Below are 57671 nucleotides of genomic sequence, written 5' to 3'. Positions count from 1 at the left end.
GGAAGCCGTTTCGCCGCGCGCCAGGATGGCCTGCGCATCCGCCGGCTTCAGCGGCCGCGTCGCGACGATAAAGCTGTTGGCACTGAGCACGGTCTGTGCCAGCCCCGGCCACAGCGCACCGGTGTAGCCGTTGGTGGCGATGACCACGTGCTGGGCACGGACCCGCGCGCCGGTGCCGGTGGATGCGACCCATGCCGTGCCCTGCCGCTCCAGGGCGGTGACGGCCGTGTTGCCGTGCACGGCGGCGCCCGCCCGCTGTGCGGCGTGCACCAGGCCGCGCGCATAGGCCAGCGGCTGGATGGCGCCCGCCCGGCCGTCCAGCCAGCCGCCGGCGAACGCCTCGGTGCCCACGCGGCGCGCCACCGCGGCCCGGTCCAGCAGCTCGACCCGCACCCCGCGCCGCGCCCACTGGTGCGCCCGCGCATGCATGGCCGGCACCGCCTTGTCCGAATACGACAGCTGTAGCCAGCCCGCGCGCACCGGCTGGCAGTCGATGCCGTGCCGGCCGATCAGGTCAAACACCAGATCGGCCGAGCGCGACACCGCATCGATCAGTGGCTCGGCGCGCGCGGCGCCCAGCATGCGCATCAGTTCGTCCGGGTCGTGCTTGAGCGTCGGGTTGACCTGCCCGCCGTTGCGCCCGGAGGCGCCCCAGCCTGGGTCGTTGGCTTCCAGCACCGTCACGCCCGTGCCGCGTTCGGCCAGGTGTAGCGCGGTCGATAGCCCCGTGTAGCCGCCGCCGATGACCAGCACATCGGTGGCGATCGATTCCCGCAGGGCCGGCGTGGGCGGCGCGGCCGGCGCCGTCGCGGCCCACAGCGAGGGCGGCAGCGGCTCGCCGTCGGGCACGATGTCGGGCGACGGCATGGTCATAGCGCCAGGTCTCCCGTGGCCGGCTCGGCCGGCTTGTGCAGCACGCGGCGCAGGAAGTCCTGCGTGCGCGGCTGGCGCGGCGCGCCCAGCACCTGCGCGGCCGGCCCTTCCTCGACGATGGTGCCGCTGTGCAGGAAGCACACCCGGTCGGCCACCTCGCGCGCGAAGCCCATCTCGTGCGTGACGACGATCATCGTCATGCCCTCGCGGGCCAGCGCGCGCATCACCTCCAGTACGTCGCCGACGAGCTCCGGGTCCAGCGCCGAGGTGGGCTCGTCGAACAGCATCGCCTCGGGCTCCATCGCCAGCGCGCGGGCGATCGCCACGCGCTGCTGCTGGCCGCCGGAGAGCTGGGCCGGGTAGGCCTGCGCCTTGGCGGCCAGGCCTACTTTCTCCAGCAGCGCCATGGCCTTGGCGCGCGCTGCATCGGGCCGTTCGCCCTTCACGTAGACCGGGCCTTCCATCACGTTCTCCAGCACGCTGCGGTGCGGGAACAGGTTGAAGCGCTGGAACACCATGCCCATGCGGCTGCGCAGCGTGTGGATGGCCTTGCCGTCGCGGTCCACGCGCTCGCCGAAGGCGCGGATCTCGCCGCCGTCGTACGACTCCAGCCCGTTGATGCAGCGCAGGACGGTCGACTTGCCCGAGCCCGACGGGCCGATCAGGCACACCACCTCGCCCTTGTCCACGTGCAGGCTCACGCCGCGCAGCACGTGGTGCTCGCCAAAGTGCTTCTGCAGCTCGTGGATCTCGATCATCGCTGGCCCCTTCCCGCGCCCATGCGGCGCTCCAGCCGGCGCAGGCCGAACACCAGCGGCAGGCTCATCAGCAGGTACAGCAGCGCCACCAGCGTATAGACCGTCATGTTCTGGAACGTCGACGACGCGATCAGCTGCCCCGCGCGCGTCATCTCCGCCACCGTGATGGTGGACACCAGCGACGAATCCTTGAGCATCATCACCAGCGTATTGCCGTACGGCGGCAGCGCGATGCGGAAGGCCTGCGGCAGGATCACGCGCCGCATGATCAGCGCCCCGCGCATGCCCATCGCCTGCGCCGCCTCGCGCTGGCCCGGGTCCACCGCCTCGATGCCCGCGCGGAAGTTCTCGGCCTGGTAGGCGGAGTACGCAATGCCCAGCCCGATCACGCCCGCCTGGAACGCGGTGAGCTGGATGCCGATGTCCGGCAGCACGAAGTAGATGTAGAACAGCTGCACGATGATCGGCAGCCCGCGGATGATGTTGACGATGGTCGCCCCGGCCGCCGACACGGCCTTGATGGGCGAGAGCCGCATCAGCGCCAGCGCCAGCCCGATCACGCTGGACAGCAGGAACGACAGCACGGTCACCTCGACCGTGACCACCGCCCCCTGCAGCAGGATCGGCAGGAACTCCCGCGCGTGCTCAAGAAATGCCGCTGCACTCATGGCTGCTCACCGCTCCGAGATCAGATGCCCCACTTCTGCACGATGGCCGCCAGCGTGCCGTCGGCCTTGATCTTGGCGATGGCCTTGTTGATGCGGCCGAGCAGTTCGGCGTCGCCCTTGCGCACCACCAGGCACACATCGCCCACGTTCACCGGCTTGTAGCTCGAGACCAGCTTCACGCCCTGGAAGGTGTTCTGGCGGATCTGGTACGCGAGGATCGGCTGGTCGCCCAGGCCCGCCTTGATGCGGCCCAGCGCCAGGTCGCGCGTCATGTCGGCCACCGAGTCGTAGCTGCGCACTTCCTTGAAGATGCCCTTCTTGTTGAGCATGTCGAGGAACACCGTGCCCACCTGCGCGCCCACCACCTCGCCCTTCAGGTCATCGAGCGAGGCGTAGGTCTTGGCGTCGTCGGCCTTGACCAGCAGGCCCTCGCCGTACGAGTACACGGGGTCGGAGAAATCCACCACCTGCGCGCGCGCCGGCGTCTTGAGCATGGCCGCCGAGATGATGTCGATCTTGCTCGACGTCAGCGACGGGATCAGCGCCGCGAACACCGTCTGCTGCACGTTCACGCTGAAGCCGCCCGCCTTGCCCACGGCGGTGACGGTATCGACCATCATCCCCTGGATGGAATTGCTCTTCACGTCCAGGAAGGTGAACGGCACGCCGGTAGCCGTCGCGCCCACGTTGTAGGTGGGGGCACCGCCGCCTTGCGCCCACGCGAGCGAGGCGGAGCCGAGCATGCACAGAACCAGTGCGGCACGGCGCGAAAACGAGACGAAAGACATGAGACACCTCCTGGCAATCGGAAAAGTCGCACCCCGAACGGGACGACGCGGGGACGGGTTCGCGTTCATGCAATGGGCATGCCAATAATCGATCGTATTGGATCGACATATAATCATGGAAAACCACTAATCGACGCATATGAATCGATATGCGATTCTACACGGGTCGATGTTCCGCGGATAAGCCAAGCCGGCGCCACTTCCATGATCCAACCCGACGACGCTCCCAACCTGCTGTTCAACCAGTCGCTGGAGAAAGGGCTGGCCGTGCTGGGCGCCTTCAACGCGCAGCGCCGCACCATGACGATCGCCGAGGTGGCCGCCGTCGCCGGCATCAACAAGAGTTCGGCCCAGCGCATGGTCTATACGCTGGAGCACCTCGGCTACCTGCGCAAGCATCCCAAGACCCGCCGCTATCAGCTGACGCCCGCGGCCATGAAGATCGGCTTCAACTACCTGGCCGCCGACACCCTCATCGACGTGGCCAACCCCTTCCTGGCCGAACTGACCAAGGTGACCACCGAGACCTCCTGTCTCACCGAGCCCGACCAGCGCGAGATGGTCTACGTCGCCCGCTTCGTGAGCGCGCAGTTCGTGCCGGTGCACATGCCGATCGGCAGCCGTATCCCCATGTATTGCACCGCATCGGGCCGCGCCTACCTGTCCGCCCTGCCCGAGCCCGAGGCGCGCGCCATCGTGGAGACGTCCGAGCGCGTCGCCCACACCATGCACACCCGCACCGAAGTCGCCGACATCCTCGCCACGCTGCGCGAGGCGCGCCAGCGCGGCTACGCCATCAATCGCGAAGAGCTGTTCCTCGGCGACATGACCGTCGCCGCGCCCATCGTCGGCGGCAACGGCCGGCCGCTGGGCGCCATCCACCTGGTGGCTCCGACGGGCCGGTGGACGGCGGAAGACATGGAAGCCAAGCTGGGGCCGCCGCTGCTGCAGTGCGCACGGGCGATCAGCACATCGGTGCGGGCACTGGGGTAGCCGGCGCGCGAGGCGCGTCGCCGGCGGGGGCCAAGCCGTATCAACCGCCCTTGCCCTTGAGTCGGGGCCGGACCAACGGCGATCCCCCATCGTCGGGCGTGGCCGCCCGACGGTTTTCCGGAAGCGAGCCGGCTGGCCGGCTCTTCTTGTTGCCTGCGGCGCGGACTACCGCGCCAGCTTGAACACCGCGACGGCCTGCACGAGCTGCTGCGCCTGGCCTTGCAGGCTGCTCGCGGCCGCCGCGCTTTGCTCGACCAGCGCGGCGTTCTGCTGCGTGGCCTCGTCCATCTGGCTGACGGCCTGGCCGACCTGCGAGACGCCGGAGCTCTGCTCCGCGCTGGCCGAGCTGATCTCGGCGACGATGTTGGACACGCGCTGGATCGCGCCCACGATCTGTTCCATCGTCGCGCCGGCCCGGTCGACCAGCGTGGTGCCCTGTTCAACCTGCTCGACGCTGCTCGTGATCAACGCCTTGATTTCCTTGGCGGCCGCGGCACTGCGCTGCGCCAGGCTGCGCACCTCGGCGGCGACCACCGCGAACCCGCGGCCCTGCTCGCCCGCGCGTGCGGCCTCCACCGCGGCGTTCAGCGCAAGAATGTTGGTCTGGAACGCAATGCCGTCGATGACGCCGATGATGTCGGCGATCTTCTTGGAGCCATCGTTGATCCCCTTCATCATGCCGACCACCTGGCTGACCACCTCGCCACCCTCGGCGGCAACGCTGGAGGCCCCCGACGCGAGCTGATTGGCCTGGCGCGCGTTCTCGGCATTGTTGCCCACGGTCGAGCCCAGCTCATCCATCGTCGCCGACGTCTCCTGCAGCGCGCTGGCCTGCTGCTCGGTGCGATGGCTCAGGTCCTGATTGCCCTGCGCGATCTGGGCGCTGGCCGTGGCCACGCTTTCGGCGTTGTTGCGCACGGTGGCCACGATGCCGGACAGCGACGCCTGCATCTCCTTGAGCTTGGCCAGCAGGCTCGTCCTATCGTCTGCGTCGACGGCAATCACGCGGGAAAGGTCGCCCTGCGCCATGGCGCTGACCGCCTGGGCCGCCACCGACGGCTCGCCGCCGAGCTGGCGCAGCAGGTCGCGCAGCATCAGCAGCCCGAGACCCAGCGAGCCGAGCGCGATCAGCGCCGCCGCCGTGATCGAGACCACGCGGGCCAATGCTGCCGCCGCTTCCTGGGCCTGGACCTTGTTCTTGGCGATCCGGTCCTGCGCGCTCTTGAGCTCGGCCAGCGTGCCGAACGTCTTGTCGGCGTTGTCCTTGACCTCGTTCTTGTTGATCTCGCCGCCGCGCTTGATATCACCCGCCTCGACCGCCTCGACCTGGTGCTCCATGCCCTTGCGCATGCGGCCATAGGCCTCGCCCAGGGTCTTGATCGATGCCGCCATGCTCGGGTCGGCCGATGCGTCCAACTCCACCAGCAGTTGGTCGACCTTGTTGAAACGCTCCGTGTTCTGGGCCTTCCAGCCCGAGATGGAAGCCGGATCGCCGATGGCGATCATCCGCAGGATGTTGATATCCACGCGGGTGAGCAGCCCGTCGATCTGGCCGATGATCGACGCGGCACGGTAGTCCTTGTCGTACAGGCTCCGGATGTCCGCCGTTGCGGCGGCCTGGCGCCCGAGCAGGAAGACGGTCAGGCACACGAAGGCAATGATGATCGAGGCGACCAGGGTGGCAAGCTTTCTCTTGACGGTCCAGTTGCGCAAGGGCAATTCTCCAATCGATGGCTTGCACCGGCAAACCTCGAGAAGCGGCTCGGGCGTGCGGGCGCGTGGTGTGAAGGGCAAGGCTCTTCTGAGGGGTAACGGCTTGGGGGCCCCTTTCTTGAGTGACGCGCTAAGGAAGGAACTTGCGGCCGATCAGCTCGATCCGGAGTTCGGATCGCCGCGGTACAAGCGACGCGCGTGCGGAGATTTGGACGCTATTCTCCGCAAAATACGCGGTGATTACATTGCCGGTGCGGAGAATCGCCCGCATAATCTCCGCATGAAACGCGGAGATTGGCTCTACATCTGGCAGGCGCCCGAGTGGCCCGCCCTGCACTACGACCTCGCAGCGCTGGCAGGCCCGCTGACGGAGGTCGCGCGCGCGCAAGGCTTCCTGCTGGGCCGCCTGGCTGACGTCGGCATGGACATGCGCGACCAGGCCAGCCTTGCTGCCCTCACCAACGACGTCCTCAAGACCAGCGAGATCGAAGGCGAACGGCTCGATGCCGAGTCGGTGCGTTCGTCCATCGCCCGTCATCTGGGGGTCGATATCGGCGCATTGGCCCCCGTGGACCGGCACGTGGAAGGCGTGGTCGAGATGGTGTTGGATGCCACGCTTCACTGCGATGCGCCGGTCACGGTCGAACGCCTGTTCGGCTGGCACGCCGCGCTCTTCCCCATCGGCTACAGCGGCTTGTCCCGCTTGCGCGTGGGAGCCTGGCGCGATGATGCCAAGGGCGCGATGCAGGTGATTTCCGGCCCGATGCACCGGCCGCGCGTCCATGTCGAAGCGCCGCCCGCGGACCGGCTGGACGCGGAGGTGGCCCGCTTGATCGACTGGGTCAACGCGCAGACCTCGGACCCGCCCCTCCTCAAGGCCGGTCTGGCGCATCTGTGGTTCGTCACGCTGCATCCCTTCGACGACGGCAACGGCCGCATCGCGCGCGCCCTCGGCGATCTGCTGCTGGCACGGGCGGATGGCAGCCCGCAGCGGTTCTACAGCCTGTCCGCGCAGATCCAGCGCGAGCGGAAGGACTATTACGACATCCTCGAACGGACCCAGAAAGGCACGCTCGACGTGACCGGCTGGCTGGCGTGGTTTCTCGGCGCGCTCCATCGGGCCGTCGGAAGCGCCCAGCATACGCTCGACGCCGTCCTCGCCAAGACGCGCTTCTGGCAACGCTGGGCCACTACGCCGATGAACGCCCGGCAGGTCAAGCTGCTCAACCGCCTGCTCGACGGATTCGAGGGCAAGCTCACCAGCAGCAAATGGGCCGCGATGGCCAAGTGTTCAGCGGATACGGCGCTGCGGGATATCAACGAACTGCTTGCGCTGGGCGTGCTGCGCAAGTCCGATGCGGGCGGGCGCAGCACGTCCTACGAACTGACGGGCTGATCGAAGCACAGCCAGCGTGAACACTCAATCCAGAATGAACGCCCGCGCCGCTGCCTCATCGCCCAGACTCGGCTCACCCATCAGATCCCGCACCGCGTCTTCAATCATCAGCGACATCGTGTTGAGCGCGAGGTCGTTGTCCTCCGTGCCGAACGGCTCCTCGATCTGCGCGGCGATGGCCTCGTGCGCCATGAAGGCATAGGCTACGAACACCGAGAAGACGGGCGTGAAGTTGCCGATGCTCTCCACCAGCCCGAACGGCAGCGCCGCGCAGAAGAAGTAGACGGTGCGGTGGATCATCACCGAGTACGCGAACGGCAGCGGCGTCGACACGATACGCTCGCAGCCGCCGATCACATTCGACAGCGAGCCCAGGTTGCGATCGAACGCGAGCACGGCCCACGCATCGAGCGAGCCTTCGCGCGCGCGTCGCTGCACCCACTCGCCCAGCCACAGCATGAGGGCCGCGGGCCGATAGCGCGACGCCATCACCCGCTCAAACAGCGGCGCCGGCAGCCGGGCCGAGAGATCGTCGCGCGGATCGGTCCGGCGCAACTGATGGCGCAGCGCATGCGGCAAGGCACCGAGCACCTGCACGAACTCGCGCACATCCGCCGCCGCCAGCGTCTCGCGCGGCAGCGTCAGCGCCTGGCGCATCATCGAGCGCGCATCGTTGAGCAACTGGCCCCAGAGCTTGCGCGCCTCCCAGTAGCGGTCGTAGCTCGCGTTATTGCGGAACCCCAGGAACACCGCCAGCGCGATGCCGATGAGCGAGAACGGCGTCGTGCTCAGGTTGACCGTGATGGGCAGCCAATGCACATGCACGGCCATCGCCATCAGCGAGATGCAGAAGATCAGGAACAGGCGCGGCAACAACTGCGGGAGCACCGAGCCCCGCCACGCGAGCAGCATGCGGAACCAGTGCAGGTGCGGGCGGACGACCATGGCGTGAGGGAGGGGGCCGGAGGTCGGGCCATTATGGCAGAGGGGGCGGCGGGCCCAGCCGCGCGGCCTGCCCGGGCGGCACTACTGCGCGGCGGACTTCGCCCGCTGGCCCTGAACGAAGCGCAGCTCGTTCTGCGCCCGCGTGTCGTTGGCATCGAGTTCCAGGCATTTGCGATACAGCGCCTCGGCCTCGTCCAGCTGGTTCAGCTCGACATGGACATAGGCCTGCCCGCGCCACGCCCGCGCAAGCTCGGTGTTCTTCCGCTCCGGCGGCGAGAACTCGCGCGCCTGCGCTTCGGCGGCCCGGAAGGTCTGCATCGCCATCGGCCAATCCTTCTCGCGCTGATAGATGCCGCCGAGTTCCGTGAGGAACTGCGCATTGTGCGGCGACAGCGCCATCGCCCGCTGCAGCGCGGCCTTGGCCTCGTCCAGGCGGCGCATCTCCACCAGGACGTAGCCCTTCAGGTAGTACGCATAGGCCCAGTTGCCCGACACCACTTTCGCGGCGATCTTGGCATTGGCCGCCTCCAGCGTGTAGAGCAGCGCTTCCGGGCGGGAGCGCGCGCTGTACATCCTGGCCTTCTCGTCGTGATAGGCGTCCTCATAGATGGCGGCGGCCTTGTCGAAATCGTCGGCGGCTTCGGCTTGCCGGCCCGACCTGGCCAGCTGGATCCCCTCCTTCAGCAACCGGTCTACGTTGGCTTCGCGTTCGGAAGGTTGGCCTGTCGCCTGTGCCCAGCAGGACAGCGAGGCGGCCAGCAGCGCCACGGCAAGAAGTTTTCGGAGGATCTGCATGTCTTGTCTGGTTTCGTATCTGAACTGCAATTGCCGAATCGGCTGGTTAGCGCCATCGCACGTCATTCGGGCGGCAAGGCCCGATGGCCGGGAGGTGACACACGTCGTCACCCGTCACGGCTGGGCGCCTGTGATGTCGATCGCCCACAGGCCGTGGCCGGCAAAGGCGCGGGCTGCGGTTTAGCCGCGGCCTTGCCCTGCGCATTTCGGAACCCGCCCCCGGGTTGCGATTGCGGCGTCCCCATGGGGCATCGCCGCTTCTATTTGTTTATCAGCGAATCGTAAGAGTAAAGCGGCAGCGTTGGATACCCCTCGACCCCACTTTTTGGATGCGTCGATGCCTGGCAAAGGCACCGGCGTCTTTCAAAACGGCTTCTGCGTTGCCATCGGATAAGCACACGAGAAATCCGCGATTCATGCGCGGCGAGTGCCGGGATATGCTCGGCGTGACCCGCACCGGCCGCCCTGCCTCAGTACGCCGAGTCGTGCGATGCTCCGCTTGAGCTCACCGTTGCACACACCAACACCAGCCCGAGACCCGCCCATGACACAGCCCACCCCCGCCTAGACGACGCTTCGGCAGCTGTCGCCCAAGGAGCTGGCGAAGGCCGGGGTACGGCAGGAGACGATTCGGCTCTCGGTGGGGATCGAGCATATCGATGATCTCGTTGCCGATCTGGATCAGGCGCTGGCGCAAGCCTGAAGGCGGCACGGCCGAGTCTCCATGCGCTCATGCTAAGCGGGTTTTATACCTGGCGTTATCCAGTTTTAATAACTCCGGGTTGATCCGGTCTCCCGCACTGCCGCATTTGTGCCTATGCTGCGATCAGCACGCAGAAAAACGCGGCATAGCGGACCAGCTGATCACAGGGGGATCACCGCCATGGCAAAGCGACACGACGACAACGTCCTGCAAGGCCTGTTCGAACTCGCACGTGTGCTGCACTGGTGGCTGGGGCCCGCATTGGCCGTCATTGCCTACGGCGCCCTCCATCACTACGCCAGCATTCCCGCGCCCACCCAGGCCATTCCCGGCCAGCTGGGCCAACTCGGCGACATGGCCGTCGGTGAACTGTTCAAGACCCTGGCCACGGTCGGCCAATACCTCGTGCCGCTCGCCTTGCTCGTCGGTACAGCCGCCGCCTACTTCGCCGAGCGCAAGCGCGAGCAAGTGGCGCACCGCATGGCCCAGAGCAAACACGCCGCCGTCCTGCGCCAGATGTCCTGGCGCGAGTTCGAAGGGCTGATCGGTCAGGCCTTCCGCGTGCACGGCTACACCGTGACCGAAACCCCCGAAGGCGGCGCGGATGGCGGCATCGACCTGCAACTGCGCAAAGGCCGCGATCTCTTTCTCGTGCAGTGCAAGCAGTGGCAGGCGTACAAGGTGTCCGTCGACGCGGTGCGCGAACTCCACGGCGCGATGTCCGCCCAGGGCGCGGCCGGCGGTTTCGTGGTGACCTCCGGCGTGTTCACCGCAGACGCCAGGGCCTTTGCCAAAGGCAAGCACATCGCCCTCGTCGACGGCGCCACGCTGACCACGCTGATCAAGCAGGCCCAAGCGGCAGCGCTCGCCAGGAAGACCATGCCCGGCCCCGGCGTGCGACGGAGTTCGTCCACCGAACGCCCCCACTGCCCCCGCTGCGGCAACGTCATGGTGCGCCGGACGGCCAAGCAAGGTGCCAAGATGGGTAGTCACTTCTGGGGGTGTGTTACGTATCCGGAGTGTCGGGGTACGCGGGGGCTTTGACGCGCAAAGGCCGGCTTGCTGCGCGCCACTTGTCGGCATCCCCGCTTGCTCTGGGGATGCCTCCCTCCGTTGCGGTTGGCCTTCGCCCTACCGCGCTATCGATCGACAGCGGTCAGCACTTCCCACGTCTGCGGATTGATGTCGCAGCCCTCCAGCGTCATCAACACGAACGCCCCGATGGCATCGACAAAGCCCGCCAGAAACTCAGGCGGCTGTGATGCGGTTGCAAAGACCATCTCCCAGCGCAATGACTCCGGCTGGTATTGCTGATGGGTGTGCAGGTCGGATTGCGCGCGGCGCAGGAAGTCGCGTGCGGTGAGTGCGCCGGTCAGGTAGATGTGGCGCTTGGAGGTCATTGGGGGCCTCCGGTGCGGTGGGGAGTGCGGGGGTGCGGTAGGAATGGGTATGACGCGGGGCGATGCGCGCACTGCTTGCTGGAGGTCACCGGTTCATTACACATCACCTCGTGGCGCCGGCCAATTTTGAAAAATGGGTTTCCACAAAAATATTAGGTTGGTTAGCGTAAAGACGAAATGATTGCGCTATTTGAGAATGAGATCAGCATGTTTGTGTGACAAATTGATTCATTTTCGCTTTGGTCTTCACGTTTTCGTGGGCGGTGACCGCGCCAAAGAATGATGGGGATAGGATAAAAATGGCGAATATTTGTTAAAACATTGGCTTCGCTTATTTCGCCAAAATTTCTAGCAGAAGTCGATCAACAATTGAGCGAACTTTTATGAAAACAGGTTCCGTAAGCAGTGGCTATACCGGTTATGCGTATAGCAGTGATGAAGAGACGTCATCGTATAATGCCGAAAGTTTTCAGTCTTCCAGCCCAGGGCGACGGGCATCCGAATGGTTGTCGCAACTTTCCTTGTCTCCCCCTCGGGCGCACAATCTGCCACCGCGTATTAGTGCCCCGAAGTCACCTGAATGGGGTGAATCTTCATCGCGTCTGACATTCTCCGCGAGTACCAGGCACTCCAGTGTTGGCGGGCGGGGTGAACCCAAAAAAACAGGTCGCAACGCGGACATGAAACGGAGCGACGACGCGAATAAGGGCGCCGAACATTTGTACGCTAAATATAAGGGCGCCCCCTTGCCGGAAGAAACCGTGGAGGGCCTGACGGAGGGCTATTTGGCTCGCGATGGAAGCCCTACTACGGGGCGGATGACGATCGATGCCTATAATGGCATGGCCGAAGACGGGCATAAACCGTTCAAAGACAAGACGCCTCGCATGAGCTGGAGGTAAGCGAAGCGGTTTTTAGTACTACAGCCGTAGATCATGATGGTGGTGCGCATCCACACGCACGGTAGTGGCACTGCTGGGCGCGCCATTGGTGAGCCCGCCGCCATCTGGACCATGCCGGCACCGCTCGATCGACTGTTTTGCCCGCCAAGCGAGCCGGCACCGCAGGCGCTGGATCTCTTGCGGGCTCAATGCGATCAAGCCTGCCGGTGTTTTTTTGCCCTGCCCATAGCACCACCAGGGCTGCATGTGACACCAATGCCAGCGTGATGTGACGGTGCCAGCCTTGCCGGCACCTGACCTCGTACTGGTCCCGGCCGCAATCGCCTTTGGCCGCCTCGAAGCCGGTCTCGATCTTCCAGCACTGGCCGTGTCGCCCGGCGACGCGGGACATGCGCCACGTAAGAGGCAGCCTCGAGTTGCCTGCCGGGAAGAGTGCCTCGAGATAAGACCGTCGACGCAACGCCTCGTCTGAATGCGCCTTGGGAAAGCAAGTCAGGTCTGGCGGCGCGTTCCTTATCAGTGGAATAGTGTCGATGTAAGGCTGCGCTGGATCAAGGACCAGTTCGGCAGGTGCAATTCGCTCCCTTCGTCTCCGAATTGCGCAAGCGATTCGATGACCTGCTGGTCAACCCCAAGCGAGTTCGCACTGGATTTTCACTCCAGCAATGGGCATCACTTGTCGATCAGGATCAGTTCACGCGCTGGTATTACCCGGCCGGCGTGACCGTTTGGCAGACTGGAGAAACCTTCCGGGTCATCACCTTCATCCAGCTGAACGATGTGCGCCCAGAGAAACGCGAGGCTCTTGTCGCGGTTGCTGAAGTGTTGCGAAAGGCGAGTGGCGTGAAAATTCCGATGAAAGACGAGCAATCGTTCGTGATATTGCGCCGCCGCAAGGACCTCACCAAAGATCGCGCGCTTGAGGAACTCGTTTCTCAGATGTAGGTCCACAAATTAGCTGATTGGCCCATCCATACAAATCAAAGGCTTGCGCAATTTTTTTGTGACCGGGATTCCAAGAAATTTCCGAAAAGATGGAAATTTCCTATCGACGTCACACAATAGATGACATGGCGCCTTTGATAGGCCCTAAGTCTTCATCGACTGACTTCCGGATGTGGGTGTTTGCATGGGCAGCAAGTCTTCTACGCTTGCTTAATAGCGCTCCGGCGGGCAGCGGCATACTCACCCTGACGTCTGGAGTGAGTCATGAGACCTGCCCGTTTGTGCGCCGCGTGCGGCTGCCTCTTCCTCGCACGCCCTCAAGTGCCGAAGCAACGATATTGCTCGGCCTCCTCGTGCCAGCGGGAGCGCCGACGGCGATGGCAGAAGCAGCATCTCCGGACGGACACCGACTACCGGGACAACCAGGCGCGAGCTCGAGCCAGGTGGATACAACGTCACCGTGGCTATTGGCGCAGCTATCGCGAAACCCATCCGGCCTATGCGGCGCGCAATCGGGTTCTGCAACGGGCAAGGAACGATCGGCGACGAGCGATTGCAAAGATGTACGCGTCAGCTCCGAAAACGCCTCTGCCTTCAGGCACTTATATGCTCCAGCGTGCGGCCGAAGATGGGATTGCAAAGATGGACGTCTGGAGGGTGCAGATCGTAACGCTGCCGCCGCCTCGCGCACCATCAAGAGCTGATTGCAAAGAGATGATGTGAGGCAGGGTCTGCGGCCACCTGCTAACGTGATCTTGTGCGCAGCCCCGGGGAGCAAACCATGCTCCCGACGCGGAAGAGCGGCGCCACTCGTTAGCCGGTGCACCGCCATGGCAATCGATCAGTTCATCAGCGCCACGCCGATCGCGCCTTCCGCGCTTCGGGCTGCTGAATACGTGCGCATGTCGACCGAGCACCAGCAGTACTCGACCCAGAACCAATGCGACAAGATCCGCGAGTACGCCTCTTCACGAGGTATTGAGGTTGTTCGCACCTATGCCGATGAAGGCAAAAGCGGCCTGCGGATCGACGGACGGGAGGCGCTGCAAAGCCTCATCCGCGATGTCACAACTGGTCGCCCGGACTTCCAGGCGATCCTCGTCTATGACGTCAGCCGTTGGGGACGCTTCCAGGACGCAGACGAGAGCGCGTACTACGAGTACATCTGCCGGCGCGCGGGTATCCAGGTCATCTATTGCGCGGAACAGTTCGATAACGATGGCTCTCCTGTCTCGACGATCGTCAAAGGCGTCAAGCGCGCCATGGCGGGCGAATACAGCCGCGAACTCTCTGCAAAGGTGTTTGCTGGACAGTGCCGCCTGATCGAACTGGGCTTCCGACAAGGTGGTCCCGCCGGCTTTGGTCTGCGCCGTTTGCTGGTCGATGAGCACGGTCTGATGAAGGCAGAACTCTGCCGCGGTCAACGCAAGAGTCTGCAGACCGATCGCGTCGTCCTGGTGCCGGGTCCTGAGAGCGAGGTGCGCATTGTCAATCTGGTCTACAACTGGTTCATCGATGAGTCCATGAACGAGTTCGACATCGCCGCGCGACTGAACACCATGCACGTGCGTACGGACTTGGACCGCGACTGGACTCGCGCAACCGTTAGGGAGGTGCTCACCAACGAAAAATACATCGGCAACAACATCTACAACCGCGTGTCATACAAGCTGAAGCGTGCCCGCGTCGTAAACGCTCCTGACATGTGGATCCGCAAGGACGGCGCCTTTGAGCCAATCGTGGCGCCGGACGTGTTCTACACCGCCCAGGGCATCATGCGGGCCCGCGCCAGGCGGTACAGCAGCGAGGAACTGATTGAGCGACTGCGCAATCTTTATCGGAACCGCGGCTTCCTGTCCGGCCTCATCATCGACGAGACGGAGGGCATGCCATCTTCCGCAGCCTATGTGTATCGCTTCGGGAGCCTGATACGAGCCTACCAAGCGGTGGGCTTTACGCCTGATCGCGACTATCGGTATTTGGAGATCAACCGCTTCCTGCGGCAACTGCATCCAAAGATCGTCACTCAGACAGAGCAAGCCATTGCCGATCTAGGTGGCATGGTCCTCCGAGACCCTGCGACCGACATCCTGGACGTCAACCGGGAGTTCACTGTATCGATCGTTCTATCGCGCTGCCAGCCGAGAACGAATGGCGGCTATCACTGGAAGGTGCGGTTCGACACGAGCCTCCTGCCGGACGTCACCGTGGCGATTCGTCTGGACAAGGCAAATGAAGCGCCATTGGACTACTACCTGTTGCCACGCCTCGACTTCGCTCGCCCCGGCATCCGACTAGCCGAGCGCAACGCCATTGAGTACGAAAGCTATCGCTTCGACACGCTGGACTATCTGTATCGCATGGCCGAACGCGCGAAACTGAGAAGAGCAGCATGAACACGCAACCGCAACCTGGCGAGATCAGGATGATTCCGATCGATCGTATCGACGTGATCAATCCACGCGAACGGAACAGCAAGGTCTTTGACGAGATCGTTGGGAACATCAAAGCCATTGGTCTCAAGAAGCCCATCACCGTCACGCCGAGGGCTGCTGCAGATGGCAGCGAGAAGTTTCTTCTCGTCTGCGGTGAGGGACGGCTCAAGGCATTTCGCTCGCTAGGGGAGGCGACGATTCCTGCGATGGTGGTCCATGTCAGCGACGAGGACGCGTTCATCATGAGCCTGGCCGAGAATATCGCGCGACGCCAGTGTCGCCCTCTTGAGTTGCTGGCGGGAATTCGGCAGTTGCGTGATAGCGGGTACACGCCCAAAAAAATCGCAGAGAAGACCGGCTTAACAACAGCCTATGTTCAGGGAGTCCTGACATTACTTCAGCATGGGGAAGAGCGCCTGCTGATTGCCGTTGAGAAAGGAACGATTCCTCTTACAGCAGCGCTCGCCATCGTTGGGGCCGGTGACGACGACAAGGCAATCCAAGCAGCGCTGCAGGAGGCATACGAATCAGGAAAGCTACGCGGCAAGCAGCTGATGAACGCGCGACGTGTTATCGAGCGACGCCAAACGCTGGGCAGATCCGCATCGCGCTACATGATTGGCAGGCGCGACGACGTGACCACCTCAAGTCTTGTTCGGACGTATGAGAGCGAGGTGGAGCGACAGAAAGCGATGGTCCGCAAGGCGGAGTTCACACAGCAGCGCCTTTTGTTTGTTGTTGGAGCGGCCCCACGTATCTGAGGACACAAGGACACTCTTAAAATAAGGGATAGTCTTGTGCCTATCAGTAAGCCTAGTCATTACGTGGAATCCATCGAAGTTCTGACCGAGCCGGAGCGCCGTCGTCGGCGCACGGCACAGGAAAAAATCGCCATCGTGCAGGAAACGCTGGCACCGGGCGCATCGGTGTCTGCCGTTGCGCGGCGGCACGGCGTGAACCCGAACCAGGTGTTCGGCTGGCGCAAGCAATACCAGGAAGGCAGCCTGGCGGCAGTGCAAGCGGGCGAAACCGTTGTGCCTGCATCGGAGCTGGCCGCAGCCATCAAGGAAATCAAGGAACTGCAGCGGCTACTCGGAAAGAAAACGATGGAAGTCGAAATCCTGAAAGAAGCCGTCGAGTGGGGTCGGTCAAAAAACCTGATTGCGCGCTCGCCCTTGTTGCCGGGGGACGACCATTGAAAACGGTCTGCGAAGTTCTCGGCGTGGCGCGCTCTGGCGTGGCGGTGAAGCAGGTTCGCTCGTCCGGTTGGCAAGATGGTCGCCGTGCCAAGCTGACCGACGACACGGAACTGGTCGAGGAAATCCTGGCCCATGTGGCGCACTTGCCGACCTACGGCTACCGGCGCATCTGGGCGCTGCTGCGACGCAGTCGTGAGATAGTCGGCGCGCCGTGCATCAACCACAAGCGCGTCTATCGGGTCATGCGCGAGCATCAGTTGCTGCTGAGCCGTCCTGGCGTGCGTCGAGACAAGCGGCGACACGACGGTCGGGTAGCCGTGGACCGGAGCAATGCTCGTTGGTGCTCGGATGGCTTCGAATTCCGTTGCGACGATGGCACGCCGCTGCGCGTAACGTTCGCGTTGGACTGCTGCGACCGAGAAGCGATTAGCTGGGCGGCAACCACAGGCGGACATAGCGGTGACGTAGTGCGTGACGTGATGCTGGCTGCGGTGGAACAGCGTTTCGGCACCACGCAGGCTACTCAGCCCATCGAATGGCTGACGGACAATGGCTCGGCCTACATCGACCACCGCACGCGCCGCTTTGCGCGCGAGCTGGGCCTGGAGCCACTGACCACGCCCGTGCGTTCGCCGCAGAGCAATGGCATGGCCGAATCATTCGTGAAGACCATGAAGCACAATTACGTCGCCTATATGGACAAGCCCGATGCGCCAACGGCGCTCTCGCGTCTGGCTGTTGCGTTTGAGCATTACAACGAGCGTCACCCGCACAAAGCCCTGAAATACCGCTCGCCTCGCGAGTTCAGGCGTGCTGCCGCGTCATCAACCTAACGGTGTTCGCGTGTCCTGAGTTACAGGGGCAACTCCAGTTGTTGGTGCTCTCCGACAGCTGTTCGGAGACGAGAACTTCGTGAATCTGCTGCGAGCGGAATCACTGACAACACTACCGAAATACCTTGCCGAGCGCGTCTGGCCTACCGGGAGCTCACCATGACAAGCGTCACTCTAGGCTTTGTGCCTGAGCCGCTTGCCATTCCCTTGCCGCGCATTCTTCCCTCCCGCAGAACTCCGGCGGGCCTGACCAGCACACGAAAGTTCAAGCAGATTCTCTCGTCCATCAGTGAAGTGGGCTTGATTGAGCCGTTGACCGTAACGGCGGTGGACCAGCAGTCGGGCAACCACATCCTGTTGGACGGCCACATTCGACTTCTCGCGCTACGCGATTTGGGCCACGACAACGCTTCCTGCTTGGTTGCCACTGATGACGAGGCATACACCTACAACAATCGCATCAACCGACTGTCGACGATTCAAGAGCATTTCATGATCCGACGTGCCATTGAGCGTGGCGTCTCGCTGGAGCGTCTCGCCAAGGCCCTTTCCGTCGATACCACTCAGATCGTGAAGAAGATGAACCTTCTAGAAGGCATCTGCCCTGAGGCGGTGGATCTACTGCGCGACCGGCAGTTTTCACCGGAGCTAGTGCGAGCGCTTCGAAAAATGAAACCGACACGCCAAGTTGAGTGCGTGGAGTTGATGATTGCCGCGAACAACGTCACCGTCGCCTATGCGGAAGCGCTTCTGGTTGCTACGCCAGCGGCTCGCCTCGTCGACGGAAAGAAGCCGGCCAAGCTAACTGGGGTGACGCATGAGCAGATGGCTAAGATGGAACGGGAGATGAGCAACCTGCAAGAACAGTACAAGATCGTTGAACAGACCTACGGCCAAGATGTGCTGAATCTCGTTCTGGCCAAGGGATACCTCGTGAAGCTCCTGGAGTGCGAACCAGTTCTGACGTACTTGCGCCAGCATCAACCCGACCTAGTGCCAGAGTTCGAGTCAATTCGTGATGTTGTCTCCCTGGAGCAATAGCGCGCTACTCAGGAGAGATAGTGACACGGAAAGTGATAAACGTACCGTTGATTGAAGGGGCACCGCTTTTACGGTGAGTACTTCAGCAGCCTGATAAGCCTCTCAACTTATCGGTCCGTTTCCCACAAGTTATGCGCCTATCTACAAAGTCTGTAGGGAGAGGGCAAGAGGTGACTTCAGGGTCGGTCGGCGCCGTTTTGTCTAAGTTGCTGTCTTAAGCATGAAGGTCTTGATAGCGGCTTGGTTCTTCAATGCAATTTGCTGCGCCTCAGGTTTGGCTGAGCCATCCAGGTCCAGTCGGAGATGCCGCAGAGCGTAAAAGAGGAAGGCCTGACGGCATTGGAATTCGACCTGTCCATTCTCCATGCCAAAGTCTAGCTCGATAGCGCGCTTGTGCGAGTCGGATAGCTTTGGATGCGGGATCAGTACGACGGGCACGATGGTGTGCCACTCTTTGTCAGCATCCGACTTGACCGCAGCTGTGTCGAATCCGTGAACTTCGAGCATGCGTGCAATCACGAAGTCGCGGAACTCTTTGCGAGTATGGCAATACGCTCGAGCGTGCCAGCGAAACCCGTCGTGGGCCAGGGCATGAGGAGTCAACACGCGGGCCGAGGGCTGAGGGCTTGTCATCGACTGGTACAGCACTCGGATGGCCCTACCCTCCCGTATCGCTCGGAGGAGGGCAACCAAAACTTCCACTCGAAATGTTCTGCCGGGGCTCGGAACGGTTGCCACAGGGGGCGCCCACGCGAGGAAGCTGCTCTGCTCGGCGCCCAGCTCAGAGCACTTTGCCAATAATTCGTTCAGATAGCGCCCAGCGTCGCTTGCTGGGAAGAGTGGCGTGAACGACTGAGGAGCGACGTAGACTCTAGAGCTTCGGTCGTACTCTAGATTGCCTGGAGCTAGCTCCGAGTACCTGGCAATGTCCAAGGACGCCTGGGGCACAGAAATGCCAAAGAATGCAGTGAGGTCACCTCGGTTGAGGCGGCCGTCCCATCGGAGCCGGAAGTCGATGAACTCAAGGCGACGGTCTTGGCCCCAGCGACCGGACGAGCGGCCCAAGCGCTGCTGTGGGGCGATGGGTAGGAGGCTCTGGCGTTCCGTCATTGATTGATTGTCTCATTAATATAAAAACTAGACCAGTATAAAAAGTAGACGTACACTTGATGCCAACAATAATCGGTCCAAAGAGGTCCGTATGTGGCGTGGCAGTTGCAGACAGGCACTAGTGAGGGCGCAATGAAAGCGCTGCGCGGTGCAGCCGCCCTCCGCAACCTGCGCGAGCAGCCGTTGTGGCGCTTGCTGGCCGCTACGAAGGCGCCGGCGGTGATTGCCATGCTGCAGTCTCTGTTTGCAGAGACCGAGAAGGCACTCCCGAGCTCGGTCCTGCATGAGAGGCTGGCCCGCGACCTTGACTCGCTGCGCTCATCAGGAGAAGACCTTCCGCAGACGCCACAGGCCTATGTCGCCGAATGGCTGAATCAAGGCTGGCTCACGCGCAGATTCCCCGCTGGGGCTCCGGAGGAAGAGTACGAGCTCTCAGCTGACACGCTGACTGCGCTTCGCTTCGTCACGGGACTGCTCAAGCCTCGAACTACCGCCACCGAGAGTCGGCTGTCGGTTGTCATCCATCAACTGTCGCGGCTTGCAGACGAGACGAACAGCAGCCCGTCGGCGCGCTTGGCCGCGCTGCACGCGGAGCGCGACCGAATCGACAGGGCGATTGCGGAGGTGCAGCGGGGTGGGGTGAAGACGCTGCCCAACGACCGCGCGATCGAGCGCGCCCGAGAAGTCATCGCGCTGGCGCAAGAACTTGCATCTGACTTCAGGAGCGTGCGCGACGAATTCGAGCGGCTCAACCGTGGACTGCGCCAGAGCCTCATGGAGAACGAGGGCAGCCGTGGAGACGTTCTTGAGCAGTTGTTCGCCGGTGTCGACCTCATCGGCGAGAGCGATGCTGGACGTACGTTCAACGCCTTCTGGCGCTTGCTCACGGACAGCGAGCAGGCAGCCACCCTGCGCGAGTCGCTGGACGACGTGACGAGCCGGCCATTTGCGCGCGAGTTAGAGTCGTACGAGCGCAAGTTCCTGCTGGGCTTGACGGGAGCTCTTTTGAACGAAGGGCGAGGCGTGCATGACGTGCTCCAGCATTTCGCGCGCAGCCTAAAGAGTTTCGTGCAGAGCAGGGAGTTCCTCGAGCACCGACGCCTGCATGGCTTGCTCAAGGAGGCGACACAGGCGGCGCTAGCAGCCAAGAACATGGTTCGCCCGAACGAGCAGGTGAATTTTGAGCTGATGCAGTCTAGCAGCCGCATTCGTTCGGTGTCGCAGTGGGTGCTGTATGACCCGACGCAGCGGGTCACCGACTCTTCGATGCTGGACGCAGAGCCTTCTGAGCTTGACCTCGAAACCGTCAGCGAACTCGTTCGGCAATCGGAAATCGACTTCCGCACTTTAAAGCAGCATGTGCGCTCGGTTCTCGAGCGTCAGTCCCAAGCCACCATCGGGCAGGTGTTGGCGGAGTTCCCCGCCGAACAAGGACTTGGCAGTGTCGTCGGCTACGTCGCACTGGGCGCCAAGCACGGCGAAGTCACCGAAGGTTCCGAAGTTGTCGAATGGCAGGGCGAGGACGCCGAGCAGCGCCGCGCCAAGGTGCCTGCCATCTATTTCATGAGGGAGCGCTATCTTGAACTCGTGGACTGATGAGGCCGATGCGGCTGGAAACGGCGCTACTTCCAGCCACACCGCCGCTGTCGTTGAGGAACGCAAAGAAGAGGCAATCTTCCTTGGCGATACCGGCTCGCTGCCTATCGACACGCGCCGGGTCTTGGTGCAGCTGCTGCTCGGCCCTTCGGTAGACGCACGGCGCCAAACGAAGCTGTGGCCGGTGCTGCTGCGCGATGAAACGGTCATCCGCTCGCGGATGCACGAGCTGTTCCTTGAGGTGGTCATCGATCACGAGCAGCAGGTAGCCTTCACCCGCCAGGTGACGTCGGAGGAACTCGAAGTTCCCATCCTTCTGCGCAAGGCCTCATTGACCTTCCTAGAAACGGCTCTGCTTCTTTTCCTGCGTCAGCGGTTGACGCAGGCCGATGCCCAAGGGGAGCGCGCAGTGGTGTCACTGTCGGACATGCAGGAGCACCTGGGTGTGTTCGAACGCGACAACAACCCTGACCACGCCAAGTTCGGCCGCCAGGTAGTCAACGCGGTAGACAAGGCGAAGAAGCTGAGCCTGCTTCAGCGCATCCGCAGCTCAGAAGAGCGCTACGAAGTCGCACCGACACTGAAGCTGTTGTTCTCGGCCGAGGAGATTCAGCAGCTCTCCCGAACCTATGGACAGCTGGCACAGGTGCCCCAGCCAACAGGCGAGCCGGACGACTCGGTTGCGGTCGACGTGGCTGGCGATAGTGCGGATGAAGACGAGGAGGGTCTGTGAATACCGCTGAACTGACATTGCCGCTTGATGGCGCGAACGACCAGTTCCGTCTGACACGAATCCAGACCTTCAACTGGGGGACGTTCTCCAACGTCTTCGACTTTCCCATCCCGGCGCAAGGCTACCTCTTTGTCGGCCCCTCTGGGTCGGGCAAGTCGACGGTACTGGACGCGCATGCGGCCTTGATGACGCCACCAAAGTGGGTGGACTTCAACGTCGCCGCACGGGAAGCCGAGCGGCATGGCCGCGACCGCAACATCATGACGTACCTGCGCGGCGCTTGGGCTCAGCAGACCGGTGACGGTGGCGAGTACGTTTCGCAGTACCTGCGCAGCGGCACGACCTGGTCAGCCATCGCAGAAACGTACCGCAACGAGCAGGGGCGCGTCGTCGTCCTCGGGCAGGTTCTGTGGGTCAAAGGGAATTCGACCGCGCCAGCAGATGCAAAGCGGGTATTCCTCACGCTCGAGCGTGAGTTCGATGTCCAGGAACTGGAGTTCTTCGCGAAAAACGAGTTCGACACGCGTCGCTTCAAGCACGACTTGCTGGATGCGAAGGTTCATACAGAGTTCAGCGCCTACCAGGAACGGTTTCGTCGTCTGCTGGGCATCGACAACGAGCGCGCGCTTCGTTTGCTGCATAAGACACAGTCGGCGAAGAACCTGGGTGACCTCAACGTTTTCTTGCGCGACTTCATGCTCGACGAGCCCGAGGTTTTCGGCATCGCTACTAGCCTCGTCAACGAGTTCGGCGAGCTCAACGAGGCACACCAAGAGGTGGTGGCTGCTCGCAGACAGATTCAGACGCTCAACCCCGCCCGCGATGAGCATATGGAGCTTGACCGCGACAACGACAAACGCAATGGGCTACTGGCCATCCAGACTGCCATCGACCAGTACCGCGAGCATCGGCGCAAGTTGCTTGTCGATGAACGAATTGCAGAGTTGGAGGTGGACAAGGAAGGCTCAAGGCAGGAAGCCTTGCGCCTGGCGCAGATTGCGGACGATGAGTTCGTCAAGCTGACGGACTTGCAGCGTCAGAAGCTCAACCTAGGTGCGGATGTTCTCGACCGGCTTGATGACGAAATCAAGGCAGCGGAAGCAGAGAAGCCGGTTCGGATGGCCAAGCGCGACCAGGCCGCAGCCGCGTGCAAGATCATGGGGTGGGCGGTGCCTGACAGCGTCGTGTGGTTTGTTCAGCGTGTGGACGCGGCCAGGCAACGCATGCTGAAGGCGCGGGACTTGAAGAAGGAGGTCGAGGACCGCAAGGACCAGCTCAAGACCGACCATAGGCTGGCCAGTGAAGAGTTCACCAAGACAGTGGCCGAAGTCAAAGCCCTCGAACGCCAGAAGTCGAACTTGCCGGCACGGCTTGTGGACCTGAGGGAACGCATGGCCCGCGACCTTTCAATCCCGGAGGAGAAGCTTCCGTTTGTCGGTGAATTGGTCGAAGTACGGTCTGACGCCGCCGAATGGCGCGGAGCCATCGAGCGTGTTCTGGGCGGGTTCGCGCGCTCCATCCTGGTTGACGATAAGCACTACCCGGCGGTTTCGGAGTACCTGAACGAGCGGAATATCGGCGAGCGCCTGGTGTACTTCCGGACCATCCAACAGTCCTCGGGACGCACGCCGGGGCCGAACTCGCTGGTCCGCAAGCTGAACCTGGCGAGTGGAAGCTTTGGCGACTGGGTGAGAGAGGAACTGAAGCAATCATTCGACTTCGAGTGCGCTGACACGTTGCAGGCGTTTCGCAACGCCCCTCGTGCTGTCACTCGTGAGGGCTCGGTCAAACACAACACGATGCGACATGAGAAGAACGACCGTCACTCCGTCAACGATCGCAGTCAGTGGGTGCTGGGCTTCGACAACAAGGAAAAGTTGGCCCTCTACAAGGGCAAAGCGGCAGAGGTTGGTAGACGCATCTCCGAACTGCAGGCGGCGCTCGACAAGATTGGAGAGGAAGAAGACTTCCAACAGGAACAGCTGTTGCACTGCCAGAACCTGTCGAATCTGACCTGGAACGATGTCGACGTTGCCTCCCTGTTGACTCGCATTGACGACTTGAAGGCACGGCTGAAGGCGGAGCGGGAGGCGCGGCCCGACCTTGCCGTCCTAAACGACCGTATCAAGACGCAGGAAGGTGTCCACTCGACGGCTGTCAGCAAGAAGAACGACGAAGACGCCACGGGTCGAGGCATCGCCAAGGAAATCGATCAGTTGAACGGCAAGCTCGCCGAACTCGCGCGCCTGTGGCCCGGTTGTGACCGGCCACCGGCGTTCGCAGAGAACATTTCCTCCCGATATGTCGCTACGGGTAAGGAAGTCACCCTTGAAAACCTCGACCAGGTGACCAGCATGGTCGAGCGCGCACTTAACACGGAGCTGCGTGCGCTCGACAACCGACTGACTGAGCTGAAGAGCTCCATCGTGCAGCGCTTTGCTGACTTCAATCGGCTGTGGCCTGCGGTCGCTGGTGGGCTGGATGCCACGCTCGCCAGCGCCGAGGACTATCTGGCCAAGCTCAAGCGTCTGGAGGACGACAACCTCCCTGCGTACGAGGACAGGTTCTTCGCGTTGCTTCGCGAGCAGAGTGACCAGAACCTCATGCTGCTGGCGACCAAGCTTGACGAGGAGCGGTCGGCCATTCGGGCTCGGATGGAGCTTGTCAACGAGAGCCTGCGGACCGCGCCCTTCAACCCGGGCACGCATCTGGTCATCGACACGACCGATAAGTCGCTCGAAGACGTCCGGCTCTTCCGCGCGAGCTTGAGGGAATCGCTCAGCCACTCGTTCTCGAACGACCGCGACTTGGCCGAGGGGCGCTTCAACGCGCTGGCCGCGCTCGTCAAGCGCCTGGCGAGCCAGGAGACTGTGGACAAGAACTGGCGCAACCTTGTGCTTGATGTCAGGCAGCACGTCGAATTCGTGGCCCGTGAGCTCGATGAGGATGACATAGAAGTCGAGGTCTACCGCAGCGGCGCCGGCAAGTCAGGCGGGCAGCGTCAGAAGCTCGCGGCCACCTGCCTGGCCGCAGCTCTTCGCTACCAGCTGGGCGGCCAAGATCGCGCACTTCCAAGCTACTCCACCGTTGTGCTCGACGAAGCCTTCGACAAGGCGGACGCCGAGTTCACCGCGATGGCTATGAACATATTCAAGACCTTCGGGTTCCAGATGATTGTGGCTACACCTTTGAAGTCGGTGATGACGCTGGAGCCCTTCATCGGCGGCGCGTGCTTCGTACACATCAAGGACCGCAAGAAGTCCGCCGTCATCCCTATCGAGTACGACGGCGAGACCCAACGACTGAAGTTGACGCAGGACGTTCGCAATGCCGAAGAAGCTTCTGTCTCCTGAGGCAGCGCGCGACTTCCTGGTTCGCCGCTTCAACAACCAGCACCAAACTTGGGTAGCCGGAGGTGGGAGCTGGCCGCTGTATGTTTCCTTGGGCGCTCCGACAGAGAAGGACATTGTCGATGACCCGGGCGCAGTCAGAAGCTGGGCCAGCGCATGGCAGTCCAGAAGCGGCCCCGGCGAGGTCGCTTTTGAAGAGCGACAGTTCGCTCGGCTCGGAAAGCATCGGCTACCGGTCAGCCTGACTTTCTCCGATGCCGGCCAGGTCGCAGCGGCCGTTGGCCAAGCCGGGCGCTGGTCAACAGCGGCGGAACGCTACCAACGGATGCTGAGCCGCTGGCCTTTGCTCGGGGAAGGGAACGCGCTGGCGTCGAAGTTTGACGTGCTGGCCGACTATGCCATTGAGGACTTCGATCGTTTGATGTCGCTGCTGGCGTGGTTGGAGGTGAATCCGAAGTCTGGCCTCTACCTGAGACAGTTGCCGGTGGAAGGCTTGGACACAAAGTGGCTTGAGAAGCGAACTGGCTTGGTGTCCACGCTTCTTCGGGCTTTACGCGTAGCCGTCCCAGATGACGAAAGCGACTTCCACGAGCTGTGCGGGCTGCGCAAGCCTGCGCATCGCGTCCGTGTCCGACTGCTTTGCCCCTCCCTGCGTACACTCGTCGGCGGTCTGTGCGACATCGAGGCGCCGGTAGGCGAGCTTGCAAGGGTGCCGATTGCTCCAAGGGCCGTGATCATCGCTGAAAACCTCGAGACAGGGCTGGCGCTTCCGGACGTGCCTGGTGCGGTTGTCGTCATGCGGCTGGGAAATGCAGTCAGTGCGCTCGGGACGTTGCCGTGGCTACAGAGTGCTGATGCGGTGTACTGGGGCGACATCGACACGCACGGTTTTGCCATCCTAGACCGTGCCCGCAGAGCGGTGCCGCATTTACGGTCGCTTCTGATGGACGAGTCGACGCTTCTTCGTCATCGAGCGCTTTGGGTGCAAGAAGCAACCCAGTGCCCCAACGTGCCGTTGGAAACGTTGACCGCCGAGGAACGTGCCTGCTACGAGAGCCTGAGAACCCATACGTGGGGTCAACGTGTGCGCCTGGAGCAAGAGCGGTTGGCTTGGAGCGAGGCCATGGAGACTTTGATGCCGGCGCTGGGCGCGGTGATGTCTCTTGGTTTGGACAGGACTCCGCCGAGTGACTCCCATGAGTCGGCCGCCATGAAAGAGCAATTTGAAGGTTGAGCAAAAGCCATAACTGACACCCATTTCTCTATCTTCGCCAACACCAGCCTGACCTCGTGCGTGAGTTCGAATTGATTCGCAACGGCGCGTCCCTTGAGCGGTAGCAAGTTGCAGAATGTCCATCCGCACCGCTTTAAGTGACTACATAGGATGACGCCTGCCGGATGGGGAAGGCACGGTTCCTTATAGGTCTTAATATGTTTCGCCTTTTGTGAAAAATAGCTAAGCGCCCATTATTCAGGCCCGTTAGGCGAGAAATATGTTAGAGACGGCTCCCGGATCTGAAATTTTCGGCAGCCAGATTTCCAGCGGATTCACAGCAAAGCATTTCATGCCGGCGCGGATTTGAGGCATGTATTTTTCGTGGCCCATATCGATGATTGAAATTGACTTCAGCTGCTCGACCAGGCTCACATCGTGCCCCAAGAAATAGCTTCTATCTTCGCCGCTTAGTTGCGACACAACCTGAGCAATGCGCGTTTCCAGCTCGGTCACCTCGTTCAGCTCCCTTGCCATTCGCACGATGGTCGAATACTTGTCTAGGGTGAATTGAAGACTTCCAGGGCAAAAGCAGAGGAGCCCCGCGAAGAATCCGCGCTCGTGCGTATTTCCGCGGCCAGCCAAGTCTCCTAGCCGTAATACATTGCCAGTCCATTGTGATCCGTTTTTCGCGGTTCCAACCCCATTCTCTTCCTCGTACGCTTCAGACACTTCCTCGATAGTGCTGAGAGGCTTGATAGCACCACTCTCGTCTCGAAGAGACCATAACATTCTTGCCGCCTCAACAAATGGCGCAGCCCTCTCCACATCCCAGAAGGACCATACCGTTAGGAGATTGTAAACCCCTCTTAGGCGCATGCGACCCTCAGCCAGATAGCGACCTATTATGGAAAAATCCCATGATGGAATAATTTCGAAGCTGCGCACAAGATCATCCTTGACGAAGCGAAGGCGTAGGAATGTACCTGGCAACAAATTCGCGACCAGCGCGACACGTTGGACAAAAATCCCGTCAAAGGCTCGAGACGTCGCGTACTCGTTTGCGCTCATTATCGCTGATTTGGCGGCACTCTTCTTTCCTTCCTCGCTGTAATAATGAATCGCTACCGGCAAGTCGCCGGCCCATAGCTTTCCCTTGGTGTCGTCAATAATTAGGTGATCGTGCGTGAAGTGATCAACCGGGTGAACGAGTTGATGAAATAGCCTGGCGTAGCTATTTGGAAACCATCGAGCCGAAAGTATCCAGCCCTTGGCATTCTGCGCAGAGAAGAGCCGACCCTCAATATCTTCGTTATTAAATATCTCGTATTTGAATGTCGCGTGATTTCGTTCCAAGCCTTCCAATCTTGCGATGAGACTATTGTGTGGGGACCCTGAGTAAAATCCAATAAAAACTTGACATCCATGAGCCTCCAGCCGCCCTTTGGGGTCTTCTTCGGCTGCTGCAGTAATCGACGTTGAGAGGTAATGCTTGCAGCTGACGAGCCACCTAACTCCTTCCTTCACGGCAATCAGGTCAACACCTCCATCAGCACCGCGTCCGACCGTTTTCTCGATGGTGCACCCTTCTATCGATTCGAGAAATTGTTTGGCGAATTTTTCAAACGCTTCTGTATCGCGCGAAGGCTGTTTTGCCGGAGGTATCTCAGAAAAATCTATCCACATTTCTTTCGTTACTCAAAAATTTTGGCGATAGAATTATCAGGCAAGGGCTGACTCTTGGTTTTGCCACGCCGCCGCAACAAGCTGCGGTTGTACTTCGGTAGCCAGCCCATAGCAACGAGTCCGCGGAGGTTGGCATGGACGTGGGGCAAGAGGTGAGCCCCCGAAAGCGCAGCACTGACTCACAGAGCAGGCCTACGGCAAAACTTCGTAAAACTTGAATGCGAAACAGGCCTAATGCGGCACGATTCAGGGTGTGTGGTGTATTGTGAAAAATAATTAATTCTGAAGGAAAATTTTCTTAATTAATCTCCTTCGTAATACCGAGGCGCGACTGACCTGCGGAGAGTTAGTGCGATGGAAGTAGCTTTCACCGTGCTTGGGAGGCCGCCTTGTTAATAAGGCGGATGGTGATTGATCGCGGCCGGAGCGACCGCTCCACGCACTCGCCTATGGAGCATCGTAGACACATACAGTAGGGTGCCCGGTAGCTGCACTCCGTCCGAGATCGGTTGCGGACTCTTGTGCAAATTAAGTAGGGCGATAGTCGCTGAAGCCGTAGGCAAGGAGCCCCTTCTCCGGGACTGCGCTGGCATGTTCACGGCAACGGTCGGGGTTATAAAGCAGAATTGCCGTCCAAATCGATAGCTAGCCGCATGGAGAGCAAATGGTAGTGTTCCACCTGACCGCACGCGTTGCCTGGCACGACTCCCGCTGGAACGGGTCGGTCTGCCGCCAACCATCGTGCAACTCGTTCTGCGCCGCACTCGACCGCATCCGCGAGGAGCGCGACGACGCGCGTGAAGACGCGATCGCTGGCAAGCGATGGAGCACGCTTGAGTCTGACGCGCTGCCTGCCTGCAAGGCGGAGTCGGGCGCGTTCATGAACGACGAGGAATGGGCCCGGCGCTTCGTGCACCCGTACGCGGGCATCAAGAAGGCCGAGGACACGCACGGGCACCTCAAGCCGACGTTGGTGAAGATTCCATCGTACGCCACGTTCGTCGTGCCGTTCGCGTGGATGCTCAAAAGCGAACAGGAGGCGATCGACGCTCGACTTCCCACGCCGCTTCCCCTCGACGAGGAAGCTCCGTTCAATAGCCCGTGGGTCTTCGGGCGCGAGCGCCAGGCGGCAATCCTCAAACTGTTTACGAGCCGGCTCACGGCAGAGCGCTCGCTGGTCTTCTTCTACTGCAAGGAAGGGCAGCCGCTCGGCGACAACTTCTCGCGGCTGGTAATGGGCGTCGGAAGGATCGCCAACGTCTCACAGCCGAAGGCCTTCGACGTCTCGAAGAAGAAGCCCACGCACCTGATGTGGGACCTGCTCATTCGCCACACAATCCGGCCCGATGGCGAGGACGGATTCCTGCTCCCGTACCACGATTACCTGGAACCCACGGGTGACGCCGTCGAGGACGCGCGGCGCGAACGACTCCTTCGCGAGATCGCGGTGCCCGCCGACCCGGCACACATTCGGGTCTTTTCCTACGCCGCCGAACTCGCCACCGCAGACATTGCTCTCTCGACTCTGGTGCGCTGCCTCGAATCGGTGCGGAAGATCCGCGTGCACGGCATCGCCAAGGGCCCGTGGGAGCGTCGCGAGGAGTGGCTCAACCAGCAGATCGCCCAAGCGTGGCAGGACCGTGGGCCGTTCCCTGGGCTCGGCCCTGTGCTCGAAGCGCTGGGGATGCGCTTAGGGACGGCACTTGCGCTGGAGCTGCGGTCATCGGGAACGGTGAAGGCCGACGCCGACCCGTGGCCGACGGTGGACGCGATCCTTCGCGGCAAACAGAAGGCTCCGCAGCCCGCATACACCGAGGACCTGAAGGCGATCCGCGAGACATGGACGGACCTTTTCGACGAGCGCCGCGCCCTGCTCAAGCTTCTCTCGCGCTTCGCGCTCACCTCGGAGCAGGCGCTCCGCTGGTTCGACCCGAAGGAACGCGCCAAAGGCAGCGCCGCGAAGGTGACCGACGAGGAGATCCTCGCGAACCCATACCGCATGAGCGAAGTGGACCTCGGCGACTGGAACGACTCGCCGGTGTCCGTCGGCGTCATCGATCGCGGGCTGCTTCCCGACGCGACCATCGCCTCGATGCACCCGGTCCCGGCGCCGTCGAAGGTGGGTTCGCCGAACGACGCGCGCCGCATGCGCGCAGCACTGGTCGCGGTGCTACGTGAAGCATCGGAGAACGGCGACGCGCTCCTCAGCGTGCCCGAAGCGCTGCAGCGAACGGGTTCTCTCGACCTAGCTCACCCGTGCGTCATCGGCTCGGACTGGCCGAGCACGAACCGCTCAATGCTCGCCGGCGTCGTCGAACTCATCGACATTCCGGCTGCGGAAGGAGTGCCGACAGCAGCGCTCCAGCTCACGGAGTTGAAGGGCCGAGAGGACCGCCTTCGCTCCGTGCTCGGCAAGCGTGCAGCGAAGGCTGCGACGCCCATCACGGGCGACTGGCGGAAGCTGCTCGTCAGAGCTATCTCCGAGGCGGGCGGCAAGTTCGACGAGGCGAACGAGATCCACCGGCAAGCTATCGAGGAACAGGCCGTCGCCCTCGAGCGGCTTCTCTCACGGCGTCTCAGCGTTCTCGTCGGACGCGCTGGCACGGGCAAGACGTCTGTCATGGGTGCGCTCATGCTCTCCGACGCACTCACGAAGGATGGCATCCTGCTGCTCGCGCCGACCGGAAAGGCGCGCGTGCGCCTCGGCAAGGCGACTAACGCGGAGGCGATGACCGTCGCACAGTTCCTTCATCGTCTTGGTCGCTACGACGGCACTCGCCAGCGGCCGAAGTTCGACGGCAAGGACAAGTACCGGAAGGAGAAGACGGTCGTCATCGATGAGTGTTCGATGCTCACGATGGACGACCTGGTCGCCGTCCTCGAAGCGCTCGACCTCGCGCACGTGCAGCGCCTCATCCTCGTCGGCGATCCGAACCAGCTCCCGCCCATTGGCGTGGGGCGCCCCTTCGCCGACCTCGTCTCGTACCTCGAAACTGCGGACGTGAAGGGGGAGAGCGGCACGCCGCTTGGCAATGCGCTCGCCAGGCTCTCTGTCGAGGTCCGCGCGGCAGCAACGGCGTCCTCGTCGGCCTCCGACGCGCTCCGTCTTGCGTCTTGGTTCACGCGCGAGCAGCAGCCCGTCGACGCCGACCGCATGCTTAGCGACCTCGAGCTGGGCGAGAAGTTCAATGACCTCGAGATCGCGTTGTGGAAGACGCCCGACGAGCTGCGCGCACAGCTCCTGGCGGCGTTCCAGCGGCACCTCGGGCTGACCGGCCCGAGCGACATCGCCGGATTCGACAAGGCGCTCGGTCTCGACGACAAGGGTTGGGTCCCATTCGACGCGCCGGAAGGCTCCGAGCGCTGGCAGATCCTGTCGCCGGTCCGAATGCACCCGCACGGCGTCCACGACCTGAATCGCTGGGTGCAGCGGCAGTTCCGCGCGAATGAGCTGGAGGCGGCAGCGACGCTTTGGGGCGTGAGCCTTGGCGACGAGACTATCGTCGCCAAGGACAAGGTCATCCAGACGACGAACCAACGGCGCAGGGCGTTCAACTGGGTCGAGCGCGCGAGCGAGGAACACTACATCGCGAACGGCGAGGTCGCCTTGATGTCGAAGGTGAAAAATATGCTCAAGGGCGTGTTCGCCGGGCGGCCGAACCTGACGTTCGACTACTGGCCCAACCAGTTCTCCGACGGATACGCTCCCCTCGAGCTGGCATATGCGCTCACCGTCCACAAGGCGCAAGGCAGCGAGTTCAAGAAGGTCTTCGTCATCCTGCCGAAGAACAGTAGGCTGCTCTCGCGCGAGCTGGTGTACACCGCGCTCACGCGCTCGCGTGAACAGCTCGTGCTCCTCATCGAGGGCGACGACGCGACAGTGCTCTTCGACCTCACGCGTCCGGAACGCTCGGAGACCGCGCGGCGCAACACGAATATCTTCCACAGTGTCATCCGCGCCGCCGATGACACTGTGCCCTTCGCCGAGCACCTGATCCACCGGACCGAGAAGGGCCACCTGGTGCGCAGCAAGTCGGAGCTTGTCATCGCGAACATGCTGTTCCAGCTCGGTATCCCCTACGAGTACGAGCGAGTGCTCGACGGGACGACCGCTGCGGGCCGCCTGCGCCCCGATTTCTCGTTCGTCACCGCCGACGGCGACCTGCTCGTCTGGGAGCACCTCGGCATGCTCAGCCGCCCCGACTACAAGCGGGGCTGGGAGTGGAAGCAAGCTTGGTACGAAAAGAACGGCTTCGCTGAGGGCAAGACGCTCTTTACGTCGACCGAAGAGGACGGCAGGGGCCTCGATTCGGCAGAGCTAAAGAAGACGGCACTGATCATTAAGAATCTGCTTGAGTAAAGCCACCTCCTGGAGCTAAAGAACGTATTCCCTCGCGGGAGTGGCAAGATTTGACTCGGCGAGTACAAAAATGACGGTCTCAATCAGGGGGGGAGATGGGAACATGCGGATAGAAAAAATTGCGATCGAGAATTTCAGGCTTTTACAGAGTGCGGAGATGTCGCTTGAACGGACGACGACATTGATCGTCGGCCGCAACAACAGTGGCAAAACTTCCATCACGGAGTTCTTCGCGCACGTCCTCGGCGATGAGCCGAAGAAGCTGCGGCTGGAAGACTTTTCGGCAGCGAGAAGAGAAGCCTTTCTCGCCGCCAAGCAACTGCGTCGTGAAGGCCAGGACGAGAAGGATGTTCTCGCCGCATTGCCGGTCATCTCGGCTACGGTCTTTGTGTCTTACGACCCGGCTGACGAACTTGGTGCGCTCGCCCCATTTGTGATCGACCTCGACCCCGGGTGCAAGACCGCCCAAATTCGTATTGACTATCGGCCCGCACAGACTGCCTTGGCTTTGCTGCTTGATCCACCTGTCCCGGAGGGAGGAGCAGACGACGCGGCTCATCTCTTCAAGAACCTCAAAGACGTTGTTCCGAAAGCCTATGAGTATCACGTAACGGCAGTTGATCCCAACGATTCGACCAACGAGCGCGTCATTGAATTAAAGCAGCTCGGTAAGCTTTTCCAGTGCGGACTTGTGGGCGCGCAAAGATCCCTTGATCAACACAAGCGGGGCGAGCCCAATGTCCTTGGGAAGCTCTTAGAGGCATTGTTCACAACAGCGACAAGTGCCACGGCAACCACGGCAGACCAAGCGATTGCCGCAGAATTAAAGGCTGCTGTCTCCAACATCGAGAAAAACATCCATGAGGGCTTCAACGAGAAGCTCACCGCGTTGCTGCCGAAGATCAAGAGCTTCGGGTATCCAGGTCTCAATGACCCGGACTTGCGTACGGAGACAGCACTGAATGTCGTCAGTCTCCTCAATGAGCACACGAAGGTCTTCTACACCGGGGCTCATGGCGTCCATCTCCCCGAGGGATACAACGGTCTTGGCGCACGAAACCTGATCTACATCCTTCTTCAGCTTCTGAGTTTTCACAAGTCTTTTCGCACGAACCCGACCCTACCGGCAGTGCACCTGATCTTCATCGAGGAGCCTGAAGCCCATTTGCATCCGCAAATGCAGGAAGTCTTCATCAAGCAACTGAATGCAGCAGTCCAGGTCTTTTCGGCGGAGTATCCAGATCAAGAATGGCCGGTCCAGTTTGTCGTCACGACGCACTCTTCGCACATCGCGAACGCTGCCCCATTTGATGCAGTCCGCTATTTCCTCGCCAAGCCATCCGCAGATGGGGCAACACGGCACACGGTCATTAAGGACTTCCGAAAAGGAGCTGACAAGATCAAGGAGCCAGACAGGAGCTTTCTGCATCGATACATGACCTTGACGAAATGCGACTTGTTTTTCGCCGACAAGGCCATTCTGATTGAAGGTCCGACCGAGCGCCTCTTGATGCCGCGCATCTTCCAAATCATTGACGAGGCGCTAGACGAGTCCAAGAAGCTCTCGCAGCAGTACATCTCGACAGTGGAGGTCGACGGAGCGAACGCGAAGATTTTCTCGCCGCTGCTCGACTTTCTCGAGTTGAGGACACTGGTCATCACGGACCTTGACGCCGTAAAGATGGGCGACAAAGGTCGCTATGTGAAGTGTCCGTACTCGCAGGGCGAGCGGTCGTTAAACACGACTCTTCGCGATTGGTTCAAGATCAAAGATGGTGAGGCCCTCACCCTGGATGTTCTGAAAGCAAAGACGCCAGAAGAGAAGGTACAGGGCTATCGGCGGGTCGCTTACCAGATTCACGAAACCGAATCGAAGTTCTGCGCGCGCACATTTGAAGATGCGTTCATCCTCGCGAACCCCACGCTCTTTGCATTGAAGGACGGTGACCACTGGGGTGATCTTTCCTTTGACATTGCCGCAGATATGGGCAAGGTCGAGACCGCATTGAGGTACGGTCTTTCCGAAGACGCATGGAAGGTGCCTGCGTACATCAATGAAGGCATGCTTTGGCTGGCGGATTCAGCACCGCTGCCACTGCCACCTGCCGCCCCACCTGCAGAAGGAGTTGCGGCTCATGGTGCTTGAAACACTGAGTCCAGCGGTTGACGCCGCGCAGAAGGCGCAGGAGCGCGTCAATCATTGCATTGATCATCATCAGTGCTTTCGCCTCGAGGCCGGCGCAGGAGCCGGGAAGACCTATTCCCTCGTCCAAGCCCTTAAGCGGCTCATCTCTGAGCGTGGCTCAGATTATTTGCGTCGCGGCCAGAAGGTTGCATGCATCACTTACACGAACGTCGCAAAGCGCGAAATTTCGCAAGAGATTGACGAGCACCCGGCCGTGTTGGTTGAAACCATTCATGCGTTCTGCTGGGGCTGCATGGGCCAGTTTCAATCCGTTCTCAGAACGGAAGTTGGACAGCTCGAAAGGCACGCAGACAAGATCGCGGAAGCGGGCGGTGTCGGCAACCGACGTATTGAATACGACCTCGGATATTTCGGCATTCACGATGACCGGATCACTCTCTATCACGACGATATCCCAGAGCTAATGGCCCGCTTCCTGGCGATGCCGAAGTTCCAGCAGATTTTTACTGGGTCTTACCCGATAGTGTTCATTGACGAATACCAGGACACGAATGACGAGTTTATGGCTGCGTTGGCGACGCACTTCCTGGAGCCCAAGAAGGGACCTCTAATTGGCCTGTTCGGGGATCACTGGCAGACTATTTACCGGGACGATTTCGACCTGACGGCACTGCCCAACGTCGAGGGAATCGATAAGGGCTCGAATTTTCGCTCTGTGCCAGCCGTTGTGGACATGCTCAACCGCCTTCGGCCTACTTTGCCTCAGGTCGTTGATGATGAAACAGCGCAGGGTGAGGCGCGCGCGTTCCATGCAAACAGCTATACAGGGGAGCGGACTGACACTGCGCACTCGAAACTGGACACGCCGCCAGAAGTCACACGCGCTTACGTCGCCGCGCTTCGCAAACAACTTCAGGATGAGGGCTGGGACTTCTCCCCAGGCGTCACGAAAGTTCTAATGCTGACGCATGCTGCCCTCGCGGCCGAGCAAGGCTACCCCTCAATCGTTGAAATCTTCAAGTCCCATCAAGACGCCATTTCTAAGAGCCCGTTTGAAAATTCCCCGCCGTTGTGGTGTAAAGGCGGGATGTGGAAAAAAGAACATCGAGAACGCGAGGCGAAGCTGGGTCGCAAGACCAAGCGGTACCCAAGCGACCTGACGGATATCGAATGGGTCGCTGTGCAGCCGTTGCTGCCCCGCGCCGCCGTGCGAGGTCGGCGCCGGGAGTGCGACTTGAGGGAGGTGGTCAACGCGCTGCGGTACCTGGTGCGGGCGGGCTGCGGCTGGCGCATGCTGCCCCATGACTTCCCGCCGTGGCAGACCGTGTATTGGTGGTTTCGTCGGCTCATGCGCCGCTTGCTGTTCCGCACGCTGCACGACGTGGCGCTGATGTTGGACCGGGAGTTGGCTGGGCGGCAGCCGTGCCCAAGTGCGGGCGTCATCGACAGCCAGACAGTCAAAGCGCCCTCGGCCGACAAGCGTGGCTACGACGCGGCCAAGAAAATCGTCGGGCGCAAACGGCATATCGCGGTGGACACGGATGGACGGCTGCTGATGGTGAACCTGACACCGGCGGACATTGCTGATAGCACGGGTGCGCTGGCGGTGCTGGAAGCGGTGAAGAAGCGCTGGCCAGGCATAAAACACCTGTTCGCTGACGGTGCGTATGACCGCACAGCGCTGATGGACAAGGCATCGACCCTCGACTTCGTGGTTGAGGTGGTGCGCCGGCACGAGCAGCAAACGGGCTTTGCCGTTCTGCCGCGCCGCTGGGTGGTCGAGCGCACCTTTGGATGGATGGTTCGCTGGCGTCGACTCGTACGCGACTACGAACAGCGGGCAGACGTATCGGAAGCCATGATTCATATCGCGATGAGTGGCTTGTTACTGCGCAGAATCGCTCATCCTTGAATTTCCAAACGGGCTCTAAGCTCGATGATGCGACTCTGGAATTTCTTGGCAGAGTCGTAGAACCAACATGTGGCGCGTACAAGGCGAAGAAGTACGGGCAGATGTTCGACGTACTTGGCCGGGCGGGCACCCTGCAAAAACCTTCAGAGAAGCAGGCTTGGGCAGATGACATGAAAGCCCTCGACACTCTGCGCGAAAGTGGCACTGTGGGCGAGGTGTTAGACCTTCTGAAGAAGATGCGCCGACCTCGTTTACCTGACAACGTGACTCGTCGTGAGGAGGACATGGCAGCGTTTGATCCGGCCGCTGGTGAGCCTGAGAAGCCCTCTGTTGACCGCCATCGACGCTTGCGTGACGTGAAGTATATGGAGATCGTGAACCTTGTGCGTTTTGTCGATGGCTTCACGCCCTTCGCCACTCAGCATAGTGTCAAAGGTGCAGAATTCGAGAACGTCCTCGTCGTCTTCGGCGGCGGTTGGAACCATTACAACTGGCCCCGTATGCTCGAATATATGGTTCCCGGTACGAAACCGACCGCCGCCCACCAGAAAGGTTTCAACCGCGCCAGGAACCTCTTCTACGTCAGTGTCTCTCGGCCAAAGCGCCGTCTAGCAGTCCTTTTTACACAGACGATGAGCGACAAGTCGTTGGGGGTGCTCAACACGTTGTTCGCCAACGAGGTGACCGCGGTCAACTTACCCTGACCAATACTTTATGTGGTCTTTCGCAGGGTGGCGTCCAGAGGCGCGGCAAAATGTGGCCGACACAGTTTAGGTCGAACGCATTGACGCGGATATCTCTCGCCGTTAGCGCTCCCCAAAGCCTCGTCCGTCGTTGGATGCCGACGTCGCCAATCAAACTTCGAGCGGCAGCAATGGGGTGGGAATGTCCGCTGACTTCTCGGCCCATGAGCGACGGCCTTCGTGCACGAGGAGACGCACGGCAATGTCCGGCTTCTGGCCCCCTATGTCTGGGATGTTGCGGCGGCAGTGAGAACGCCTGGAGTCCGCTGCCAAACATACTGTCGGCAAAACGTTGGCGTGAAGCCAGGCCCAGCGATAGGCTGAATACCGCATGCCTTCAACCGCTGGGCCATTTTCTTCGGGCTCGTTTTCGCCAGAGTTGCCAACTCAGTACCCAGAATATATTGCTCCCGAAATTTGCTCAGTGCTTGGATATCCACCCATTGGGCAGTATGCCGACCAGCACGATCTGTGGTGGCTGGCAAGAGCCGCGCTCGTACTAGTGCGTAGGCGACCTCCGACTTCACCCCAAGCTGCAAAGCTACATCGCCGACTGAAAGCCTCGAGGCTCCAGCTGTTTCCGCAACTGGTCGCCATTTCGCGAGGTCGTCCTTACTGAGGCGCCATTTCCCCATTTCTTGCTTGGAACCTGGCGGTACCCAAACAGACAACTCTCCGGTCTGGATCGCACCGATTAGCGACACAAAGCCCTCAGCACTAGCGATGCTGCATTTCGCAAACTGAGTCACCGAGACGGAGTTTTTTGGCTCCGTTGCCATTTGTCGCCCAGAATGCGCACATCGGTCCAAGGATATCGGGTCAATCCACCATCGTTGACCCGCCCTGGGAGTACCGCCAAGCACAGCCAGCAGGCCCGCCTCAAGAAGTTGCCGAACGCGCTTGCGGCTGATTCCGAGATGCGCTGCAGTTTGCTCGGCAGTCATCGCCTGTTGCACTCGACCGGCATAGTTGCGCACCATCGAAAGGTTCACGATTCGAGCACATCTACCGCTTCTGTATGTTTGCTCACGCGTCGGTATCTCGCGTCCCTTTGCCATGCGCGTGAGCAGCGCTCGCTCTACTCCACTTCTCTTGGCTGCTTCGCAAACGGGCACCCAAGTGTGATTCCGAACGTGTTGTAGTCCGATGTTCCTATGCCGATATGCCAGCGGTGCTTCCCAATGATCGCTGATGTATGACTCGAAAGCCGTCCGTACGAAATCGAAGCGTGGATCTTTGAGATAGTGATAGACGTCCTTGTAGATCGGCCCCACGGCTTCGCGAATCTTCCAGCTGGAAGCGTCGCGTCGCTGCTCGCGTATTGCGTCAAGCATGCCCTCGAACCCATGCGGCCAATTCATCAACGCTTTGCCGGCTCCCTCTGCAATGGGTATTGCAACCGCCAGCGCGCCGGCACTCCTCAATTTGAGGGGCTTGTTCCTGTTGGCAATGGTCCCACGAACGCCGAATCTCAAGGCGAGCTCGTGGAACTCGGGCAACGTCAAATCGTTGGTAATGTGGCTACTATGCTCACCACGCCAAGAGACCCGAAGAGCGAGTTGCTGCGAGATCCACAGCGCTTCCTGCCCCGCCGGCTGGAAGGCTAAATCAGCATCTGCAAGCGGCAGACCACAGACGTCACATTCGAGGCATCGCATTGCCTCGATGCTGAGCGTAGCGCCGCAGCTGCCGCAACGCTCTTGAAACCATATGCGATGCCGAGGGCAGCAGGTCGCCAGTGTCAAACACCAACTCGCTCGCCAGTATCCGGTCTCAATCATGCAACGCGGACAAAACTTGCGATTCCGATAACTCCAAGGCCTTGCTGGGCGGGTGCTCGGATGCAGGACCTCGGCGAACTGGTTTCCCCAAATAAACGGATGCCCCGCTTCGCAAATCCAGGACCGCGTATCAGTCTGGGAGGCTGATCGGAACGCTTTTACAAGCTCAGCCACGGTAAGCGCGTTGGAGCTTGCGCACCTAGCGAGAAAGCCGAGCAAGTCTTCGTCTTCAAAAGGTGTTGGAACTACAGCAAGATCTAGCATGCTCGGCCTCGCTCCAAAACGTCTGCTCTCTACGAGCGCTGAAGCGTCAGCCACCGATACACCAGCGGAGGTAAATACTGCTCCGCCTTAGCCTGGAACAGCCTGAACTTGTCATCCAATGTAGCCCGTGACGCGTCGACGGTGGCGTTAGCGATACGAAAGGCCGACGCGAAATCACCTCGCCAGTTCGAAAGAACGTACGCCGCATTCTCGAACAAAGCAGTAACCACGTCCAAGCGATACACTGAATGACTGAGGCAACGGCTAAGCGCTCCCGGCCCACGCGCGAGATTGCCAAGGCATATCATCAAGTCGAGAAAATCGCCGAACTGCGCGCCTTCGGGCCACGTGTCCAATATTGGGAACACGCAATCCAATTTTTCTTCCGGCTCCTGTCGAAACCGTCGCTGAATCTCCTTGGCAAGTTTGCACGCGGCGAAACTCGCAGGTAGCACAGCGGCGTTGCGTAGGTCAGCCCCACATATACATGTGGAGTACCTATTGCGAAACATGTTCAGGGGCGCCCTTGGTCTGCAAGCACAGCGATCAATCAGATAGACACCGTGCTCGGCACAGACGGCAAACGGAGCAAGGCTCCATTCAAGTGCACCGTAACCGCGCTCAGAAACACACAACGGGCAAAACCGACTGGCGCACCGAACAATGTGGTGGTCACGCAAGAGTTGGTTTCCGAGGATGTGAAGGTCCCCATCAACTGCTGTTGGTATCATCGCCGCCGACGAGGCAGGCTCAATGCCGAGAAGCGCACTGAGATGTTTATAGCAATAGCGCGATGGTCTCTGACAATGCGCACCAAGCGCGAGAAGCGTGGCACTAGCAGAGCCTAACGCGTTGAACTCCGCCAGCCGAAAGATGAAGCTTTCAAAGCTCTCGTAAGGATAGGGAGAGACTTGAATCGCCCCGGTTTTTCTAGACACCCGCGAGCCGTTGGGAATGGCGTTGTTCGAACTCTACCGGCGATAGTCCGTTGGCGCTCGAATGTCGCCGTGTTGGGTTGTAGAACATCTCGATGTAGTTGAAGACATCGGACTTGGCCTGCTGCCGGGTGACATAGATTTGCCGCCGCACTCGCTCGCGCTTGAGCAACTGGAAGAAGCTCTCAGCCACGGCATTGTCGTGGCAGTTGCCGCGCCGGCTCATGCTACACAGCAGGTTGTGCTCGCGCAGGAAGCTCTGCCAAGTGTGGCCGGTGAACTGGCACCCCTGATCCGAGTGAATCAGCACCTGCTGGTGCGGACGGCGTCGCCATAGTGCCATCAGCAAGGCATCCAGCACCAACTGGGTATCGATGCGCTGCCCCATGGACCAGCCGACGACCATGCGTGACCACAGATCGATGACCACGCTCAGGTACAGCCAGCCTTCGTGCGTGCGGATATAGGTGATGTCGGTCACCCAGGACTGGTTCGGGCCGTTGACCGTGAACTGCCGCTGCAGGTGATTGGGCGCGACCGCCGCCGGCTTGCCGGCACGCCCAGCAGGACGTCGACGGTAGCCTGATTGCGAACGCAGTCCCTCGGCCTTGAGTAGCCTCGCCACGCGGTGCTTGCCGCAGCGCTCGCCCAAATCGCGCATGTCCAAGGTGAGCTTGCGATAGCCATAGACCCCGCCGCTCTCCAGCCAGGCCTGCTTGAGTAACCCCAGCAGGCGTTGGTTGTCCTTCGCGCGTGGGCTCAAGGGATTTGCGTGCCATGCGTAGTAACCACTGGGATGCACCGACATCGCCTTGCACAGACGGCGCACGCTGTATTGACCCGCGTGCGCCTTGATGAAGGCGTACCTCACCCGGACTGCTTGGCAAAGTACGCTGCGGCCTTTTTTAGGATGTCGCGCTCCTCGGTCACCCGTTTGAGCTCGGCCTTGAGCCTGCGTACCTCGTCGGATGGCGATACCTGCCCTTGCGGTTGCGCCACGGGTTGGCGTCGTTGTTTGATCCACTGGTACAGGCTGTGTTGGCTCACGCCCAGCCGCTGCGCGACCTCGGCAACGCTGTGACCTCTGTCCAAAACCTGATTGACCGCCTCGACCTTGAATTCCTCGGTGTATCTCTTCGCGCTCATCGCACCTCCTGTCTAACCTCTAGTTTGAGGCTCACAGGTGTCTACTTAGGCCGGGGCGATTCACGACAGCGCTCGCAGGAAGTGCGTGCGTGTTGCTGCCACGCAAGGGAGTTTGCGCTTTCCCGCACGACTGGGATGCCTGGGTCCGTGACCAATGGTACGACCGCCCCGGACCAACAGGGCTCGATTGACGCCAAATCATCCAAATTCCTGTACTGAGGTGCCAACTGAGCCTGAAATGATATTTCTGTGCTCGATGCAAGGATTCGCCTCTCTCACAACGATTTTTTCACGACCATGTCGGCAACGGCCCGCCATGTCGACAGACTCAGTCTGACTCATCCCGCCGCCACTCCGGGAGCTCGGGGAATGTGCGACGCTGAGAGATCCTTGCGTTGGCGCGCAACTGCTCTTTCATCTCAGGTGTGACTACTCGCCGCCGCTTGGAACGGCGAATCACCACCTTGGGTGTCTTTGCGGCCGCCTTGGTTGGCTTTGCTCCATTTGTCGGGCTCATCTCGACTCCTTGGATGCACTCAGTCTAGTGCCTTTTCGTGATGCAGCGATGCGCAATGACCAGACCCATTCTCCGACTTGTGACAGGCGGCTGGATCCAGGTAAAGCCAAGATTGGCAAAATAGTGCGGCAGACTCCGGCTCGTCAGAACAGAAAGCACTGTCAGACACGTCTGCGCCGCGTTCAGAACGCCTGCCACATTGGACTTTTCCTGATGCAACGAGAGGCACACCATGAGCACCAAAGCAACCCTCGCAAATCACGCTTCCGGAGCCGACGAACCAGCGTGGCACCTGTATGAGGAAGTATTCGAAGCGGGCGTCGTGTATCTAGAGCTTTGTGGGGTTAGCGCGGTATTGAGTACACGCGAGCAGGGTGGCGCCGATGTGGTTCTGCGCCTGCCGATCGAGACGGCGAAACAACTTGGGCTGCATACGATTGTGCCACCCGAGCGATGGGCGCGAGCCTGCGACTGGAGCGGCCCCACGTATCTGAGGACACAAGGACACTCTTAAAATAAGGGATAGTCTTGTGCCTATCAGTAAGCCTAGTCATTACGTGGAATCCATCGAAGTTCTGACCGAGCCGGAGCGCCGTCGTCGGCGCACGGCACAGGAAAAAATCGCCATCGTGCAGGAAACGCTGGCACCGGGCGCATCGGTGTCTGCCGTTGCGCGGCGGCACGGCGTGAACCCGAACCAGGTGTTCGGCTGGCGCAAGCAATACCAGGAAGGCAGCCTGGCGGCAGTGCAAGCGGGCGAAACCGTTGTGCCTGCATCGGAGCTGGCCGCAGCCATCAAGGAAATCAAGGAACTGCAGCGGCTACTCGGAAAGAAAACGATGGAAGTCGAAATCCTGAAAGAAGCCGTCGAGTGGGGTCGGTCAAAAAACCTGATTGCGCGCTCGCCCTTGTTGCCGGGGGACGACCATTGAAAACGGTCTGCGAAGTTCTCGGCGTGGCGCGCTCTGGCGTGGCGGTGAAGCAGGTTCGCTCGTCCGGTTGGCAAGATGGTCGCCGTGCCAAGCTGACCGACGACACGGAACTGGTCGAGGAAATCCTGGCCCATGTGGCGCACTTGCCGACCTACGGCTACCGGCGCATCTGGGCGCTGCTGCGACGCAGTCGTGAGATAGTCGGCGCGCCGTGCATCAACCACAAGCGCGTCTATCGGGTCATGCGCGAGCATCAGTTGCTGCTGAGCCGTCCTGGCGTGCGTCGAGACAAGCGGCGACACGACGGTCGGGTAGCCGTGGACCGGAGCAATGCTCGTTGGTGCTCGGATGGCTTCGAATTCCGTTGCGACGATGGCACGCCGCTGCGCGTAACGTTCGCGTTGGACTGCTGCGACCGAGAAGCGATTAGCTGGGCGGCAACCACAGGCGGACATAGCGGTGACGTAGTGCGTGACGTGATGCTGGCTGCGGTGGAACAGCGTTTCGGCACCACGCAGGCTACTCAGCCCATCGAATGGCTGACGGACAATGGCTCGGCCTACATCGACCACCGCACGCGCCGCTTTGCGCGCGAGCTGGGCCTGGAGCCACTGACCACGCCCGTGCGTTCGCCGCAGAGCAATGGCATGGCCGAATCATTCGTGAAGACCATGAAGCACAATTACGTCGCCTATATGGACAAGCCCGATGCGCCAACGGCGCTCTCGCGTCTGGCTGTTGCGTTTGAGCATTACAACGAGCGTCACCCGCACAAAGCCCTGAAATACCGCTCGCCTCGCGAGTTCAGGCGTGCTGCCGCGTCATCAACCTAACGGTGTTCGCGTGTCCTGAGTTACAGGGGCAACTCCAGCGACAATGAGAAATAACTCTGCGCGCTTTCGCTCGACTCGCGCTAAATCCACTGCGCAATGACGCGACAGAACCTACAACTGTACGAAAAATCGTAACCCCTTGATTTTATTGGTGCGGCTGCGGGACGCGAACCCACCACCTGATGATTACAAAGGATCGGAAATCATCCAGTAAAACAAGGACTTATATCGATCTCACGTTCGCAGAACTTGTAGAAATATGGGCCGGGAACCCGCACGGTTGCAGGAACTGCCACCAAACTGCGAACGTTGAGACAAATGGCATCGGCCGAAGCATTCGTTCAGGTATGCTGCCGCGACGCGTTCGAACATTTACCGAACCGCTGGCCAGCATCATCGTGATGCAGAAGCGGGAACCACATACGACGTGTTAGCGCCATCTGAATTCGGATAGCGCGTTCGAGAGGCCATACAAAGTCGACGATGGGAACAACTCTTTTGCGTCCAAAGTTTGTGCTGACCGCGTTGCTGATGAGCCACCAAGCCTTGAGCCTGGCAGCGGACAACAGGGCAGTCGAGGAAACCGCGCGGAGAACATACACAACTGCACAGGACATCCTCTCCGCGCTAAAGCGATGCGATACGGATCAATCCACATTGAACTTATGTGCCGAATATCGCTTTGTTGAAGCTGATCTCGTCTTGAATGACACGTATTCGGCGCTGATGAGAAAAATGCATGAGACGGCATCAAGAGAGCCGTTAGTCAAAGCGCAACGAGCATGGATCCGCTTTCGGGACCTCGACTGCGAATACCAAGCGTCCTCCCTGCAAGGGGGCAGCATGCATGCGCAGTGGGTGCTGGACTGCCAACGAGACAGAACAGTAGCGCGCACAATGCAAATTGAATCGTACTTGCGCTGCGAGGCAAACGGCTGTCCCGGCAACTAGGGACTCAGGCGAACTTCGATCGGTTCGAGTCGATAGCAGCCGCGAGGCGCTGCAGAGCGCAGAGCAGAGCCGATTCACGCGACTCAGCCCCCTTTAGCGACGCGCAACCCGAGTTTGCCAAGAAAAATTATTGGATTGCGAACGTCAAAGAAAAGCGGCTTCCCACTGGGAAGCCGCTTCGGTATTGGTGCGGCTGCAGACACCGAAATCAGCCGCGCAGCCCGCCAAAATAAAGGCAAGCCCCCAAAATCGCAAAGGCAAATACCAACAAGTATCTAGCCTGCAAGCACAAGGAAGCATGGAGCGTCATGCGCATCGTTGGCATCCCCGTGCACCATACCCCGCCGATTACAGGTGTTCGGGTAGGAACACTTCCCGCCGTATCGCATCAAGTGCCGCACCGGCCTGTTCCGCGAGCTTCAGCGTGCGCAACCGCGCAGACTCGATTCGTTGGCACAGCGCCGCAAAGCGATGTTGCACTGCCTCGTCATCTGGCACTGGAATAGAGATTTCGGCCAGCTTATCGTAATAGAGCCTGAACCTCACGCTGCCCTTGGTCTTGTGCTTGATCTCATGCCGCCCGGCTTCGCTGCGAAGGTAGTGGTAGACGTACTCAGGTACCAATCCCGGCAGGCACCGAAACACGACGTAGTCAGGACTCGTGATGCCAGTCGACTCGGCACTCGATGCAACCCCGATAGACCCGATATTAATCCGCATCGGGTTGTAGGCAAGGTATCCCAAGCGGACTAGCTTGTAGCGGTCCACCTGCTTGCCGATAGCACCTTTTGGCTTACAAAATCCTTCGGCATTGGAAACACCGAGAAGCCTGACGTCAGGTGTGTAGTCGCCTCCGATCCTGTCGTCGCACTCCGCTGCGAGCGTGCCGAGTTTCCGAAGCGGCGCGTGCCGCAACAGTTCGGTGATCTCGGCCACGTCCGCGCGCAGCGACTCGGTTTCAGAAGCGAGCGAACCAAAGGAGTGCGAGAGGGTCTGCAGACGGCCATCGGCTGCCTGGTGCTTCGTGAGCACCATGCGGGGATTTTTGAGGTCAAGATTGAGTGTTGCATCCAGCTCGGACCGCTGGACGGTCCAGCACGTTTCGGCCAGTGCCGGCTCGGCTGGCAGCTTGCCGGTCCGAACGCAATCTAGGTAGGGCGAAAGCCACTCATATAAGAACGGATTCGTCTTGCTTAGGGTGACGCCCTCAGCGAGCTGTGGCTCGCAGAACAGGACCTGCTCGGTAGGTCCCCCGCGCTCAAATAAGAGGATGTTGGTCTTGATATCGGTGTAGGGCGCGAACACGTTGTGTGGCAGCCGAAGCACTGCTTTCAGCGTGAACTCGTCGAGCAGTTCCTGCCTTATCCGCATTGCCACGCCTGGCGAAGACAAGGTCCCGTTCGGGACCACAACGGCGGCCCGGCCGGGCCGAGGCTTGCGCTTCAGCCGTCGCATAATGAGCTGCAGAAAGAGCAGCGCCGTCTCGGAGGTGCGCTTGTCCTCGGGAAAATTTCCTTGGATACCGCGCTCTTCCTGACCGCCGAACGGCGGATTGGTCAGAATCACATCGACCCGATCCTTGTCGCCGATCTCACGAAGGGGGAAGCGCAGGCTGTTGCCTGAGTCGATCTGCGGGCTTTCTAGGCCGTGCAGCAAAAGATTCATCTGTGCAAGCAGGAATGGCAGCGGCTTCGGCTCTCCGCCAAAGACGCTCTTGGTCTGCAAGATGTTGCGATCCTGGACAGTCTTGCATTGCCTTTCAAGGTGATTGAACGCTTCAACAAGGAAGCCGCCGGTGCCGCAAGCCGGATCGAGGACGACTTCGCCAATGTGCGGGTTGAGAGCTTCGACCATAAAGCGCACCACGGGCCTCGGAGTGTAAAACTCCCCAGCATCACCTGCTGCATCGCGCATTTCCTTGAGCATCGCCTCATAGAAGCGGCTCAGTGTGTGAATCTCTTCGCTGGCATTGAAGTGGATACCGTTGATCTTATCGACTACGTCACGCAACAGGTATCCATTGAGCATTCGATTCTGAATACCGCGAAAGACACTTGCGATCACGTCACGACGGTCCCCTTTACTATCACCTTGGAGCGTTCGGAGATAGGCGAAGAGGCCCAGGCCCTTTGTGCCATCAGGACGAACCGTTTCCTCCTGGTTGACAAAGGCAACCAGCTCCGTGCCAGTGATGCCACCGTCTTTTGCCGCCCAGTCACGCCAGCGGTAGGGCGGTTCTATAGCCGCGCGGAAGGGCTTGCCTTTTAGTGTCGCGCTCGTCTCATGGACCCGTTCAAGATCATCAAGAAACTTGAGAAACATGATCCAGGTCAGCATGGGAATGCGATCTGCATCCCCTGAGAGGCCCTTGTCTTTACGCATGATGGCGCGCGCGGACTTGAGGATGGCCCCGAGCTGTTGCGATGTGGTCTGCGGGACTACCCTTTTCTTGATACTTGGCATTGCTGTGGTTCTTGTCTTGGTAAGTAGTTTTTATGGCGCGTAGAGGAGCGCTTGCAAATTGTCGATTGCGGATTTGAGCTGCGGAGCACCGCCGAACAGCCCTGCGATCTCCATGACGTTGCCGTATGTCGAGAACGGCTGGATCAGCAACACGTCTGGCAGGACAAGCTGTTGAGGCCCAAACTCGCAGTATTTGTCGAGAAGGCTTGTCAGAATAGCCCGGGCCGGCGGCCCGTACTGGTCAAAGAAGTCCGGCCTATTCTTGCGCAGGCGGTCAGCTCGCTCCTTGCGCGTGCGAAGCGGTGCATTGAAAGCGAGGTGACAAAGTAGGTCGAAAGGGTCGGCGCCAGGCTGGCCTGAAGCCTCCACCAGGGCCTTGAATTCAATACCCCGCTCCGCGAGCGCGAGCACCACGGCCTCACGTTTCAGCGGATCGGCCCATTGATCCTTTAGCTCATCGACAGACCTGAACAGCGTCCTAACCTTTTCCGCCGTGTAGTCCGTGTACTGGACAGCTCGCAGTTGCTTGCCGTCAGCGTCAAGCTCATAGACAACGTGAGCGGAAATGGTGACGTTCCCTCCGTCCACGTAGAACTTGCGGACCACGTCTTCGCTCTCATCCCTTCGCTGCCGTCCTTGGCCGCCGGCCCTGCTTACCTGGCCATCGCTGTCGAGTGGTAGTTCGGAGCCATCGTCCCCGCCGTTGACGACATTGCCATCCTGGTCGATGTCCTCCTGATCCTCGATCTCCGGGTAGCCATCGAATGCGGGGTCGGCGAACTTTTGAGTGGCCGAGCCGGTATAGTCAATGATGTTGAAGTATTGCTTGCCGTAGTCCTCGCGCAGGCGAGTGCCACGTCCGATGATTTGTTTGAACTCGCTCATCGAATTGACGACGCGTGCGAGAACGACGTTCTTGCAGGTCGGCGCATCAACGCCGGTCGTGAGGAGCTGCGAGGTCGTGAGGATCACGGGGGTCGTCGTTTCAAGTTCCTGAAAGCGGCCTAAGTGACCCCTGCCGATGTCGCCCTCTTCCGATGTAACCCGGGCGACGTAGTTGGGGTACTGCTTGACGAGGTCCTGATTACGGTTCGAGATTGCACGCCGCATCTCGTCAGCGTGCTCCTGGTCCACGCAGAAGACGATGGTCTTCGCGAAGCGGTCAGTGCGCTTCATGAAGTCCGTCAGGTGCTGAGCAATGGCCTCAGTGCGAGCCCGCAGCGCGACGACACGCTCGAAGTCCTTGGTTCCGTACTCGTCGTCCGGAATCTCATGACCGTAACGGTCTCGCTGCCCCTTGGACGGGCGCCAGCCGGTGGCATCTACCTCAGTGACAACTCGGTGCACGCGGTAAGGCGCGAGGAACCCGTCGTCAATGCCCTGCTTGAGGCTGTAGGTGTAGATCGGATTGCCGAAATACCGGTAGGTGTCGCGATTGTCGTCACGCAGCGGCGTCGCCGTCATGCCGAGTTGATACGCAGGCGCAAAGTACTCTAGAATTTCGCGCCAGATGCTCTCATCGCGCGCACTGCCGCGATGGCATTCATCAATGACGATCAGGTCGAAGAAATCGGGGGCGAACTCCCGGTAGAGGCCGGGCCGGTTTTCGTCTTTGGCGATGGCCTGATAAATGGCGAAGTACATCTCACGGCTCTTGGTAACTTTGCCATTTTCGATCTTGTAGCGGGCATCACCGAAGGGCGCGAAGGTCTTGTCCTTAGGGTCATCAATGAGAATGTTTCGGTCGGCGAGAAAAAGGATGCGTGGCTTCCTATGTTCATTCGCCCGATTCCACCGACTGCTCCAGAGCTTCCAGCAAATCTGGAACGCGACAACGGTCTTGCCCGTTCCCGTCGCCATGGTCAAAAGCACGCGGTGCCTGCCCGTCAGAATCGCCTGAACTGCACGGTTAATCGCGATTTCCTGGTAGTAGCGCGGCGCGATAGCTTCGGAGAGGAGCGAAGCGGTCAGAAGCTGCTGGGCCTTTTCATCGCTCAGCCCTGCATCTCCTCGAAGCCTTTGCCAAAGCTGGGCCGGTGTCGGGTACGTAGACAGGATTGTCTCCGCCCCTGTGATGTAGTCGAACTCTATTATCTCGTGGCCGTTGGTCGCGTAGGCGAATTTAAGGCCGAGAACTTCAGCATAGTCCTTAGCCTGTTGAAGCCCAGTCCCAGCGGGAACGTCCTCGGGCTTAGCCTCTACCACTGCAATACTGAAATCACGCGTGTACCGCAAGAGGTAATCCGCGCGCTTCTGCGGCCCCTTGGTGACGGCCCCTCCCGTGGCAAGGATGCGGCCATCCGTGAAGACTTTCTGTTCATTCAGAGAATGGGGAGGGCTGTCCCAGCCTGCGGCTTGGAGTTTTGGCGTGACGTAAAGGCGGCACGTGTCAGCTTCGTTCAGGGCCATCAAGGTACCTTCGCATCGGTCTCCGTTCTCTCAAAATTCTCTCACAGGAACAAGAGGCAGCCCAATTTTGCCCGGGTACCCGCCTGCTCAAGGTCCTCGACCGTTGCGCGCACGTCTATCGAGTTGCGCCCGAGCCGATCCAGTTTGGTCACCACCAGCACATCGCCTGATTCCAGACGATCGCGCAGCTTGGCGAAGCCCAGGCGTTGGTTTGCCGCGACCGATCCGGAAACCACCTCTGCCACAACGCGGCGGGATTCGATGTTGAATCCTGCCGCGCGTATCTCACGCTCTTGGTTCTCTGTGGTCTGCTCGGCTGTAGACCCCCGGCAGTATGCAAACACTCTGGTCATTACGCCTCCATGTACCAAGACGACGTACGAAACATTAACCGAGTGTACGAATGGGTCAAGCAGGTATTTGCACAGAGCTGCTGGGAATGTTCAAAAAAGACCGATATTGAACAACTGCACACCAATTCAGCTTGACTGACGCACCGTATAATCGGGCACCACAAGACGGAAGAACAGGACCAGCCAGAATGAACAGATTTCAGCGGGCTATCGGTTTTTTCGACGCGCACATAGTGGCTGCGTCAAATACGTTCGACGCGCCGCCAACCATATCGACCGGCCGAGCCCTACAACTTATCCTGGCGATTCCCGAGGCCGAGCGCTACAAGAAGTACAGCAACGGCGACGAAATCTTCTATATCCGGGACTGGTACCAGAACGGCGACGATCACCACATTTTGGTCAATAAGAGCGATCGACTGCTCTCTGATCCGCGCTTCTCCAATCCGCTCGCGCACTCGTGGCGCACGGTCTCGCGACGACCGGACGAGGGCTTGGATTTTTCGTGTCACATCCTCATACGTGCGAACGACGATCCGCTCGGGCAGGCTCAGACACTGATCGAAAACGCGACCGGTCTAACCGTCTCCGCAATTCAACGATTTTTTAATGCGCTCATGCGTGACGCCGCCGACATTGAACCCGCAGCGTTTACCTTCAACCACCCGGATGGTTTGAAGAGCTACAAGGCGCGGTTCATGTTCCGCTTCGATGGGCATCCCGCAGACGATTTGATAGATGATCTTGAAGCCGGCTCGATCGGCGGGATCGAACTCATTACGGCCCGCGACGAGGACGCCGCACTTGACACGCATGGGTATGTCCGCGAAGTTAAAAAAAGCCTCCAGGTACGGCTGGCGAACATCGTCGAACGTGGAACACGGGTCGCGACACTCCGCAATTTCCTGAATGGCAGAAGTCGCAACTTCGAGCAGGCACGGATACGATTCACAAGCACGGACGGTCAAACGCGTCAGGTGACCGTAAATACGGGTGATTTCTCAGTGGGCATGGACACGGTCTTTGTGAAACGCATGATCATCAAAGATTTCACCACACCACTGGAGCAGTCATACACGAAGCTCGACGCGGAAATCATCCAAAAAATGCGCCAACTTGTGGGCCTACAAAATGTTCACCTACCACCTTCTGCGCCCGTTCTCCTACTGGACGATCAAGTTCAACAGGAAGGCGCTGCTTGACTGGGGTTATCCGTTCGTAGCTGCTGCGCTCACCGCCGCAGTCGTGTTTGGTCTATCCCGCTACCAGCATGTGACGATTTTTGGCGATTCGGGATTGATTGCAAAACTCATCTCGTTTGTTCAAAACCTGCCGGGGTTCTATATCGCCGCGCTGGCTGCAATCGCGACGTTCAACCGCGTGGACATCGACCGCGCGATGCCAGCCCCTACGCCAAAGATCAATATCCAGCTCAGAGGACAGACGGTCGCTATCGAGCTAACTAGGCGGCGGTTCCTGTGCGCGCTGCTGGCCTTCCTGACGGCCGAGAGTCTGCTCTTGATTCTGTCGGGCATCCTTGCGCTTGTGGTCGCGCCGTCGGTGAAAGCCGCCATTCCCGCTCAGGCGCAGCCTTGGATTGTCGTCGCCTCATCGACTATCTACCTGGTGTTCTTCTGGCAGATGCTCATCGTAACGTTCCTCGGACTCTTTTATCTCGGCGACAGGATTCATCAGCCCGACGACCAATAAGATCAGCGGTCGAGAGATCGACAGCGCGCACCGACAGTGTTCTCTGATCACCAGCGCCGATCAAACTCACTGATGGGAACCTTCACCCAGCCCGAATGGGGAGGCGCGTTAGTGCGAAAGAGGTGTCGACGCACAGGCGGGTAGGCTCGCCACCATCAATGCAGCGACGGCGCGCACCTCGGCGCACAGCGAAACTGCGCCTGCGGCACGGCCACCCAAGCCGGATGCGGCGCACCCGCCAGCAGGTCAGCGGCCGTGCAGCAATGGGCGGACTGGGTATCAGTTGGCGTCAGCGCCTCCGCCCATGTGTCGGGCAACGCTTCGTCGGCAAGGAACGCCGCCCACTTGTCTGGGTAGCGCTCCCGCGCGTGGATCAGCAGATGGGCGCGGCGAGAGACAGGGTAGGCAACCCACAGCAATACACCAGCCCAGATCGCTTCACTTATTTGTGAATAACATCAACTTTTCTGAGATCCTACATATGTCAAACATCAATATTCCGCGCCACCAACGCATTACTCTCAATAAAGTTCCGCCGCGGCTCGACGTCGTCACCCATCAGCGTAGTAAAGATCTGATCCGCCGCAATAGCGTCTTCAATCTGCACCTTGAGCAGTCGCCGCTGCGTAACATCCATGGTGGTCTCCCACAGCTGCGAGGGGTTCATCTCCCCCAGCCCCTTATAGCGTTGGCGACTAATCCCACGCTCAGCCTCACCCAGCAGCCAGGTAATCGCCGCATGGAAATCCGTCACAGCCTGTTCGCGCTGCTTGTCGCCGGTGCCACGCCGCACCTTGGCCCCCTCCCCGATCAACCCCTGGAAAGTCTGCGCAGTCTGCGACAGCGTGGCGTAGTCGGCGCCGGCCACGAAGTCGGCATCGATATGTGACAGGCGCTGGTTACCGTGCTGGCGGCGCACGACCATCACGCGATACTTCTCATGCTTCTCGTCGTACTGCATGAACGCATCCGCCGTCGCGCCGCCGTTGGCGTTGCTGGCATTGCCCTGCATCTCCAGCAGCCGCGCCTTGAGCGCCTTGGCGCTGGCTTCGGCGCCCGCTTCGCTGGACAGGTCCAGCGCCACGCCTTCGGCAATGGCGCGCAGCGCATCCGCATCGATCACGCGCGACAGCCGCTCGATCACGGCGCGCGAGAACTGGTACTGCCGCGCCAGCTCGGCCAGCGCGTCGCTGGCGATCTCGGTGCCGTCGGCGCGCACCAGGATGGCGGTGTCGAGGGCCTGGCGCATCAGGTAGGCGGCCATCTCGACGTCGTCCTTGATGTAGCGCTCTTCCTTGCCGTGCTTGATCTTGTACAGCGGCGGCTGGGCGATGTACACGTGGCCGCGCTCGATGATCTCGGGCATCTGGCGGTAGAAGAACGTCAGCAGCAGCGTGCGGATGTGCGAGCCGTCCACGTCCGCGTCGGTCATGATGATGATGCGGTGGTAGCGCAGCTTGTCGAGGTTGTAGTCGTCCTTGCCGATGCCGGTGCCCATGGCGGTGATGAGCGTGAGCACTTCCTGGCTGGAGAGCATCTTGTCGAAGCGCGCGCGCTCCACGTTCAGGATCTTGCCCTTGAGCGGCAGGATCGCCTGGAACTTGCGGTCGCGGCCCTGCTTGGCCGAGCCGCCTGCGGAGTCACCCTCGACGATGAACAGTTCGGACAGCGCCGGGTCTTTCTCCTGGCAGTCGGCCAGCTTGCCGGGCAGGCCCATGCCGTCGAGCACGCCCTTGCGGCGCGTCATCTCGCGGGCCTTGCGGGCGGCTTCGCGGGCGCGGGCGGCTTCGACGATCTTGCCGCAGATGATCTTGGCGTCGTTGGGCGTTTCCAGCAGGAAGTCCGTCAGCGCCTTGGCCACGACTTCTTCCACCGGCAGGCGCACTTCGGACGAGACCAGCTTGTCCTTGGTCTGCGAGCTGAACTTGGGCTCGGGCACCTTCACCGACAGCACGCAGGTCAGGCCTTCGCGCATGTCGTCGCCGGAGGTTTCGACCTTGGCCTTCTTGGCGATCTCGTTGTCGGCGATGTACTTGTTGATGACGCGCGTCATCGCGGCGCGCAGGCCGGTCAGGTGGGTGCCGCCGTCGCGCTGCGGGATGTTGTTGGTGAAGCAGAGCACCTGCTCGTTGAAGCCGTCGTTCCACTGCATCGACACTTCCACGCCCACGCCGTCTTTCTCGCCCGTGGCGTTGAAGACGGTCGGGTGCAGCACGGTCTTGTTCTTGTTGATGTACTCGACGAAGCCCTTCACGCCGCCCGAGAAGGCGAAGTCTTCTTCCTTGCCGGAGCGCTGGTCGGTCAGCTTGATGTGCACGCCGTTGTTCAGGAACGAGAGCTCGCGGATGCGCTTGGAGAGGATCTCGTAGTGGTACTCGACGTTGGTGAAGATCTCTTCGTCGGCCAGGAAGTGCACTTCGGTGCCGCGCTTGTCGGTGGTGCCCGACACGCGCAGCGGCGACACCTCGACCATCTTGCCGTCCGGCGCCTCGGCCGGCTCCAGCAGGCGGTTCTGCGGAATGCCGCGCGCGAAATCCATGTGGTGCACGCGGCCGTCGCGGCGCACCGTCAGCTTGAGCCACTTCGACAGGCCGTTCACGCACGACACACCCACGCCGTGCAGGCCGCCCGACACCTTGTAGCTGTTCTGGTCGAACTTGCCGCCGGCGTGCAGCTCGGTCATGACGATCTCGGCCGCGCTGCGCTTCGGCTCGTGCTTGTCATCGAACTTGATGCCGGTCGGGATGCCGCGGCCGTTGTCGATCACGGAGATCGAGTTGTCGGTGTGGATGGTGACGTGGATCTCGGTGCAATGCCCCGCCAGCGCCTCGTCGATGGAGTTGTCCAGCACCTCGAACACGAGGTGGTGCAGGCCGGTGCCATCCGACGTGTCGCCGATGTACATGCCCGGCCGCTTGCGCACCGCCTCCAGGCCTTCCAGGATCTGGATCGAGGCGGCGCCGTAGCTGCTGCTTTCGGCGGGTGTGGATTGCGGTTTCTGCTGTTCGGTCATGTCGTTCTGCTCGCAGCCATGGGCGTCGGGCGCACATGGCGGGGTTGCTTAAAAACGGCGAAGGGGCGGATCGTTCCGATCCAGCCCCTCGTCTTGTTTTCGATGTTTCTGTCGCGGCTTCGCTGGGCGGGCCTCGTCAAATCCGCATCGGCATGACGACGTACTTGAAGGTGTCGTCGTCCGGCAGGGTGATGAGCGCGCTCGAGTTGGAGTCGCCCAGGCTCACCTGCACCTTTTCGGCCTTGAGGTTGGCCAGCACGTCCAGCAGGTAGGTGACGTTGAAGCCGATATCCAGCGCGTCGCCCTGGTAGTCGATTTCGAGTTCTTCCTGCGCTTCTTCCTGGTCAGCGTTGGTGGAGCTGATCTTCAGGACGTTGGTGTCGAGCATGCAGCGCACGCCCTTGAACTTGTCGGTGGTCAGGATGGCCGTGCGCTGCAGCGCCTGCTGCAGGAACGCGCGGTCGATCGTGAAGCTGTTGCGGTACCCCTTGGGGATCACGCGCTGGAAATCCGGGAACTTGCCCTCGACCAGCTTGGAGATCAGCTCGATGTTGCCGAAGGTGAACTTGACCTGGTTCGAGGCCAGCTGCACCGAGACGGGATCGTCCACGTCTTCCAGCAGGCGCTGGAGCTCGAGAATGGTCTTGCGCGGGATGATGACCTCGTGGCGCCCGCCCGCGCCGGCGGGCTGCTCGCCCGTCTCCACGCCGCAGTACGCCAGGCGGTGGCCGTCGGTGGCCACGGCCATCACCTGCTTGCCGTCCACCACCAGCAGCATGCCGTTCAGGTAGTAGCGGATGTCCTGCTGGGCCATCGCGAAGTGCACCATCGCCAGCAGGTGCTTGAGCGTCTTCTGCGGCAGCGTGATGCGCGCGCCGAAGTCGTTGGCCTCGGCCACGGTGGGGAATTCTTCGGCGGCCAGCGTCTGCAGCGCGAAGCGGCTCTTGCCGGACTGCACGCTCATGCGCTTGTCGTTGAGCGTGAGCGCGACTTCGCCGTCGGGCATCGCGCGCAGGATGTCGACCAGCTTGCGCGCGGCCACCGTGGTGGCGATGTCGCCGTTGCCGGCGCCGCAATCGGCGTGCGTGGTGATCTGGATTTCGATGTCGGTGGACAGGAAGGAGACCCGTTCACCGTTCTTGCGGATCAGCAGGTTGGCCAGGATGGGCAACGTGTGGCGGCGCTCCACGATGCCGCTCACGATTTGCAGCGGACGCAGCAGGTTGTCTCGCGAGGTTTTGACCAATTGCATGTAGCGATCCTTGTTTCTAAGGTGAAACCGCGCGCCCCTCGCCCGGCTGGGCTGGCGGGAGCCTTTGCGATCAACTCCAAATCGTGTTGTAAATCAAGGAGTTAATCTCAAATTATACCGGAAAAGCGATGGCGCTGGAAGCACGCCCGGCACACGGCAAATATGTCTATTGTGCATGAAAAGACGCCCGCATTGGAGCGGGCGCCGATGGAGGGCTGATTCGGGCCGGATGGCGCCGCCATGCGGTCTGGCGGCGGCGCGCTCATCGCCCGGGCACTCAGCCCTTCAGCGTCTGCTCCAGCACGTGCAGCTCGTGGTTGAGCTGGGCGTCCTTGCTGCGCTCGTCGGCGATTTTGCGCACCGCGTGCAGCACCGTGGTGTGGTCGCGTCCGCCGAACAGCTCGCCGATCTCCGGCAGGCTCTTCTGCGTCAGCTCCTTGGCCAGGTACATGGCGATCTGGCGCGGGCGCGCGATGTTGGCCGGCCGCTTCTTGGAATACATGTCGGCGACCTTGATGTTGTAGAAGTCCGCGCAGGTCTTCTGGATGTTCTCCACCGAGATCTGCCGGTTCTGCACCGTGAGCAGATCCTTGAGCGCCTCGCGCGTGACCTCGATGGTGATTTCCTTGCCGTGGAAGTTCGAGTACGCCAGGATCTTGCGCAGCGCGCCTTCCAGCTCGCGCACGTTCGAGCGCAGGTGCTTGGCCACGAAGAAGGCCACCTCCTCCGGCACCGTCACGTTCTCGGCCTGCGCCTTCTTCATCAGGATGGCGACGCGCATCTCCAGCTCGGGCGGCTCGATGGCCACCGTCAAGCCGGAGTCGAAGCGCGAGATCAGCCGGTCATCGATGCCGGTGATCTCCTTCGGGTACGTGTCGCTGGTGATGATGACCTGCGCGCGGTTGGCGATCAGCGCCTCGAACGCATAGAAGAATTCTTCCTGCGTGCGGTTCTTGCCCGAGAAGAACTGGATGTCGTCGATCAGCAGCAGGTCCAGCGAGTGGTAGTAGCGCTTGAAGTCGTCGAACGCCTTGCGCTGGTAAGCCTTCACTACGTCGGAAACGTACTGTTCTGCGTGGATGTAGCGGATACGCGCGCGCGGGTTCTCCATCAGCATGAAGTTGCCGATGGCATGGATCAAGTGGGTCTTGCCCAGCCCCACCCCGCCGTACAGGTACAGCGGGTTGTACGACTTGCCCGGGTTGTTGGCGACCTGCACGGCGGCCGCGCGCGCCAACTGGTTGGCCTTGCCGGTGACGAGGTTGTCGAAGGTGAGGATGGGGTTCAGCCGTGAGCGCTCGTGCACGGTGTCATCCACCGGGGCGGCGGGCGGTGCGCTCAGGCCACCCATCACGGCGGGTGCGGCCGGTGCCGGCACGCGGTACGACTGGGTGCTGGCCTCGGCGGCGTCCATGACGGGCACGTCGATGTCGGCCGCCGCATGGGCGGCCGTGGCCATCGGGGTTTCGCGGTAGGGCGCCATTGTGGGGCGGGCCGGCGCTTCGCGCGGCACAGCCTGGGCCTGCATCGTTTGCGCAGCCAGCGGCTGCATCGGCATCGGGGCCAGTGCCGGCTGCATGGCGGCCTGGCGCTGGCCGGCGGTCGGGTCGAGCACGAACTGCACGTCGACCTGCATCTCCCAGTAGTCGCACGCGAGCGACTGAATGCGGCCCGAAAACTGGCTCTTGACCCAGTCGAGCTTGAAACGGTTAGGCGCGGCAATCCGCAGCATGCACGCCTGCTCGTCGAATGACAGCGGCGTCAGCGGCTTGATCCACGTCTTGAATTGTTGCGGAGTCAGCTCGCTCTCGAGCTGGGCGGACGCCGCATGCCAAAAATCCTGCATCGTTATCGTTTGGTGTTTGCCCGGCGCCAC

At 60.8% G+C, this 57671-nt stretch carries 40 protein-coding genes and 5 pseudogenes (1 of these 45 running past the window's edge); 25 read left to right on the top strand and 20 right to left on the bottom strand.

The features are described from left to right. The 4 genes in view from GO999_RS00210 to GO999_RS00195 are tightly spaced (at most 20 nt apart) and all read right to left on the bottom strand, a layout consistent with a single transcriptional unit that may run on beyond the window. On the bottom strand, positions 1–873 hold the 5' portion of the coding sequence (locus GO999_RS00210) for an NAD(P)/FAD-dependent oxidoreductase (protein WP_211906446.1). The gene continues 435 nt to the left of window position 1, outside the view; the window shows 873 of its 1308 coding nt (coding positions 1–873); its start codon is at positions 871–873; its stop codon lies beyond the left edge, outside the window. Beyond that, positions 870–1631, bottom strand: coding sequence for an amino acid ABC transporter ATP-binding protein (locus GO999_RS00205; protein ID WP_211906445.1), 762 nt, complete (start codon positions 1629–1631; stop codon positions 870–872). Before GO999_RS00205 ends, GO999_RS00210 begins: the two co-directional genes overlap by 4 nt. After that, positions 1628–2299 (bottom strand): ectoine/hydroxyectoine ABC transporter permease subunit EhuD, encoded by a 672-nt coding sequence (gene ehuD / locus GO999_RS00200; protein WP_011003289.1) that lies wholly within the window; start codon positions 2297–2299, stop codon positions 1628–1630. The genes GO999_RS00205 and ehuD overlap by 4 nt, the downstream gene beginning before the upstream one ends. 20 nt (positions 2300–2319) lie before the next feature. After that, entirely contained in the window at positions 2320–3087 is a 768-nt protein-coding gene (locus GO999_RS00195; protein ID WP_019717283.1) for an ABC transporter substrate-binding protein, read from the bottom strand. A 204-nt stretch (positions 3088–3291) separates the two neighbouring features. Here GO999_RS00195 and GO999_RS00190 point away from each other — a divergent pair, with 204 nt between their 5' ends. Then, positions 3292–4080 (top strand): IclR family transcriptional regulator, encoded by a 789-nt coding sequence (locus GO999_RS00190; RefSeq protein ID WP_011003291.1) that lies wholly within the window; start codon positions 3292–3294, stop codon positions 4078–4080. A 165-nt stretch (positions 4081–4245) separates the two neighbouring features. Here GO999_RS00190 and GO999_RS00185 read toward each other — a convergent pair whose 3' ends face one another. Beyond that, a complete protein-coding gene (locus tag GO999_RS00185) occupies positions 4246–5793 on the bottom strand; it encodes a methyl-accepting chemotaxis protein (protein ID WP_016722673.1) in 1548 nt (515 codons plus the stop codon). A 280-nt stretch (positions 5794–6073) separates the two neighbouring features. Here GO999_RS00185 and GO999_RS00180 point away from each other — a divergent pair, with 280 nt between their 5' ends. Then, positions 6074–7189 (top strand): Fic family protein, encoded by a 1116-nt coding sequence (locus GO999_RS00180; protein WP_211906444.1) that lies wholly within the window; start codon positions 6074–6076, stop codon positions 7187–7189. A gap of 24 nt (positions 7190–7213) precedes the next feature. On the opposite strand, the gene GO999_RS00175 is transcribed toward GO999_RS00180, so the two are convergent. Then, positions 7214–8134, bottom strand: a complete 921-nt coding sequence (locus GO999_RS00175) for a bestrophin family protein (protein WP_211906443.1) — start codon at positions 8132–8134, stop codon at positions 7214–7216. A gap of 81 nt (positions 8135–8215) precedes the next feature. After that, a complete protein-coding gene (locus GO999_RS00170) occupies positions 8216–8929 on the bottom strand; it encodes a tetratricopeptide repeat protein (RefSeq protein WP_211906442.1) in 714 nt (237 codons plus the stop codon). A gap of 568 nt (positions 8930–9497) precedes the next feature. Between GO999_RS00170 and GO999_RS00165 the strand changes: the two are divergent. Together GO999_RS00165 and GO999_RS00160 are read left to right on the top strand one after the other, a co-directional pair. Beyond that, positions 9498–9632 (top strand): annotated as a pseudogene (locus tag GO999_RS00165) (PLP-dependent transferase); the annotation flags it as partial. 180 nt (positions 9633–9812) lie between these two features. Continuing rightward, positions 9813–10676: a restriction endonuclease gene (locus GO999_RS00160; RefSeq protein ID WP_028861219.1), complete on the top strand. Its 864-nt coding sequence runs from the start codon at positions 9813–9815 to the stop codon at positions 10674–10676. Between the two features lie 95 nt (positions 10677–10771). Here the strand turns inward: GO999_RS00160 and GO999_RS00155 are convergent, their stop codons facing one another. Continuing rightward, the gene (locus GO999_RS00155; RefSeq protein ID WP_211906441.1) at positions 10772–11032 is read right to left on the bottom strand and encodes a hypothetical protein; all 261 of its coding nucleotides are present in this window, start codon (positions 11030–11032) and stop codon (positions 10772–10774) included. Between the two features lie 680 nt (positions 11033–11712). On the opposite strand from GO999_RS00155, the gene GO999_RS00150 reads away from it, so the two are divergent. Continuing rightward, complete coding sequence (locus GO999_RS00150; RefSeq protein WP_016722662.1) at positions 11713–11934, top strand: hypothetical protein; 222 nt, start codon at positions 11713–11715, stop codon at positions 11932–11934. Positions 11935–12160: 226 nt separating this feature from the next. Here the strand turns inward: GO999_RS00150 and GO999_RS25145 are convergent. Next, positions 12161–12319, bottom strand: a pseudogene (locus GO999_RS25145) (IS701 family transposase); the annotation flags it as partial. Positions 12320–12504: 185 nt separating this feature from the next. On the opposite strand from GO999_RS25145, the gene GO999_RS00145 reads away from it, so the two are divergent. From GO999_RS00145 to GO999_RS00125, 6 genes and pseudogenes are all read left to right on the top strand, one after another. Then, positions 12505–12879 carry a hypothetical protein gene (locus GO999_RS00145; RefSeq protein WP_211906440.1) on the top strand — a complete coding sequence of 125 codons (375 nt, stop codon included), beginning with the start codon at positions 12505–12507 and terminating at the stop codon, positions 12877–12879. 830 nt (positions 12880–13709) lie between these two features. Then, a complete protein-coding gene (locus GO999_RS00140; RefSeq protein ID WP_211906439.1) occupies positions 13710–15275 on the top strand; it encodes a recombinase family protein in 1566 nt (521 codons plus the stop codon). Beyond that, positions 15272–16075 carry a plasmid partitioning protein RepB C-terminal domain-containing protein gene (locus GO999_RS00135; RefSeq protein WP_249215044.1) on the top strand — a complete coding sequence of 268 codons (804 nt, stop codon included), beginning with the start codon at positions 15272–15274 and terminating at the stop codon, positions 16073–16075. Before GO999_RS00140 ends, GO999_RS00135 begins: the two co-directional genes overlap by 4 nt. A gap of 72 nt (positions 16076–16147) precedes the next feature. Continuing rightward, positions 16148–17346 (top strand): IS3 family transposase gene (locus tag GO999_RS00130; RefSeq protein ID WP_197362529.1). Its coding sequence is split into 2 segments (ribosomal slippage): positions 16148–16463 and positions 16463–17346, totalling 1200 coding nucleotides; the frame shifts between segments, so codons are not numbered across the junction. Positions 17347–17383: 37 nt separating this feature from the next. After that, positions 17384–17509: pseudogene (locus GO999_RS24545) on the top strand (chromosome partitioning protein ParB); the annotation flags it as partial. Next, complete coding sequence (locus GO999_RS00125) at positions 17506–18387, top strand: plasmid partitioning protein RepB C-terminal domain-containing protein (RefSeq protein WP_211906438.1); 882 nt, start codon at positions 17506–17508, stop codon at positions 18385–18387. The pseudogene GO999_RS24545 and the gene GO999_RS00125, both read left to right, overlap by 4 nt. A 201-nt stretch (positions 18388–18588) precedes the next feature. On the opposite strand, the gene GO999_RS25150 is transcribed toward GO999_RS00125, so the two are convergent. Beyond that, positions 18589–19497 carry a helix-turn-helix transcriptional regulator gene (locus GO999_RS25150; protein WP_211906437.1) on the bottom strand — a complete coding sequence of 303 codons (909 nt, stop codon included), beginning with the start codon at positions 19495–19497 and terminating at the stop codon, positions 18589–18591. A 132-nt stretch (positions 19498–19629) separates the two neighbouring features. Here GO999_RS25150 and GO999_RS00115 point away from each other — a divergent pair, with 132 nt between their 5' ends. Genes GO999_RS00115 through GO999_RS00100 form a run of 4 tightly spaced genes read left to right on the top strand, consistent with a single transcriptional unit; the run spans position 19630 to position 26410 of the window. Beyond that, positions 19630–21093: a DUF3375 domain-containing protein gene (locus GO999_RS00115; protein ID WP_211906436.1), complete on the top strand. Its 1464-nt coding sequence runs from the start codon at positions 19630–19632 to the stop codon at positions 21091–21093. Further along, positions 21077–21826, top strand: a complete 750-nt coding sequence (locus GO999_RS00110) for a DUF4194 domain-containing protein (protein ID WP_211906435.1) — start codon at positions 21077–21079, stop codon at positions 21824–21826. Before GO999_RS00115 ends, GO999_RS00110 begins: the two co-directional genes overlap by 17 nt. Beyond that, positions 21823–25179 (top strand): ATP-binding protein, encoded by a 3357-nt coding sequence (locus GO999_RS00105; protein WP_211906434.1) that lies wholly within the window; start codon positions 21823–21825, stop codon positions 25177–25179. Before GO999_RS00110 ends, GO999_RS00105 begins: the two co-directional genes overlap by 4 nt. Then, the gene (locus GO999_RS00100) at positions 25154–26410 is read left to right on the top strand and encodes a Wadjet anti-phage system protein JetD domain-containing protein (RefSeq protein WP_118909567.1); all 1257 of its coding nucleotides are present in this window, start codon (positions 25154–25156) and stop codon (positions 26408–26410) included. The genes GO999_RS00105 and GO999_RS00100 overlap by 26 nt, the downstream gene beginning before the upstream one ends. 246 nt (positions 26411–26656) lie before the next feature. On the opposite strand, the gene GO999_RS00095 is transcribed toward GO999_RS00100, so the two are convergent. Then, the gene (locus GO999_RS00095) at positions 26657–28075 is read right to left on the bottom strand and encodes a restriction endonuclease (RefSeq protein ID WP_211906433.1); all 1419 of its coding nucleotides are present in this window, start codon (positions 28073–28075) and stop codon (positions 26657–26659) included. 670 nt (positions 28076–28745) lie between these two features. On the opposite strand from GO999_RS00095, the gene GO999_RS00090 reads away from it, so the two are divergent. From GO999_RS00090 to GO999_RS00075, 5 genes and pseudogenes are all read left to right on the top strand, one after another. Further along, a complete protein-coding gene (locus GO999_RS00090) occupies positions 28746–32435 on the top strand; it encodes an ATP-dependent DNA helicase (RefSeq protein ID WP_211906432.1) in 3690 nt (1229 codons plus the stop codon). A 103-nt stretch (positions 32436–32538) separates the two neighbouring features. Further along, on the top strand, positions 32539–34581 hold the full coding sequence (locus GO999_RS00085) for an ATP-dependent nuclease (RefSeq protein WP_211906431.1): 2043 nt from the start codon (positions 32539–32541) through the stop codon (positions 34579–34581). Beyond that, positions 34490–35170: pseudogene (locus tag GO999_RS24530) on the top strand (UvrD-helicase domain-containing protein); the annotation flags it as partial. The gene GO999_RS00085 and the pseudogene GO999_RS24530, both read left to right, overlap by 92 nt. Positions 35171–35668: 498 nt before the next feature. Then, a complete protein-coding gene (locus tag GO999_RS24525) occupies positions 35669–36493 on the top strand; it encodes an IS5-like element ISRso1 family transposase (protein ID WP_249215073.1) in 825 nt (274 codons plus the stop codon). Positions 36494–36594: 101 nt separating this feature from the next. Beyond that, positions 36595–37197 carry a DEAD/DEAH box helicase gene (locus tag GO999_RS00075; protein WP_211906429.1) on the top strand — a complete coding sequence of 201 codons (603 nt, stop codon included), beginning with the start codon at positions 36595–36597 and terminating at the stop codon, positions 37195–37197. A gap of 260 nt (positions 37198–37457) precedes the next feature. Here the strand turns inward: GO999_RS00075 and GO999_RS00070 are convergent, their stop codons facing one another. The 3 genes from GO999_RS00070 to GO999_RS00060 all read right to left on the bottom strand — a co-directional run bounded on the left by GO999_RS00070 (position 37458) and on the right by GO999_RS00060 (position 41362). After that, positions 37458–38894, bottom strand: coding sequence for a hypothetical protein (locus tag GO999_RS00070; RefSeq protein ID WP_249215043.1), 1437 nt, complete (start codon positions 38892–38894; stop codon positions 37458–37460). Between the two features lie 416 nt (positions 38895–39310). After that, entirely contained in the window at positions 39311–40219 is a 909-nt protein-coding gene (locus GO999_RS25065) for a TniQ family protein (RefSeq protein ID WP_211906427.1), read from the bottom strand. Further along, positions 40212–41362, bottom strand: a protein-coding gene (locus tag GO999_RS00060) for an IS3 family transposase (RefSeq protein WP_086005422.1) whose coding sequence is annotated in 2 segments (ribosomal slippage) — positions 40212–41119 and positions 41119–41362 — 1152 coding nt in all. Because the reading frame shifts where the segments join, the coding sequence is not laid out codon by codon here. Before GO999_RS00060 ends, GO999_RS25065 begins: the two co-directional genes overlap by 8 nt. A gap of 749 nt (positions 41363–42111) precedes the next feature. Between GO999_RS00060 and GO999_RS00055 the strand changes: the two genes are divergently transcribed. The 3 genes from GO999_RS00055 (at position 42112) to GO999_RS00045 (ending at position 44595) form a co-directional block, all read left to right on the top strand. Beyond that, positions 42112–42393 carry a hypothetical protein gene (locus tag GO999_RS00055; protein WP_211906426.1) on the top strand — a complete coding sequence of 94 codons (282 nt, stop codon included), beginning with the start codon at positions 42112–42114 and terminating at the stop codon, positions 42391–42393. 52 nt (positions 42394–42445) lie between these two features. Further along, positions 42446–43644, top strand: a protein-coding gene (locus tag GO999_RS00050; RefSeq protein WP_197362529.1) for an IS3 family transposase whose coding sequence is annotated in 2 segments (ribosomal slippage) — positions 42446–42761 and positions 42761–43644 — 1200 coding nt in all. Because the reading frame shifts where the segments join, the coding sequence is not laid out codon by codon here. A 483-nt stretch (positions 43645–44127) separates the two neighbouring features. Continuing rightward, positions 44128–44595 carry a lysozyme inhibitor LprI family protein gene (locus tag GO999_RS00045; protein WP_211906425.1) on the top strand — a complete coding sequence of 156 codons (468 nt, stop codon included), beginning with the start codon at positions 44128–44130 and terminating at the stop codon, positions 44593–44595. Between the two features lie 348 nt (positions 44596–44943). Here the strand turns inward: GO999_RS00045 and GO999_RS00040 are convergent, their stop codons facing one another. From GO999_RS00040 to GO999_RS00030, 3 genes and pseudogenes are all read right to left on the bottom strand, one after another. Beyond that, entirely contained in the window at positions 44944–47058 is a 2115-nt protein-coding gene (locus GO999_RS00040) for an N-6 DNA methylase (protein ID WP_211906424.1), read from the bottom strand. A 30-nt stretch (positions 47059–47088) separates the two neighbouring features. Next, positions 47089–49467 carry an EcoAI/FtnUII family type I restriction enzme subunit R gene (gene hsdR, locus GO999_RS00035; RefSeq protein ID WP_211906423.1) on the bottom strand — a complete coding sequence of 793 codons (2379 nt, stop codon included), beginning with the start codon at positions 49465–49467 and terminating at the stop codon, positions 47089–47091. Between the two features lie 71 nt (positions 49468–49538). Then, positions 49539–49820: pseudogene (locus GO999_RS00030) on the bottom strand (recombinase family protein); the annotation flags it as partial. Positions 49821–50008: 188 nt separating this feature from the next. On the opposite strand from GO999_RS00030, the gene GO999_RS00025 reads away from it, so the two are divergent. After that, on the top strand, positions 50009–51022 hold the full coding sequence (locus GO999_RS00025; protein ID WP_211906422.1) for a hypothetical protein: 1014 nt from the start codon (positions 50009–50011) through the stop codon (positions 51020–51022). Beyond that, positions 50952–51530 carry a hypothetical protein gene (locus GO999_RS00020; protein WP_211906421.1) on the top strand — a complete coding sequence of 193 codons (579 nt, stop codon included), beginning with the start codon at positions 50952–50954 and terminating at the stop codon, positions 51528–51530. The genes GO999_RS00025 and GO999_RS00020 overlap by 71 nt, the downstream gene beginning before the upstream one ends. Before the next feature lie 484 nt (positions 51531–52014). On the opposite strand, the gene gyrB is transcribed toward GO999_RS00020, so the two are convergent. From gyrB to dnaA, 3 genes are all read right to left on the bottom strand, one after another. Continuing rightward, positions 52015–54543: a DNA topoisomerase (ATP-hydrolyzing) subunit B gene (gyrB, locus tag GO999_RS00015; RefSeq protein ID WP_211906420.1), complete on the bottom strand. Its 2529-nt coding sequence runs from the start codon at positions 54541–54543 to the stop codon at positions 52015–52017. Positions 54544–54679: 136 nt separating this feature from the next. Continuing rightward, positions 54680–55795 carry a DNA polymerase III subunit beta gene (gene dnaN / locus GO999_RS00010; protein ID WP_011003320.1) on the bottom strand — a complete coding sequence of 372 codons (1116 nt, stop codon included), beginning with the start codon at positions 55793–55795 and terminating at the stop codon, positions 54680–54682. 277 nt (positions 55796–56072) lie between these two features. After that, a complete protein-coding gene (dnaA, locus tag GO999_RS00005; RefSeq protein ID WP_011003321.1) occupies positions 56073–57641 on the bottom strand; it encodes a chromosomal replication initiator protein DnaA in 1569 nt (522 codons plus the stop codon). Positions 57642–57671 lie beyond the last annotated feature (30 nt).

This window comes from Ralstonia nicotianae, assembly GCF_018243235.1.
In the GTDB taxonomy this organism is placed as follows: Bacteria; Pseudomonadota; Gammaproteobacteria; order Burkholderiales; family Burkholderiaceae; genus Ralstonia; species Ralstonia nicotianae.
Note: the sequence above shows the minus strand (reverse complement) of the source record. Positions and strands in the feature narration are given on the sequence as shown.

What these genes read in the sequence shown, in the direction of transcription:
- GO999_RS00070 (WP_249215043.1), bottom strand. Translation starts at nt 38,894, where the DNA reads ATGCGATGCCTCGAATGTGACGTCTGTGGTCTGCCGCTTGCAGATGCT.
- GO999_RS00180 (WP_211906444.1), top strand. Translation starts at nt 6,074, where the DNA reads ATGAAACGCGGAGATTGGCTCTACATCTGGCAGGCGCCCGAGTGGCCC.
- GO999_RS00150 (WP_016722662.1), top strand. Translation starts at nt 11,713, where the DNA reads ATGAAACGGAGCGACGACGCGAATAAGGGCGCCGAACATTTGTACGCT.
- GO999_RS00190 (WP_011003291.1), top strand. Translation starts at nt 3,292, where the DNA reads ATGATCCAACCCGACGACGCTCCCAACCTGCTGTTCAACCAGTCGCTG.
- ehuD (WP_011003289.1), bottom strand. Translation starts at nt 2,299, where the DNA reads ATGAGTGCAGCGGCATTTCTTGAGCACGCGCGGGAGTTCCTGCCGATC.
- GO999_RS00160 (WP_028861219.1), top strand. Translation starts at nt 9,813, where the DNA reads ATGGCAAAGCGACACGACGACAACGTCCTGCAAGGCCTGTTCGAACTC.
- GO999_RS00020 (WP_211906421.1), top strand. Translation starts at nt 50,952, where the DNA reads ATGTTCACCTACCACCTTCTGCGCCCGTTCTCCTACTGGACGATCAAG.
- GO999_RS00075 (WP_211906429.1), top strand. Translation starts at nt 36,595, where the DNA reads ATGTTCGACGTACTTGGCCGGGCGGGCACCCTGCAAAAACCTTCAGAG.
- GO999_RS00025 (WP_211906422.1), top strand. Translation starts at nt 50,009, where the DNA reads ATGAACAGATTTCAGCGGGCTATCGGTTTTTTCGACGCGCACATAGTG.
- GO999_RS00170 (WP_211906442.1), bottom strand. Translation starts at nt 8,929, where the DNA reads ATGCAGATCCTCCGAAAACTTCTTGCCGTGGCGCTGCTGGCCGCCTCG.
- GO999_RS00100 (WP_118909567.1), top strand. Translation starts at nt 25,154, where the DNA reads ATGCCGAAGAAGCTTCTGTCTCCTGAGGCAGCGCGCGACTTCCTGGTT.
- GO999_RS00140 (WP_211906439.1), top strand. Translation starts at nt 13,710, where the DNA reads ATGGCAATCGATCAGTTCATCAGCGCCACGCCGATCGCGCCTTCCGCG.
- GO999_RS00135 (WP_249215044.1), top strand. Translation starts at nt 15,272, where the DNA reads ATGAACACGCAACCGCAACCTGGCGAGATCAGGATGATTCCGATCGAT.
- GO999_RS00125 (WP_211906438.1), top strand. Translation starts at nt 17,506, where the DNA reads ATGACAAGCGTCACTCTAGGCTTTGTGCCTGAGCCGCTTGCCATTCCC.
- GO999_RS00055 (WP_211906426.1), top strand. Translation starts at nt 42,112, where the DNA reads ATGAGCACCAAAGCAACCCTCGCAAATCACGCTTCCGGAGCCGACGAA.
- GO999_RS00205 (WP_211906445.1), bottom strand. Translation starts at nt 1,631, where the DNA reads ATGATCGAGATCCACGAGCTGCAGAAGCACTTTGGCGAGCACCACGTG.
- GO999_RS24525 (WP_249215073.1), top strand. Translation starts at nt 35,669, where the DNA reads ATGTGGAAAAAAGAACATCGAGAACGCGAGGCGAAGCTGGGTCGCAAG.
- GO999_RS25150 (WP_211906437.1), bottom strand. Translation starts at nt 19,497, where the DNA reads ATGACGGAACGCCAGAGCCTCCTACCCATCGCCCCACAGCAGCGCTTG.
- hsdR (WP_211906423.1), bottom strand. Translation starts at nt 49,467, where the DNA reads ATGGCCCTGAACGAAGCTGACACGTGCCGCCTTTACGTCACGCCAAAA.
- GO999_RS00195 (WP_019717283.1), bottom strand. Translation starts at nt 3,087, where the DNA reads ATGTCTTTCGTCTCGTTTTCGCGCCGTGCCGCACTGGTTCTGTGCATG.
- GO999_RS00115 (WP_211906436.1), top strand. Translation starts at nt 19,630, where the DNA reads ATGAAAGCGCTGCGCGGTGCAGCCGCCCTCCGCAACCTGCGCGAGCAG.
- GO999_RS00045 (WP_211906425.1), top strand. Translation starts at nt 44,128, where the DNA reads ATGGGAACAACTCTTTTGCGTCCAAAGTTTGTGCTGACCGCGTTGCTG.
- dnaA (WP_011003321.1), bottom strand. Translation starts at nt 57,641, where the DNA reads ATGCAGGATTTTTGGCATGCGGCGTCCGCCCAGCTCGAGAGCGAGCTG.
- GO999_RS00040 (WP_211906424.1), bottom strand. Translation starts at nt 47,058, where the DNA reads ATGCCAAGTATCAAGAAAAGGGTAGTCCCGCAGACCACATCGCAACAG.
- GO999_RS00175 (WP_211906443.1), bottom strand. Translation starts at nt 8,134, where the DNA reads ATGGTCGTCCGCCCGCACCTGCACTGGTTCCGCATGCTGCTCGCGTGG.
- GO999_RS00085 (WP_211906431.1), top strand. Translation starts at nt 32,539, where the DNA reads ATGCGGATAGAAAAAATTGCGATCGAGAATTTCAGGCTTTTACAGAGT.
- GO999_RS00155 (WP_211906441.1), bottom strand. Translation starts at nt 11,032, where the DNA reads ATGACCTCCAAGCGCCACATCTACCTGACCGGCGCACTCACCGCACGC.
- GO999_RS00095 (WP_211906433.1), bottom strand. Translation starts at nt 28,075, where the DNA reads ATGTGGATAGATTTTTCTGAGATACCTCCGGCAAAACAGCCTTCGCGC.
- gyrB (WP_211906420.1), bottom strand. Translation starts at nt 54,543, where the DNA reads ATGACCGAACAGCAGAAACCGCAATCCACACCCGCCGAAAGCAGCAGC.
- dnaN (WP_011003320.1), bottom strand. Translation starts at nt 55,795, where the DNA reads ATGCAATTGGTCAAAACCTCGCGAGACAACCTGCTGCGTCCGCTGCAA.